Consider the following 55,316-nt stretch of genomic DNA (forward strand, 5'->3'; position numbering starts at 1 on the left):
AACGTCGCATCACCAATCCCGGTCACACCGTCCTCCGTCGTGATCCGCAACGTCACGAAATTCCGCGACGGACTGGTAACAAACACATCGGCGGCAATGATCTTCATGGCTGGTCCTTTTCGGGTCGGCGGGAAATGTGGGATGGATGGGACAGGCATCAGCGGTGGGTGCTGCCCCTGGCGGCGTCGAGCAAGGCAAGCTCTCCGCGACGCGGGAACCCTTCCCAGTCGCCGCGGGTGCTGACGGCGAAGGCACCGGCCAGGATGCCGCGCGCCAGGCGGCCGGCCACATCGTCGCCGTCGAGCAAGGCGGAAAGGTAGCCGGCGGTGAAGGCGTCGCCGGCCCCCACGGTGTCCACGCTTGTCACTGCGAGGGCGGGCGCTTCAAGGAAGCCTTCGCGTGTATGGACGGCAGCACCAGCCGCTCCGCGCTTCACCACGACTTCCCTGACGCCGGCTTCCAACAGACATTCTGCGGCGGATGCTTCGTCCGCAGCATGTCCTGCTGCCCCGCTCCGTGCCCGGGCCGGGGCAATCAAGTCCAGTTCGTCGTCGGACGCGATGACGATGGTGGCGTGCCGCGCCAAAGGTGCCAGGACCTCCCTCGCCTGCTCACGCGGCCAGAGCTTGCTGCGGTAGTTGACATCGACCGAAACCAGGATTCCTTCAGCCGCGGCCCGTTCCGCAGCGTATTCCACAGCGTCCCGGGCCTCCGGACTGAGCGCCGCGGTGATGCCGGTCAGGTGCAGGATCCGTGCCCCGCGGTCCAGGGCGGCGGCAATATGGCCGCGCGAGATGGTGGACCCCGCGGACCCTGCGCGGTAGTAGAAGGCCCTGCTGAGGTCGGCGGTGCGCTGTTCCAGAAACATCACCCCGGTGCTCCGCCCGGGATGCACAGTGTGGTGCAGCTGGACTCCCTCGCCCCGCAGCTGCGCCTGGATGAACTCGCCGTGCGGATCCGCGCCCACCACGCCGGCCCAGGCTGCCGAATGGCCAAGGCGTGCGATGCCGATGGCAACGTTCGATTCCGCCCCGGCCACCTGCATGTTCAGGGTGCCTCCGGATGCCAGGGGTCCGGCGGACCGGAGCGAAACCATGGACTCGCCGAAGGTCAGGAGATCCACCGTCACGAAGAGGCCCCGGTGCGGGCTGCGAATTCGGAGGCGAGGCCAAGGAAACGGCGGGCGCGGTTTCGCACATCCGAAAGGTCGCCGCCCGAGGCCGCCGTGCCGAAGAGCGGTCCCCCGAGGCCGACGGCGATGGCCCCGGCTTCCCAGTACCCGGCGGCTTCGTCCAGGCCCACGCCGCCGACGGCGATGAAGGGGATGTCCGGGAAGGGATCGCGGACGGCCTTCAGGTAGCCGGGACCGCCGATGGATGCGGGGAACAGTTTGATGGCGGTGGCGCCGCGTTCCATCGCCTCATAGGCCTCGCTGGGCGTCAGCGCCCCGGCAATGACGGGGATGCCGGCGTTGGCGGCCTCGCTGATCGAGGGGGCCAGGGAGGGGGTGACGATGAACTGGCCGCCCGCTGCGGTGACGTGTTCGACGTCGGCCTGGCTGAGGACCGTGCCGGCGCCCACCAGGCAGCCGGCCGGGGCAGCCGCGCGGACTTCGCGGATGGCCTCCAGCGCGTTGGGTGTGGTGAGGGCGATCTCGACGTACTGGAAGCCCTCCTCCATGGCGGCCAGCGCCGCCTGGGCGGCAGCACCGCCGTCGTTCCCGCGGACGATGCCCACGAGCCGGGCCTGCCGGATGCCGGCCAGCAGGCCGGCCGAGGTACCACCTGTGTTTTGGGAGGTCATGGGTTCACCATTCTGCGAAGGATCCGTCGGGGTGGCGCCACACCGGGCCGCGCCAGGCATGGCCGCGCTTGTCCGCGGCACGGACCACGGCCTCATCGATTTCCACGCCCAGTCCCGGCCCCGTAAGCCGCTCGATGTGGCCGTCCACGAACTTGAACGGCGTCTTGTCCACCACGTAGTCGAGCACTTCGGCACCCTGGTTGTAGTGGATCCCGATGCTTTGTTCCTGGATCAGGAAGTTGGGGGTGGCGAAGCCCACCTGAAGGCAGGCGGCGAGTGCCAGGGGGCCGAGCGGGCAATGCGGGGCGAGCTGGACTTCATACACTTCGGCCAGCGCGGCGATCTTGCGGACCTCGGTAATTCCGCCGGCGTGCGACAGGTCCGGCTGGGCCACGGCAATGCCGGCCTGCAGGGCGGGCAGGAACTCCTGCCGGTTGTAGAGCCGCTCACCGGTTGACACGGGGGTGGTGGTGGAAGCGGTGAATTCGCGCAGCAGGTGGGTGTTTTCCGGCACCACGGGCTCCTCAAGGAAGAAGGGCCGGAACGGCTCCAGCAGCGGCGCCACCCGCCTGGCGTTGGCCAGGCTGAAGCGGCCGTGGAAATCGACGGCCACATCCCGGTGGTCGCCCAGGACCTGGCGGGCCGCGGCAACACGGCGGATGACGCCGTCGATCTCTGCCACGGAGGCAACCGGGCTCATCCGGCCGCTGGCATTCATCTTGACGGCGGTAAGGCCCACCTCCAGCTGGGCGCTGATCTGGTCCGCCACCTCGTTCGGCTCGTCACCGCCCACCCAGCCGTACATCCGGATCCGGTCGCGGACGTGGCCGCCCAGGAGTTGGTGCACGGGGGTGTTGAAGTGCTTGCCGGCGATGTCCCACAGCGCCTGGTCCAGGCCGGACACGGCGCTGGCCAGGATGGGCCCGCCCCGGTAGAAGGACCCTTTGGTCATGACCTGCCAGTGGTCTTCGATCCGGAGGGCGTCCCTGCCGATGAGCAGTTCCGAGAGTTGCCCGACGGCGGTGCGCACCGTTTCGCTGCGGCCCTCGCAGGTGGCCTCGCCCCACCCCACGATGCCGCTTTCGGTTTCGATCCGGACAAAGAGCCAGCGGGGTGGAACGAGGAAGGTTTCGATCCGGCTGATGACGGTCACGCGGTGGTTCCTAACCCTTGGTGGCGCCGGCGGTCAGGCCGGAGACGATGTACTTCTGCGTGAAGAGCGCAATGATCATGATGGGGATGGTGACCACTGTTGCCGCGGCCATCAGGCCGCCCCAGTCGATGCTGGCGTAGGAGACGAAGTCGAAGATCGCCACCGGCAGGGTCTTGGTCTTGGCGCCGGAGAGCACCAGCGCGAACATGAAGTTGTTCCACGAGAAGATGAAGGACAGGATGCCGGCGGTGGCGATGCCGGATACCGCCAGCGGAAGCGTGATCAGCCGGAACGCACCGATCGGAGTGAGACCGTCCACCTCGGCCGATTCCTCCAGCTCCAGCGGAAGCGAATCGAAGTAGCTCATCATGATGTAGACGATCAGCGGGAGCGCGACGAACATGTGGCTGAGGATGAGGACCTCAAACTTGCCCACCATGCGCAGGTTGGAGAAGACGTAGTACCAGGGCACCAGCAGCGATACGCCGGGGATGACGCGCGCCATGAGGACCACCAGCGCGGAGCGGTGCATGGTGAACCGGCTCATGGCGTAGGCAGCGGGAACGCCCAGGACGATGGACAGCGCCGTGGAGACGAACGCCACCCAGAAGCTGTTGACGACGAACACGAAGTAGTTGTTGCGCTGCAGCACGTTGGCGTAGTTCTCGAAGGTGGGCGAGAACAGGAAGGCCTTGCCCGTGTCGTAGATGTCCACGTTGGTCTTCAGCGACGCCAGGAGCATCCAGAACAGGGGTGCCAGCAGGAACAGCACCACCACGATCAGGGCCACCACCCGGAAGACCTTGTAGGCGCGGGTGCCCAGCGGCTTTCTCCGGCGCGGGGCCTTGCTGGTGGCGGTGGCGGCGGAATCTGTCATGACGGTCATTTGCTTACCGCTTTCTTGCGCATGGTGAGCAGCCACATGGAGCCGATGATGATCATGAAGAACAGGATCAGCACCGCCGAGGAGAGCCCGTACTGGTTGTAGTCGAAGCTCAGTCCGTAGGCGTAGACGTTCAGCGTCTCCACTTCGTGGAAGGAGCCGCCACCCTTGCCCTTGGTGGCGTAGAGGATGTCGAAGGTCTTCAGTGCATCGATGCCGCGCAGCAGGATGGCCACGATCACGGTGGGCATCATGAGGGGCAGCGTGATGAAGAAGAAGCGCTGGAAGGCGTTGGCGCCGTCCACGCGGGCGGCCTCATCCGGTTCGTCGGACAGCGAGGTCAGGCCGGCCAGCAGGATCAGGACCACCATGGGGGTCCACTGCCAGACGTCCATGAAGATGGTGGTGCCCAGTGCGGTGTCCTGGCCGGACAGCCACGGCTGCGGCGGGATGCCCACCATGCCCAGGAGCTGGTTGACGAAGCCGATGTTGGGGTCGAAGATCAGCCGCCACATCATGCCGACGGCGACCGGGGTGGCCACCAGGGGAAGCAGGATGGCAACCCGGACCCACTTTTCGCCCCGGAAGGGACGCCAGAGGAGCAGCGCCACCCCCATCCCCAGCACCACTTCGAAGGTCAGCGCGACGCCGGTGAAGGCCAGCGTGCGTCCCACGGCAGGCCAGAACCGCTCGGCATCGCTGAGGACCGTGAGGTAGTTCTGCAAACCCACGAACTCTGTTGCGGCACGCACCGAGCCCTGGGAGTCCGTAAGGCTCAGGTAGACGGTCCAGGCGAGGGGGAAGACGATCAGGACGCCGACAAAGATCATGGCCGGCGCGGCGAAGAGCCATTTGCGGTGCCGGTTGGCCCAGGCGGAAAAGCTCCCCCGGGCACCGGTGGGGCCGCCGGCACCGCGGGTGCGGGCACTGCGGGGAGGGTTCAGAACAGACATGGTTCACCTAAGGGTTTGGGGGTGAAGTGGGCCGCCGGGACGGCTGCGGGCCGTCCCGGCGGGAGTGTGGCTTGCGCCCGGCGTCCTACTTCTTTTCGCTGTCCAGGAAGCTCTGGAAAGCGGTCTGGGCGTCGTTGGCAGCGGCTGCTGCGTCTCCACCGGTGATGGTGGCGACGATCGGCGCACCCACGATTTCGCGCGCCTTGCCTACGGTGACCACCTCGGGCCGGTCGTGGCCCACGCCGTTCTTGGCGCTGGCGGAGATCGCGTCAGCGAGGTCCTTGGGGTACGTGGAGGTTCCATCAGGGTTGGACCAGACGGAGGTACGCGGGCCGGGGACGCCGGCTTTCTGGGCTTCCAGGGTGCGTTCCTTGCTGGTTGCCCACTGGATGAACTTCCAGGCGTTGTCCTGGTTGCTGGAGTTCTGGTTCACGCCCAGGGCCCAGGACGGGATGTTGTAGGGCTTGGAACCGGCGGGGCCGGCGGGCAGCGCGGCGAACCCAACCTTGTCCGCCACCTTGGACTTGGCGGGGTCGGTGGCGTTCTTGTAGAGCGAATCGGCCTCGGTGTAGAAGGCGGCACCGCCCTGGGTGAAGATGGCCATCGCTTCAGGCCAGCTCATGTCCGTGCTGACGTTGGCGGGGCCGTAGTTGCGGATCAGGCCGCCGTAGTAGGCGTAGGCCTTCTTGGCTGCATCGGTGTTGACCGAGGCCTTGCCGCCGGCGTCCATGAAGTCGCCGCCGAAGCTGTACAGGAAGCTGGAGAACTGGGTGACTGCGGCGGATTTGCCGGTGCGGGCCACGAAGCCGGCGGTGTCCGGGGAGGATGCCTTGATGGCCTTGGCTGCGGCTTCCAGTTCCTCCATGGTCTTGGGCACCTGGAGCCCTGCGGCCTGCAGCAGGTCCTTGCGGTAGTACAGGACCTCGCGTTCGGTGATGATCGGGACACCGACCACCTTGCCGTCAACCGTGGTGGCCTTGACGGGGCCTTCCTGGTAGTCCTTCCAGTCCCAGCCCGAGTCGGAGGAGACGTTCTTGGTCAGGTCCGCCAGGTAGCCGTTCTTGGCGAAAGCCTTGCCCTCCTGGAGGGGGCGGTACATCATGACGTCGATTTCGTCGCTGCCCGCGTTGAGCTTGACGTTGTACTGGTCTGAAAGCTGGTCCTCGCCCAGCTGCGTGAGCTCAACCTTGAGCCCGCTGGACTTTTCGAACTCCGGAATGGCGGCCTTGATGCCCTCGGTCCAGACGTGGTTGGCCAGGGTGACGCGGACGGTGCCGGTCTCCTTCGCCTGGTCGCTGCCGCCACCGCCGCCGCTGCAGGCGGTGAGCCCCAGCGACATCGCCGCGGCCACTGCCGCGTACTTCACAATTGAACGCCGCTTCATTACGACTCCCTTTGTTCAAGGCCGCGGACGTGCCGGGCCGGTTGCATGACGCCTCGTTACGTCTGCTCTGTTTAGCGAGCATAAACAAATAAGGCAGACATATACAAGACCTTGCACCGGCCCATATGATTTATTCATGACCATCCCAAAGGCGGCGTTCTCCCCTGACCTGCACGCGTCGCTGGTGGAGAACCTGGGGCTGGCCATCGCGGCGGGAACCCTGGCGCCGAACTCGATCCTCCGGCTGGATGAGCTGGAGGCGCAGCACAAGGTATCCCGCTCCGTCATCCGCGAAGCCACACGCGTCCTGTCCTCCATGGGCATGCTGGAGTCGCGCCGCCGGCTTGGCACGGTGGTGCAGCCGGAGGCCAGCTGGAACCTCTACGACCCGCAGGTGATCCGGTGGCGGCTGGCGTCGGCGAAGCGGCTGGAGCAACTGCGGGCGCTGAATGAGCTTCGCGGCGCCATTGAGCCGCAGGCCGCCCGGCTCGCCGCGGAGCGGGCGTCACTGGATGAAGCCAGCGACCTCGTCTCCATGGCCGCGCGGCTGTGGGCGGCGGGCCAGCGCGGGGACCAGGAACAGTTCCTGCGGCTGGACATCGAGTTCCACGCCGCAGTCCTCAACGCCTCGGGCAACCTGATGTTCTCGCAGCTGCACAACCTCGTGGCTGAAGTGCTCTCCGGGCGGACCCAGCACGGGCTCATGCCACACCTTCCGGACCACGAGGCCCTGCAGTTGCACGTGGATGTTGCCAGCGCCATCCAGCGCCGCGAGGCCGGCGCCGCCCACGCGGCCATGAGCAGGATTGTGGAGCAGTCCACCGAGGAAATGGGCGACATTTGGTCCAGCAGCCATGCTTCCGATATTGAATCCGCGGAAAAGGGCTGACCCCGGCTTCGGCGGGACCCGGCCAGCGCTAGGCCTTTACCGCCTCCAGCTCCCCGGCCAGGAACTCCAGCGCGGGGAGACCTTCCGGCAGCCCTGCCGTGTGGTTGAGGTGGCCGTGTACCCCGCCTTCGGCGAGGAAGAAGGACACCGGGACCCGGGCCTGCGCCAAAGTTGACGCGAACAGCTCGGTGGAGCCGCGGGCGTCGTCGTACTCGCAGGCAAGCACCGCAGTGGGCGGAAGCCCGGCAGGGTCCGCGTAGCCTGGCATGGCGTAGGACGGTGCCATGCTGACCGGGCCGCCCACGTAGTTCTCCGCCGTGCGGATGCAGTCCTCCAGGGTGAACCGCAGGTGGCGCGGAAGCCCCGCCATGACGGCGTCGTCCAGTCCCCCGGCCGGCGGCGGGAGTTCGGCGTGCAGGAAGGGGTAGGCCAGCAGGAGCTTGGCGGGCAGCGGCTTGCCCGCGTCGATCAGGTAGAGCGCGGCGCCCACGGCCAGGTTGCCGCCGGCACCGGCCCCGCCCAGGCACAGCAGGTCCGGATCCAGCCCCAGCGCTTCGGCATTCTCCCGCGCCCAGAACCATCCCGCCAAAACGTCGTCGTGCGGGATTGGGTAGGCCACGCCGTCCCGGGCCAGGCGGTAATCCACGGAGAGCACGGGCGTGCCCCGGTGGGCCAGGAACCGCGCCAGGTAGTCCGATTCGGGGCTGTCCACGCTGCCGCTGACGAAGCCGCCGCCGTGCAGCCACACCAGCCCGGGGCTGTCCGTACGGGCAGGTTCGCCGTAGATGCGGATGCCTACCGGCCCGTGGCGCCCCTCGGCGGTAACGCTGTGGATGGGCACATCCGGGCCCGGCGAGCGCTCCGCGTCCGGGTTCAGGAACTGCGGCCCGTCAGGGCTGGCGAGGTACTCGGCGAATCCGGCGGGTTCGCCGTGCGCTGCGGCAGCGGAAGCCTCCGCGGACATGGCGGCGGGTCCTGTTCGGGGTGTCATGGTGTGCCCAGCTTCCGGGAAAAGTAGTCGACGGCGGCGGCCAGGATGCTGTCCAGCTGGTCCTCGGCGCCGAAAAAGCAGTGGTCCCCGCCCTCGACGGTCACCACCTCGTGTTCCACTCCGGCGTCGGCGAGCGCTGCCGCAAGTAAGTCTGTTTGGGAATGCGGCACCAGCCCGTCGGCGTCGCCGTGCACCAGCAGGAACGGAGCGGCGTCGGCGGTCACGTAGCTGACGGGGCTGGCCGCGGCCAGCAGTTCCGGATCGTCCGATCCGCCCACCAACATGTGTTCCGGCTGCAGGGACATGCCCGGCGGCACGGCGGCGGTCAAGGCGGGCGGGAACAGCCCTTCGGGCGTGCTTATCGGGGGAATATCCACCAATGAGGACACGCCATAGAAGTCGACGACGGCGCTGACGCCGCTCGGGTGCCCTTGGGCACCGAGGCCGCCCTCAAGATCGCCGCGGTTGCCGGTGAGCCCAAGCAGCGCCACGAGGTGTCCGCCGGCGGATTCGCCCCAGGCACCGAACCGCTCCGGGTCGATGTTGAGGACGGTGGCAAATTCCCGCAGGTACCGGACGGCGGCCTTGAGGTCGTGAAGCTGGGCGGGGAACGGGGCTTCGAGGGAGTGCCGGTAGTCCGCGGTGGCGCAGGCGATGCCGGCCTCGTTGAGCAGCCGGAAGACCGAGCCGGGCGCGAAGGTGGGCGGCAGTTCCCGCCGGTCGCCCAGCTGGAACGCTCCCCCGTGGACCCAGAGAACCAGCGGAACGGGCCCGGATGCCTTGCGCGGAAGCCAGATGTCCATTGTCAGGGGCCGGAACCCCAGGGCCTTGGCGTAGGTGACTTCCCGGTGCACGGCCGAGATATCCGAGACGTACTCCGGCGTCCCGGGAGCGTCGAAGACCGGGAACGGCGGGATGTTCCGGCCACCCGGACGGGACGAATCGCGGGCAGGATCAAGGACTTCGGTGGTTTCTTCCACTGTCATAGTGTGCTCCTCATCAGTTCAGGTTGAGCGTCGTCCCCGCCGGTGGCGGCAACGAAAGTATGGGTGCCGGGGCCGACGACGGCGGGCGGTGCGCCGGGCAGCAGCACCTCCGCCGTAGTGCCGGCCGGGATCGTGGCCGTGAGCGTCAGCCCGCCGTCGTCCGGTGCCCCGTCCTTCATCGTCCAGGCCACCTCGACCAGGCCGCGGGGGCCAAGATGCGACGTGGCTGCGGAGGTGAGGCCTGCGCCGGGGCGCGGTTCGATGATGATCCGCTCCCAACCCGCACTGCCCGGTGCCTGGCGCAGTCCGGCCGTGTATCGGTGCAGGAAGGACACCACGGAGCCCTTGCTGTAGTGGTTGAGCGACTGGTGCGGGTTGCCGCCGGCGTCGATGCCGTCCCACAGTTCCCAGACGGTGGTGGCGCCGCGGTCCACCATGGCCAGCCAGGACGGTCCGGTGTCCTGCATCAGCAGTTCGTAGGCCAGCCCCAGCGCACCGTTGCCGGCCAGGACCGGCAGCAGGTAGGGGGTGGCCAGGAAGCCCGTGCCCAGGTGCGTGCCGGCCTCCCGGATGAGCGAGGTGAGCTGGGCGGTGACGGTGGCGCGGTGTTCCGGGCTGACCAGGTGGAAGGCGAGGGCGCGGACGCAGTTGGCCTGGCTGGCGTGGGTGACGTGCCCGGAGGCGTCCAGGTATTCGGTTTCCCAGGCGTTCCGGATGTTGGCCGAGAGTTCCGCCAGTGCCGCGGCCTCCCCGTGGCGCCCCAGGACAGTTGCGATACGGGCCATCAGGTCCGTGGTGTGCCGGTAATAGGCGGTGGCGACGATGCCGTGGTCAGCGGTGCGGGCGGCGAACAGGTCCGGCTCGGGCCCGTCCGGTTCCATCCACTCGCCGAAGTGGAATCCGGTATCCCACAGGAACTGCTCGTGCGGTGCCCGGCTGGGGCTTGCGGCGGCCCGGGAGGCATGCCGGTGGCTTTCCGCGGAGGTCCGGACAAAGTCCAGCCAGCGCTGCATGGCATCCCAGTTCTCGGCCAGGATGGAGGCGTCGCCGGTTGCCAGGTACAGCTCCCACGGCACCATCACGACTGCGTCGCCCCAGCCGGCGGACCCGTTGGTGAAGCCCATGAAGTCGGCCGAGGTGACCGCCGGCCCGGGCGTAGGTGAGATGTTGGCGATGACCCCGTTCTCCCACTGGTCGGCCCGAACGTCCCGCAACCACTTCCGGGAAAACCCGGTGACGTCGTACAGGTAGGCCGCGGTGGGCACGAACAGCTGCCAGTCCCCGGTCCAGCCGGCTTTTTCGCGCTGCGGGCAGTCGGTGGGGACCTCGCAGGAGTTGCCCAGGAAGCTCCATTCCACGATGTCGTGGAGCTTGTTCAGCCGCTCATTGCTGCAACTGAAGGTGCCAATCCGTGGGAGGTCGGTCCGGACCAGGCAGCCCGTGATGTCCACGGCCTCCAGGTCCTCCCGCAGGCCCTGCACCGAGACGAACCGAAACCCGTGGGTGGTGTGCCGTGGCTCGAAGACTTCGCCAGGGGCGCCGGAGGAGATGACGGTATCCACCTGCCCGGCGTCCAGGAAGCCGCCAGGGCGGCGGAAGTCATGCGGGCGCAGGTGGTCCCGGGTGACGTCGCCGTCCCTGCCGAGGGATTCGCCGTATTCCACAGTGACAGTGTCGCCGGGGGCTCCCAGCCTGCCGAGCCGGACCCAGCCGTGGAGGTTCTGGCCGAAGTCCACCACCTGGTGGCCATTGGGGAGCCGTGTGATGGATACCGGGGCCAATTCCTGCGTCACCCGGGTGGGAGGGCTGATGGGCCCGGTGAGGGTTTCGAGGCTGCCGGGACGGACGACGGCGGGCTGGACGACGGCGGGACGCAGCACAGGTGCGTCCCGCACCCCTGGTGGGCTCCCGCCGTCGGCCATCCGGAAGTCCACCCGCTGGCCGGCCATAAGGTCGGCGCTCGTGATCTCCGTTGTTGACACCTGCCACGCCGCATCGGTGCCGATGACCTGCCTGTCCCCGCCGGACTCCAGCTCCAGCTGCGCCAGGAAGGCTGTGTGCGTGCCGTACATGTCGGCGTCGCGCGTGTACCCGAAGGTGCCGCGGTACCAGCCGTCGGTGAGGACAGCGCGGACGGTATTTTTGCCCGTCCGCAGCAGTCCGGTGATGTCATAGGTTTGGACCTGGAGGGTGGTGTTGTAGCTGGTGGAGCCCGGCGTGAGCTGCTGGTCGCCCACGCGGCGGCCGTTGATGAACAGCTCATAGATGCCGTGCGCGGTGGCGTACGCACGGGCCTGCTGCGGGACGGTGTCCAGCCTGAAGTCCTTGGCCAGGGCGTAGCCGGGACGTTCCCCGGGCGCAGGCACCGCATCCTCGCCGGGCCCGATCCAGTGGGCTGCCCAGTCCGTGGCCTGGAGGAGACCCAGCTCGACCGGCATCGGCTCGGACCAGTCGCTGGCTTCTTCGGCGCCGTTCCCATCGGCGTTCCAGGTCCGGACCTGCCACTCGAAGCGGTCCCTGGATTGCAGTGCCGGTCCGCTGTACGGGATGCCGCTGCAGGCAGCCGACTCCACCTTTCCGGTGTCCCAGCCGTTGCTGGCCGTGATCCGGTAGGCGGTCTGCGTTGTTGTGCCGGCGGGCGGCGTCCAGCTGAGACTGGGCTCCCGGATGGTCAGGCCCATCGCTTCGGCCAGGTGCTCGGCCCGGAGCCGGGTGGGGGCGGTCATGGGTGGAACTCCTGGAGTGCGGTGGCTGGGAGTTCCAGCTTGGTGTGCGGCAGCCCGGGCTCCACAGGGAGCTTTCAATGGTTGGAATAGTATTGTGGTTCAGCTCACTGCGAGGCATCGCAACTATCGACGGCGCTAGGAACCACTGCCATGACTGTCTCCCCCGAAACGGACACCCCGGCCGCCCGCGGCAAGCGGCCGAAGCAGGGCGAGCCGGTGATCGACCGGGCGTTGAGCCTGCTCGCCGTCTTTTCGGACCGGCGCCGGGCACTGACCCTCTCCGAACTGGCGCGGTACGCCGACATGCCCGCCCCCACCGCCCTGCGGCTGATTGCCCGGCTGGTGGCGTGGGGTGCCCTTGAACGGCTGGACGACGGCCGCTATGTGGTGGGGGTCCGGCTCTGGGAGGTGGCATCGCTGTCGCCGCGCGGGCACGGGGTCCGCGAAATAGCGCTCCCGTACCTGGAGGACCTGTTCGAGGTCACCCGGCACCATGTCCTGCTGGCGGTGCGGGACAACGAGGAAGCGGTGCTGATCGAGCGGTTGTCCTCCAAAGACGCCACCGAAGTGGCCTACCGGGTGGGCGGCCGGGCACCGCTGCGGTCCACCGCCGTCGGGCTGGTGCTGCTGGCCGGCGCGGACCAGCAGTTCCAGGAAACCATCCTGGCCAAACCGCCGGAGAAGGAATTGGGTGTGGCCGAGATGCCCGAGGGACAGCTCCGCCGGACCCTGTCCGATGTCCGCCGCACGGGCATCGCGATGATCCGGCGTACCCACCCATCCATGACGGTGTCCGTGGCGTCCCCCATCCTTGACGCGCAGGGCGCCGTTGCGGCATCGCTGTCCATCGTGGTGCCGGACGGGTCCACTCCGCCGAACGTCCTGGCCCCGGCGGTGCGGGCGGCCGCCCGGGCGGTCTCCCGAAACCTGGGCTACCAGGCGCAAGCGAGCACCGGCCTCTGGACGCATTCGCAGGGCTAAGCCTCCACGTCCCGGCTGCCCTGCCGCTGGCAGCGCCGGTCAGGACGCAGACCTCGTGTCGAACGCGGCCGCGGATTCCCGCAGGAGTCGCGCAACCGTGTCGACGGGCATGCTGCTGTGCCGCCGTCGTCCGGCGAACCGCCGCAGGACGATGCGCCGCGTGCCCAGCCCGGGAACGTCCAGGACCTCCACCCCGTCCTGCACCACGCCGGTCAGGGCGAGGGTGGGGACGATGGCCACGCCCTCACCGGCAGCAACGAGGGCGAGGGCGGTCAGCGTGTCCTGGTACTGGTGCACGGTTTCCACGGGGGCGCCCGTGGCGCGGCCCAGCCGCCCGAGAACCGATACGTTGGCCGCCGAGGGCTCCACCCCCAGCCACGGAAGGGGCAGGCGCCCCAGGTCGATGTTCTCCGTGGTGAGCAGGGACCCTGCCGGCACCACCAGCTTCCAGGGCTCGTCCAGCAGCGGTTCTTCAATGAGCCCCGCCCCAAGTGGACCTTGCCCCGCCGTCGTCGAATCAAGTTCCACCACGACGGCGTCGAGCTGGCGCTGCCGCAGCAACCGCATCAGGACGGGGAAGTCGTCCTCCACGATGTGGATCTGCAACTGCGGGTACTGGCGGCGCCATCCGGGGAGGCGCGGGATGACGACTGTGCGGACGAAACTCGTGAACCCGCCCACGCGCACCACACCTTCCACGGTGGCCCCGCCTTCCATCCGGGCAAGTGCCACGCTGAGGGCGCGTTCGATCTCTTCTCCCGCTTCGGCAATGGCCAGGCCGGGAGGGGTCAACACAGACCCTTTGGGTGTGCGCAGCACCAGGGCGTGCCCGGTTTCATCCTCCAACTTGCTGAGCTGCTGGGATACGGCGGAGGGCGTAATGCGCAGTTCATCGGCGGCTGCGAGGACGCCGCCCGAGCGGGCGACGGCAAGAAGTACGCGCACGCGGCGGGGATCAAGGTCCATGTTAAGTAGTTCTAAACCACAGCTTCAGAAAAAAGCAATTGAACTAAAGGCAGGCGGGCCCCAATAATTGCGGATGAAGGGCCGGAAGGCCGGCCGGGCGAGGGTGTTGGGAGGCAGTCATGGAACTGATGCTGGAAATTGCGGGCTGGGCCGGCGCGGTCGTGATTCTCAGCGCCTTCCTTGCCGTTTCCATGGGGTGGCTCAAGGCCGGCAAGGGCTTCCAGGCCGCAAATCTCCTCGGCGCGTGCGCCTTTATTGCCAACGGCGCGGTTCACGAGGCATGGCCGTCGGTGGTAACAAATGTGGCCTGGCTCCTGATTTCCGCCACGGCGCTCTTCCGCCTGAGGGCCGGCGGCTTGACCAGGAAGGCGGAGGCCTCACCGGTGCAACTCCCCGGCGTTCCGGACACCACCGGCCAGCTGGCCGTCGTCGAACCGACGCGGGCAGCCTGACCCACCGCGTCCGCCGGTGGTTCAGTCCCTGCCGGCAGTGTTCAGTACTCGCCCTTGATCACGAAGTACGAGCCGCGGATGGTGCCGGCGAGCTTGGACTTCTGGCGAGCGAACTTGAAGCTGGCTGCCAATTCCCCGGGGACCTCCATCCCGTCCGATAGCTTGAAGCCCACAGCCCGTTTGCCGCCGTCCTCGATGCTGTACATGACGTTGATGGACAGCCCGGACTCGTAGAACACGTACGTCATCCGCAGGCCGTCCACTTCGAAGGACGACACCTCGAGCGGCTTGGCGGCGATGACCAGGTCCCGCTCCGACTTGAGGATGGTGTTCACGTACTCGAGCAGTTCGGGCGCGTCCTGGGCAGGGGTGGTGGTGAAATCGTGGCCGTACTTGTTCTTGTAGTAGCGGGCCTCGTTGGCTCGCAGCCCGGCCAAGGCATCCGCCACCGGTGATGATTCCAAACCAACTGTCGAGACGTCCTTGAAATCCACGGTGTACGGCATGGGTCCTCCTGGCGACGATGTTTTGGACATCGTTGCAGATAAGCGGTGGCTGCGCACCTGGCCCGGACGCCTTCTTCCGGGCCAGGAGCAGCTTTCGCTATGTCGCCAGGGCGCCCAATGCCGCGGCGAAACGGTGCGTCCCGCCAGCAATGGCGTGCCGGGCACCGTCCGGAAGCACGACGTCGGCCGCCACCCCCTCAGGCACGGTCGCCTCAAGCAGGAACCCGCCGCCGTCGACCTTCCATTCCACCCGGACCTGGCCGTGCGGTGTCTTCAGGGAGGTCCGTGCCCAGTCAATCCCCTCCCCCGGCTGTGGCGCGATGAGCACCCGGGCGTAGCCCGGTTCCAGGGGCCGGATGCCGCCGATGGCCTTGTGCATCCAGTCCGCCACGGCGCCCAGGGCGTAGTGGTTGAAGCTGGTCATCTGCCCGGGGTTGATGGTGCCGTCCGGGAGCATGGAATCCCAGCGTTCCCATACGGTGGTGGCACCCATGGTGACCGGGTACAGCCAGGACGGACAGCCCTCCTCCAGCAGGAGCCGGTAGGCCTCGTCCACGTGTCCGGTGTCCGTGAGGGCGTGGGTGATGAACGGCGTGCCCGCGAACCCCGTGGACACCCTGTAGTTGTTGTCCCGCACCAGTTGCGCCAGCCGGTTGCCGGCAAACTCCCTCAACTCCGTGGTGGCCAGGAGGTCGAAGGCGATGGCCAGTGCGTAGACGGTGGTGCAGTCGCTGCGGATGGTGCCAGCGGCACCCACGTAGTGTTCGGCGAAGGCTGCCCGCACCCGGGCGGCGAGCGCCTCGAAGTGGGCCTCGTCGTCGTGCTTTCCCAGGAGTCCGGCCGTCTGCGCGGTGAGGCGCGCGGTCCGGTACATGCAAGCGGTGGCCACGACGGCGGTGTCCGCCTTGGCTGCCCACGGCTGGTCCGGCGCGGCATCAGGGTCCAGCCAGTCGCCGAACTGGAAGCCGGAATCCCACAGCCCGGACGGTGAGAGTAGGCCCTCCACGCGGCGGGTGTGCGCAGCCATTGACTCGAACTGGGTCGCCAGCACGCTGAGGTCCCCGTACGCTTCCCAGAGCGCCCACGGCACCCAGACCGACGCCTCGCTCCAGAGCGCCGACGACTCCGGGGCCGGGAATTCCGGCGGCTGCGGGCAGTACTTGAGGGCGTCCGGCACGGTGATGGGAACCAGCCCGTCCTGCGCCTTCTGCTCGGCTGCCAGGTCCAGGAGCCAGTCCTGCAGGAAGCCCTTGACGTCGTAAAGGTAGGCGGCGGTGGGGGCGAAGACGGCGATGTCGCCGGTCCAGCCGAGCCGTTCGTCGCGCTGCGGGCAGTCGGTGGGCAGGTCCAGGAAGTTGCCCCGCAACCCCCAGACGATGTTGCGGTGCAACTGGTTGACCAGCCCGTTGGAGCACTCGAAGGTACCGGTGCGCTCCAGGTCGGAATGGACCACCACGGCTTCGAGGTCCTCCTCCGTGAGCTCCCCGGGCCAGCCGGTGATCTCGGCATAGCGGAAGCCGTGGAAGGTCTTGGTGGGTTCGAAAAGGTCCTTGCCGCCGGAGAGGACGAAGGTGTCCGTGGCCTTGGCCGACCGCAGTGGCCGGACGCCAAGCTCGCCGTCCTCCAGCACCTCGGCGTGCCGCACGGTGATGGCCTGCCCGGCCTCCCCCTGGACGGTGAACCGGAGCCAGCCCACGAGGTTCTGGCCGAAGTCCACCAGCGTTTTGCCGCTTGGCGAGGTGAAGATTTCCACGGGATGCACGACGCCGGCACGCACCACAGGCGGGCCCACCGGCTCAGCCAGCCGGTCGGCGTCGAACGCCAGGGTACCCACGCCGGTCCAGTCAGTACCGGGCGCGAAGCCGGGCTCCGCCCAGCCGTGGACAGCCTTCCGGGCGTCGATGGTCTGCCCGTCGTACAGGTCGTTGAAAGTGGTGGCCGACGGACCGGCCTGCCAGCTGGCGTCGGTGCCAACGGACTGAACGTGGCCATCTTCGAACTCGATGTCCAGCTGGCCCAGGAAACCCAGCTCGGAACCGTAGAGGTTGGACATGCCGTGCCACGCCAGCCTGCCGCGGTACCAGCCGTTGCCCAGCTCCGCACCAACGACGGTGCGGGGTCCCACCAGGGCGGTGACGTCGTAGGTGCGGTACCGGAGCCGCCACTCGTAGGAGCTCCAGCCCGGGCTCAGGACATCCTCCCCCACTGGCGTGCCGTTGACGCAGGCCTCGTAGATACCGAGGGCGGTGGCGCGCAGCGTCGCCTTCACCACGCCGCCGTGGCCCTCCTCAAGCAGGAATTCCTTGCGGAGGCGCGGGGCGCCGTCGAAGTCCTGCCCGGGGGTGATCATGGCGGCGAGCCAGGGTGTGGAAGTCATTGATGAGGTGGTCCGTTCTGAAGTGGAGGCAAAGGTACTAGGCGTAGTGGCAGGCGACGTCCGCCGCGCCAACGCGGCGCAGCGCCGGCCGTTCGGTGGCACACAGCTCGGTGGCCAGCGGGCAGCGGAGCCGGAAGGGGCAGCCCCCGGGCGCAGGCACGGCGGCGGCACCCGTGCGGACACCCAGCGATTCCCGGGCCTCACGGCGCGCCGCCTGCTCGGCAGGGCGGGGCACCGGTGAGGCGGCCACGAGGGCCTGGGTGAAGGGGTGCTGCGGGTTTTCGGTGACGGCGGCGGCCGGTCCGCTCTCCATCACCTGGCCGCGGTACAGGACCACCACACGCTGGGCCAGGAACTGCACCACGGCAATGTCGTGCGCGATGAACAGGTAGCTGAGGCCCCGCTCGTCGCGGAGATCGGCCAGCAAGTTGAGGACCTGCGCCTGGGTGGAGAGGTCAAGGGCGCTGACGGCCTCGTCGCAAACCACCAGCCGGGGATCGCAGATCAGGGCGCGGGCCACGGAGATGCGCTGGCGCTGGCCGCCGGAAAACTGGCTCGGGTACCGGTCCACGGCCTCGCGCGGCAGGCCCACCCGCTCCAGCATGTCCTCCGCCTTCACCCGGGCCTCCGCAGCGGCGATGCCGCGCAGGCGCAGGGGTTCGGCCAGGGAGGTGCCGATGGTGTTCCGGGGGTTCAGGGAGGAGTTGGGGTCCTGGAAGACGGCCCGCAGTTCCCCGCCCAGGTCCCGGCGCTGGGCGGCGGTAGCGGAGGTGATGTCCCGGCCCTGGTAGCTGATGGTGCCGCCGGAAACTTTCTGCAGGCCGAGGATCGCCTTCCCGATGGTGGACTTGCCGGAGCCGGATTCCCCCACCAGGCCCACCGTTTCACCGGGGGCGATACTGAAGCTGACGCGGTCGACGGCGGCGGGTGCGGCGGCTGCCTTCCGTCCCCGGCCGTAGCGGACCACCAGATCCTTGACCTCAAGCATGGGGACGGCGGTGGCCGGCGTGGAACCGGCGCGTTCCGTGACTGCGGTGCTCATGCCATGTCCTTTTCGGTGAGTAGCGTCTGTTGGGGGCTGACCTCGAGCAGGCGGGAGGCCGGGATGTCCGTGGCCAGCCAGTCCATGCCTTCGACGGCGAGCTGGTCCGCCTTCACGCACCGCACCAGGCCTTCTCCTGCCCCGGAGGGAAGCAGCGGGACGGGTTCGAGGCAGGCGGAGCCGGCAAACTGGCAGCGGGCGGCGAACCGGCACCCGACGGGCCAGTCCTTGGGCTGCGGCACCTGGCCGCTGATGGTGGCAAGCCGCTCAGGCATGCTGTCCGCGTGGTTGGCGTGCGGGTCCGCGGCCAGCAGGGCCAGCGTGTAGGGGTGGCGGGGGCTGTCCAGGATGGCCGCGGTCCTGCCGTTTTCCACCACCTGCCCTGCGTACATCACGGCTACCTGGTCACAGATGTCCGCCACCACGCCAAGGTCGTGGGTGACCATGACCACGGACATGCCGGTGTCCTTCACCAGTGCACGGAGCAGGGACAGGATCTCGGCCTGGACCGTGACATCCAGGGCAGTGGTGGGTTCGTCCGCCACCAGCAGTTTCGGTTTGCCGGACAGCGCGAGGGCGATCGCCACGCGCTGCGCCATGCCGCCGCTGATCTGGTGCGGATAGGTCTTCAGGATCCGTGCAGCATCAACGATGCCCACCTTCTCCAGCAGGCTGAGCGCTTCCTTGCGGGCCTCGGCCTTGCCCATTCCGCGGAGCCGGCGGATGGTGGCGGTGAGCTGGTAGCCGACGGTGAACATCGGGTCCAGGGCGCGCATGGGTTCCTGGCTGATCAGGGCGATCTCGCGGCCGCGGACGGATTCCATGTCCTTGTCCGTGGTGGCGGCAAGGTTCCTGCCGTTCCAGAGGATTTGTCCGCCGGTGACGGAGACGCCGGAGGGCAGCAGTCCGAGCAGGGACAGCGCGGTCATGGTCTTGCCGCAACCGGACTCCCCCACCAGGCCCAGGACAGTGCCCTGTTCGACGTCGAAGGAGACGTCGGTGACGAGCCGGACGCCATTGTCGACGCCGACCGAGAGGTTGCGGACGCTGAGCGTCCCCCTGGCTGCGCGTCCGCCAAGGGCGCCGTCGTCCGTGGCATGGACGGGGGCGGCTGCCGCGATGGCTGCGACTGCCTTGGCGCGTTGCCGGCGTGCGGCAGCCGAGGGCAGGTGCGGCGCGGCGGCGTTGGGGGCCTTGCCCAGGGCGTTGCCGATGGCATTGGCGGACAGGACTGTGAGGGCCAGGACGGCACCGGTGGGGACCATCATCCAGGGGGCGTCGTAGACGTGCTGGGAGGCGCCCTGGATCATGCCGCCCCAGCTGGGCTGCGGGATGGGCGGCCCGAAGCCGATGAAGGCCAGGCCGGCCTGGATGAGCATGCCGACGGCGAAGATGAGTGCCGCCTGGACCACGATGGTGTTGGCCAGCCCGGGCAGGACGTGGCGGAGGCTGATGCGCAGCGGTCTGGCGCCGTCCACCTTGGCGGCGTCCACATAGAGCTGGGACTGCAGCGACTTGGCCTGGCCCAGGATTACCCGGTAGATGCCGGCGGACATCAGGATGCCAAGAATGGCCATGACCACGGGGATGTTGGTTCCCACCGCGCCGATCACGGCCAGGATGATCACCGTGCCCGGCAGGGACATCATGACCTCGGTGACCCGGCTGATCACGCCTTCGGTCCGTTCACCCGCACCGGCGGCAGCCATGGCCAGGATGGTGCCAAGTGTGACGCCGACAATGACCGTGAGCATTGAGGTCCCGAGGGTGCCGGCCGCCGCGGCGAAGATGCGGCTGAGGATGTCGCGGCCCAGTTCATCGGTTCCCAGCCAGTGCGCGGCGGTGGGGCCGGAGAGGACGGCAGTGAAGTCCTGGTCCTCGGTTTTGAAGGGCAGCCACAGCGGTGCGGTCAGCGACGCGGTGACGAGCGCGGCGAGCCAGACGAGGCCGGCTACGGCGCTGGGCGAGGTGAACAACCGGTGCCGGGAAAATCTGGTGATGGCCGCCCTGCCGGCGTTGCGCGCGGGAGCCGCTGCCGCCGTCGTGGTTTCTGCCTGGTCTGCGGGGGCCGGAGCCATTGAAGGGATCATGAGGCACGCAACTTCGGGTCGAGGAACTTGGTGGCCAGCTCCAGCACCAGGTTGACGGCGACCACCACCACGGTGGCGATGACCACCACGCCCTGGACGGCGGGGGCGTCATGGGTGCTGACCGAGGTCTGGACGGCCTGGCCCAGGCCGGGCATGGCGAACAGCTGCTCGGCGATGACGGAGCCGCCGAACAGGCCGATGAACTGCAGGGCGATGCCGGCCACGATGGGCAGGCTGGCGTAGCGCAGGGCGTGGACGTAGAGGATCTTCCAGGTGGGGGTGGCCGTGGCACGCAGCGTTCGGATGTGCTCCTGCTGCAGGGCCTCGAGCATGGAGGCCCTGGTCTGCCGGGCGATGAACGCCGCACCGCCCACGGCCAGGGTGATCACCGGCAGCGCCAGGGACAGCGCCCAGTCCTGCGGGGAGACCTCGAACGGGACGTAGCCGGTGGCGGGAAAGATGGAGGACTGGACGGCAAAGAGGTAGACGAAGAGGACGCCCACCCAGAACGCGGGCAGGGCAACCAGGAGGCCGACGAAGCCGCCGATGGCCTGGTCCAGCAGTCCCCCGCGGACGGCCGCGGTGACGCCAAGGGCGATGCCCAGGACGGCACTGAGGATGGTGGCACCGGCGGCAAGGGAGGCGGTGACAGGCAACCGGCTCGCCAAGTCCGCGCTGACGGAGCGGCCATCGATGAGCGAGATGCCCAGGTCGCCCTGGACCGCGGAACCGAGCCAGGTGAAGAACTGAGTGAGGAGCGGGTCGTTCCAGCCCAGCCGCTGGTTGACCTCGTCGATGGCTTCCTGGGAGGCGCCGGCGCCGAGGGACACGGCCCCGGGGCTGCCCGGCATTGCGTGCACCAGCAGGAATGCCAGCACCGCAACCACCAGCACGGTGGCCAGCGCCATCAGCAGGCGCTTAGTGATGAATAGTGCCATGGTGACCTCCATCGGTCAGGCCCGTCCCGCCGGGCACTCCCCTTGGCGGGGAGCACCCGGCGGGATGGTGCGGGTGTTAGCTCGCCGGGGTGTAGGACGAAAGGAGCGGGTAGGCGTTGGTGCCGGCGAACTTCACCGGGGCCACCTTCTTGGTGTTGTAGCCCTGGTTGGTGAGGGCCTCGTACAGCGGGATCATCCAGCCGGACTCCACCAGGCGGGTGTTCAGCTTGGTGGCGGCTGCCTTGGCGGCGGCGTCGTCCTTGGCTGCGGCCAGTTCGCCGGTGGCGGCGCTGAGCTGGTCATCGGTGGCCTTCTGGACGTTGGTGAAGCCGTTGAGGACCACGCCGTACATCACGCCGACGGGGTTGTCCCAGTTCAGCGGCGCATAGCCGAGGGGCGTGGTGGCGACGGCGGCGAAGGCTTCGTCCGTTGACGCGGCCATCTTCACGTTCATGGTGATGCCGACGGCGGCGAGGTCCTTCTGGACGGCCTGCAAGTCCGTCTGGGTCTGGGCGCCGGCGATGATGGTGAACTCGAAGCCGTTGGGGTAGCCGGCCTCGGCCAGCAGGCTCTTGGCCTTGTCCGGGTTGTACGCGAACTCGATTTCAAGGTCCTTGGTGAAGCCCGCCGAATCCTTGGGGAGGGCGTTCCAGGCCGGGACATCACCCTTGTGCAGTGCGTCCACCAGGGCCTGGCGGTTGATGGCGTACTGGATGGCCTGCCGGACCTTCTCCTGGGCGAACGCCGGGGCGGTCTTGCCGATCTTGTCGAAGGAGATCATGGTGTTGACGGTGCCGCCGATCTGGGTGACGCCGACGCCCTTCGACTTGGCGAAGTCAACCGTGTTCGAGGTCAGCATGGCCACGTCCGCCTGGCCGGACACGAGGGCGTTGGCCCGGGCCTGCGGGTCCAGCACCACACTGAAAACCACCTTCTTATAGGCGTACTTGGATGCGTCGGCGCTCTTGTCGTTCTTCACCATTACGTACTTGTTGCCCTTCACCGTGGAGGGGTCCAGGGTGTACGGGCCGGAACCGTCAGGGGTGGCCGCCAGGCTGGCGGTGTCCGTGACACCGTTCTTTCCCACGATCATCCCGGTGGTGGAGGCCAGGTTCTTTTCGAATCCCGGCTGCGGCTTGGCGAACGTCAGGGACACCTGGGTGGGGCCCACCACGTCCACCGAGGTGATTTCCTGCGCGCCGCCCTTGGCGACGGCCGAGTAGGCGCTCAGTGCGGGATCGGAGCGGCGGTCCAGGTTGGCCTTGACCAGTGCGGCGTCGAGCTTGGAGCCGTCCGTGAACGTGACGTCGTCCTTGAGGGTCAGCGTCAGGACTGTTTTGTCCGCGTTGTAGCTGAACTCCTTGGCCAGGCCTGGTCCCGTGGAACCGTCCGGCTGCAGCGTCATGAGGCTGTCGTAGAGGCCTTCGAAGAACTGGCGCTGCGCTGCGGAGACGCGCAACGGGTCGTAGCCGAAGGAGGCCGAGTCGCTGTCGATGGCCAGCGTGATGCTGCTGGTATCGGCTTTGGCGGAGGCCTGGCTGGATCCGCCGCCGCAGGCGGCCAGGGAGCCGATCAGCAAGGCACCGGTCAGGACGGCAGCGCTGCCGCGTGCGGTGGTAGTCAGGAGTTTCATGTGCTGCGCCTTCGCATTCTTCTATGACTGCAACGGAAAGAAATCAGTGGGGCCGGAGGTGCCCGGCTCCCTTCAAGAATCAGCCGGGGCTGCCTGCACCAAACATGACAATGTCATTGATTGAAAAGGTATTGTGGCGGCGGTCACGCCGGCCGACAGGATGGAGGGGAAGGCAGCGAAGCCTGGGACGCCGAGCGCGTCCATCACGAAAGGAACCCCATGACCAACCCGTTCCCCCGCGACTTCCTCTGGGGCGTGGCCACCGCAGGCCACCAGGTGGAAGGCAACAACGTCAACAGCGATACCTGGTTCCTGGAGCACCTGCCCGGGACGATCTTCGCCGAGCCCTCCGGGGATGCGGTGGACCACTACCACCATTACCGGGAGGACATCGCACTGATCGCCGGCCTCGGCTTCACCAGCTACCGCTTCTCCATTGAGTGGGCCCGGGTCGAACCGGAGGAAGGCCACTTTTCCGTGGCCGAACTGGACCACTACAAGCGGGTCCTGGAGGCATGCCGCGACCATGGCCTGGCTCCCGTGGTCACCTTCCACCACTTCACGTCACCCCTGTGGCTCCTGCGCCGCGGCGGCTGGGAATCCCCGGAAACCCCGGAACTCTTCGCGCGCTATTGCGGACGGGTGATGTCGCACCTGGGTGACCTGATCGGCGTCGCCTGCACCCTGAACGAGCCCAACCTGCCCTGGCTGCTGGAGTCCTTTGGCATCGGCGGCGAAGCGCCGGAGAACCGCGGAACCGTGCCCGTATGGGCCGCGGCCGCGGAGCGCCTGGGCATCGACGCAGCGGCTGTGGCCCCCTTCCAGTTCTGCTCCACGGAGGAGGGCTTCCAGGTGAAACTGGCTGCACACCGCGCCGCCACTGCAGCCATCAAGGCGCACCGCGCCGACCTCCCGGTGGGATGGACGCTCGCCAACTCTGACATCCAGGCCATCCCAGGCGGCGAAGAACTGGCAGCCCGGGTGCGCCGGGACGTCAACGAACGGTTCCTGGAGGCATCGCGGGGGGACGACTTCGTGGGCATCCAGACCTACGGCCGGACCGTCTATGGCCCGGACGGCCACGCCCCGGCGCCGGAAGGAGTGCCCACCAACCAGATGGGTGAGGAAATCTATCCGCAGGCCCTGGAGGCCACCATCCGCGAGGCCCACCGGATCGCCGGCATCCCGGTCGTCGTGACCGAGAACGGGCTGGCCACCGAGGATGACACCCAGCGCGTTTCCTACCTCAAGGCAGCGGTCGACGGCGTGGCCTCCTGCCTTGCCGACGGCATCGACGTGCGCGGCTACATCGCCTGGACGGCCTTCGACAACTTCGAGTGGATTTTCGGCTACCGGCCCAAGTTCGGCCTGATCGCCGTCGACCGGACAACCCAGGAACGCACGCCGAAGGAAAGTGCGCACTGGCTGGGCAGCTTTGCCCGGGAGCACACCCTGGCCGGGGCTGCGCAGCCGGCCTGACAACAGCGAATGGCCCGGACCTCCCTTGGAGGTCCGGGCCATTGTCCTTGCCTGCTACTGATGCAGCCGCAGCTTCGCGAGGAAGTCCGCCATGATCAGCCGCGTATCCACCGAGGTGTAGGTCCGGCGGGACGGCCCCGTAGCCGTTTCGGTGAACGCCGAGGTGACGTCGTCCAGGCCGGTCACCACCAGGGGTGCGCTGTCGCCGAGGCACCACAGCGGCCCGAACTTCACGAAGTCCGGCACGTGAAGGCTGTTGAAGTGCTTCCACAGCCACTCGCCGGCAGGTCCCCCATTCCTGAAGGCGTGGTCGAGTTCCGCAACCGAGGCCACCACCTGCCGGTACGTTTCGGCGGGGAACTGCCAGACCGCCAGTTCCTGGTGTGACAGTACGAAGTCCGCAGCGGCGGGATCCGTGCAGTAGTTGTACTCCTCGTTGTTCCGGGCAGCTCCACCCACCCAGGCCAGTGTCAGCAACGGGGCAATGCCTGGATCCAGCAGGAGTGCATCGGCAACATTGGTGAGGGGACCGGCGCACACCAGGATCAGGGGCAGCCCACCCGCGGCCCTGGCGGCGCCAATGATCGCGTCCGCCGCAGCGGAGTTCCTCGGCTGCCCGGTAAAGGGGCTGTCCGGCCCGGCATGCACCGCAGATTCGGGGTGCTCCAGCACCCGGAGCAGCTCCCCGGCAAGACCAGCGCCCCGATGGGCCATCCCCTCGGGCGGCCCGAACATCGGGTTGGTCAGGGAGCTGGTGACGCCGACGATCCTGTTGGCGGGCGACAACGCATGGTGGGCCAGTGCAAGAAGGCCGTCAGGGTCGCCGGCCCAGTCATTATCGATAATCACCCGGCACCGGGGTGCAATCCGAATCAAGTCCATTTTGCAAGCGTCGCAGCGCCCGCAGAATCACGGGACCGCACATTCCATTCACCGAAAGGCGGAAGTGTGCCTCCGTCAGTGCGTGTCCGGTTCCCGGATCACCAGGACGGGGCAGTGCGCGTGATGGATGGTCTGGTGGGAGACCGACCCGAGCAGCATTCCAGTGAACCCGCCATGGCCGCGGGAGCCGACCACCACCAGGTCCGCATCGCGGGACGCATCAATCAGCGCCGAGGCCGGGTTGCCCTCCACGATGCGGCCGGTGATGGCCACGCCCCGGTCCTTGACGCGTTCCAGCTCAGCTTCGAGGATGGCCTGGGCGTCTTTCTGGAAGATGTCGTAGTCCCAGGCTGTGCCCATGGCGTCGCTGACATAAGGGAAATTCCAGGCCGTCAGGGCCTGGATTTCGCCTGTGCGCAGCCTGGATTCCTCAACCGCCCAGTCCATTGCGGTGCGTGACTGCTCGGAACCGTCCACGCCCACCACTATCCGGAAAGTACCGCTACCGGCCACAGTTCCTCTTTTCCTGGTCCGCGCTTGCCGTCACTGCCGGCCCTGGCCGGTGGAAGTGCCCTGCGCCGGTACGGCCACGGTTGAATGCTCCGGCTGGGCCGCCCGGTGCGGGTTTCCCGCCTCCCTGGCACAGTGCAGGCAGCAATAGATGCCCGCTTCGCTTTCCACGGGATGGCCCAGGATCCGGCAGCCGCAATGCTCGCAGGCAGGAGCCATCATGTGGATTGCGCACTCGAAGCTGTCGAACGTGCCGCTCTGGTTCCCCATGCTGACTGTGAACATCCGGCCCTCGCTGCTGCCGCAAACGTCGCATCCGCCCATCGTCTCCGCCTCCTGTTGAAACGCCTGTTCCCGACACTCAAGTTGACCGCCAGGGCCGCTCAACTGCCTAGGGGCGAAGGTCCTCCCGGGCCTAAAGGTGCCGGAGGTACCGTTCGGGTGAGTCCATGAAGCTCCGCCAGGCGGCGACGAGTTCCAGTTCCTCCCAGGACCGGGCCCGGAGTCCCCAAGGTCCGACCTCAAGGATGGTGGCCCCGGGAAGCGCCGCCAACAAAGGGGAATGGGTGGACATCAGCACCTGCGATTTCCCGTCTGCGAGGCGTTCCTTGAGGACGGACAGAAGGCCCAGGCAACCGGAAAAGGACAAGGCGGATTCCGGTTCGTCCAGTACCCACAGGCCGGGCCCGGCGAACCTGTCGGCTGCCAGCTGCAGGAAGGACTCGCCGTGGGACATGTCATGGAAGGGGATGTCCGGCCTGGAGGTGCTGGGGTTGTTTTCCAGGTACGTGTAGAAGCCGTGCATGGTCTCAGCCCGGAGGAAATAGCCGCGGCGGGTTGCTCCCGCGTTCCGGATGAGCTGGAGATGGTCGCCAAGGATGGATTCGCTGCGCCGCGTAACGTGGCGGGCACCCGTGGACCCGCCCTCGGGCGAGAGCCCGTAGGCGAGGGCCACCGCTTCCACCAGGGTCGATTTTCCCGAGCCGTTCCCGCCTACCAGGATGGTGGCTGGGCCGAGGTCGAGGCCCTGGTCGAGGACCTGCAAAACCGGCGGAAGGACCGCTGGCCAGCGCGAGCGGTCCAGCATGTTTCCGGGGTCTTCTCCCAACCGCCGGACCGGGTATGCGCTCAGGGCCATGGCTCCATCCTTCCAGCAGGAATTAATCCGCACGGCTCCCATCCGCCCCGGGTCCCGCTCCGAATCCCAACTGTACGAGTCCACGACGAGCCTAGGACGGGACGATGGATGACCTGGACCAGCAGGCCCTCACGGCCGCTGTCATCAAGGAACATGGGCTGGACCTCGCGCAGCTGTGGATGGAGTTTGTCGCACTGGGCGGGGATGCCTCCGAACAACTCATTCGCGACTACTGCGCCGGCGAGGCCACCCTGTCGCCGAAGGAGCGGGATGCCTTGGCCCAGGCGGTAAACGAACACTGCGCTACCGAGGGCCTTCCGCTCCGCGCTCCGCTCAGCGACTCCGACCTTGTCCTTTTGCAGCCGGAACAGCGTGACCCTGACTGCAAGGGGCCTTACTCGTCGAAGTAGGTGAAGGTGTCCGTGGCGCCGGCCACGGATTCGACCACGGCGGCAGCAACTTCGCGGAGCTTCATGTTCCTGCTGTTGGAGGCGTCGCGCAGCAGCTTGAAGGCTGCCGCCTGGCTGCACCGGTTTTGCGCCATGATCGCGCCCGTGGCCAGGTCGATCACCGTCCGCGTCTGCATGGCAGCGCTCATGCCTTCCTTGGTTTCCTCAAGTTTCAGCATGCGCAGCGCCAGTTTCAGTCCCTTGGAGGCCTGCCGCACAAACCCTTCGGCCATGTTGATCCCGCCACTGCCAACGTCAACAGGCTGCGGGCAATAGAACGTCAGGACACCCCGGGCGTCCTCCTCAAGCACGGCCGGGATGCTCAGCACCGAGAGGAACCCCTGCCTGCGTGCAGCCCGGACGTACTCCGTCCAGCGCTGCTCCCGCCGCAGGTCCGGAACCAGGACAGTGCCGGCCGTCCGCATGGCCGTCAGTCCCGGGCCGTCCCCGTATGTGGACTCCAGCCGGGCCATCCCCAGGCCGGGGTTGCTGCCGGCAGTCGCCGCCGGCTTCTTGGGCCGCATTACCGTGATTTCACAGCAGCAGGGATGGTCCGCAGAGCCGAGCCGGGTCGCGGCATAGGTTGCCAGACCTTGAAGGAACGCCTCGACCTCAGGGTTCTGCAGGAACGACTCCTGGAGATGGAGGGCAACGTCTGCGAAGTCCCCGTCTTCGGGGACGCCGGGATTGTGCACCGGTCTTACCTCCCGGACATTGGTTAAAAGCCACAACATTGCGGCCGCCCACTGCCGAACGGTGATGCCAGCCTACCTGTGCGGAGGCCTTACTCTGGCAACATGACGCGCCTCTCCACCCCGGCCGGGTCCCTGCAGGGGAATTCCTTGCAGGCCGAAGGGACAACGGTCCACCGCTTCCTGGGCATCCCCTACGCCGCATCGGTATCGGGCACCAACCGGTTCCGCCCGCCCGCGCCGGTTCCGCCCTGGGACGGAGTGCTGGACTGCACCGTTCCCGGACCCGCGGCACCCCAGAACCCCGAGTCACCCGCCCCGCCCGGAACTTTGCCGCGCAGCTGGAGCGAGGAGGGCTGCCTCAACCTCAACATCTGGACGCCGGGCACGGATGGTCCGGCGAGGCCGGTGATGGTCTGGATCCACGGCGGCGCCTTCCTCATGGGCGCCAACAGTGACGGCATGTACGACGGCGCCCGGCTCGCCGCGGCGGCCGGCGCAGTGGTGGTTGGCATCAACTACCGGCTTGGCGCCCTGGGCTTCCTGCATCTGGCGGAACTGCTGGGCCCGGAGTTCGCGGACTCATCGAACCTTGCCCTGCTTGACCAGCTGGCGGCACTGCGCTGGATCCGGCACAACATCGTGGCGTTCGGGGGCGACCCGGAGAACGTGACTGTCTTCGGCGAGTCAGCAGGCGCCGCAGCCGTCGGCACCCTGCTGGGGATGCCGGCGTCGGAAGGCCTCTTCCGCCGGGCCATCATGCAGAGCGGCACCGCCGAACGCTGCCGCCGCCCGGAGGATTCGGCACGCGTGAGCTCGCTCTTCCTCGAGCTGTGCCGCTTGTCGCCGTCCTCCGCCGCCGAACTGCTCACGCTCCCGGTGGAGCGGCTGCTGGCCGCGCAGCAGGACCTTGAGCGGCGTTTTGCCGCTGAATCCTTCGCAGTCCCGCTGCCGTTCCAGCCGACGGCCGGGACACCGTCGCTTCCCGCTCCGCCGCTGGAAAGTATCCGCAACGGACTCAATGGCGGGGTGGACCTGCTGATCGGGACCAACCTCAACGAGGGTTCGTTCGCCGTCGAAATGCGCCCGGCCATTGCCGGTGACCCGGACTTTCCGGACCGTGCCGCGGCAACCCTTGCCGGCAGCGGAGTGCCGGCGGCCGCAGCATCCGGCTACGCCGAGGCACTGGCCGGGGTGATGGGCCGGGAACCCAGCGGCAAGGAACTGCTGGAGGCCTCGATCGCGGACTCCCTGTACCGCCAGCCGAGCAACCGGCTGCTGGATGCCAGGAGCCTCGCGGCCCGGAACGGAGCCGGCGGAAGGAATTTCGCCTACCTGTTCACCTGGCGCAGCCCGGCCATGGGCGGGAAGCTCGGCGCCTGCCACGCGCTGGAGATCCCGTTCGTCTTCCGGCACCTTGATGCTCCGGAAGCCGCCTTCCTCACCAGGGGCCTGGCTCCCCGGGCACTGGGAGATACCATGAGCCTCGCCTGGGCATCCTTTGCCCGCGACGGACGGCCCCAGCCGCCGGCATGGCCGGAATACGGCGCGGAGCGGAGCACGCTGGTCCTTGACGAGGACGTCCGGGTGGAAGCCGACCCGCGCCGCGGAATCCGGGAGTTTTTCGCCGCCGTCAGCCCGCTGCTGCCAGCTGGTTGAGCTTGTCCCGGATCCCGTTCAGGGCGGGATCGCGCAGGGACATGAATGCAGGCTTCAGGAGCGGCTGGATGATCTTGGCCGGCCCGTTGATGCTGAACTCCGCCGTGTACTTCACCACCGAGCCCGTCCCGTTGGGGCTGACATCGATCGAGTCGAAGGCAGTCACGGTTTTGTTCTCGCCCCGCAGCTTGATGTGGTTGGCGGTCAGCTCAATGACTTCGTATTCCAGAGACTGGCGCTTGCCCCGGAACTCGGACTCGGCATGGTACCGGTGGCCAACAGCCACAGGGCCCGGGGTGAGCTTATCCATGACAGGGGTGTTCGGATCCCACTCACTGGTGTTCTCGAACTCGCTCAGGAAGGCGAAGGCCTTCTCTGCGGACAGGTTGGTTTCCACACTTCCGGTGACTGTGATCATCGTCCCAGTCTAGGAAGGGGTCGGCTGGAAGCCCAGCCCCGGAAACGGGGCCGGGCCATCCCGGCGGAAGCTAGCCGGTGACGCCGACGGCAAGATGCTGCAACTGCCCGTCCACGACGGTGGCCAGCACCTGCCCGCGCGCCAGCTCGTCAGGCGCTGCGGCCAGCGGATCAACGTCCAAAATCGTGAAGTCAGCGCGCTTGCCCACCGCAAGCGACCCCGCCTCCGCCCACTCCCCTGCTGCTTTTGCGGCATGGGAGGTGTAGCCTTCCAGCGCCTGCCGGGCGCTGAGGGCCTGGCCGGGGGCGATCGGCTGCTCGTCGGTATGGCCGGACCGCCGCCGCAGCTGGGCGTCCGCGAGGATCGGCAGGGGTTCAAACGGCGCCACCGGCCAATCCGAACCAAGCGCGAGCGTTACGCCCGCGGACCGGAGGTCCGCGCACCGCCAGCCGCGGTCCGCGCGCTCCTTGCCCAACCGGGTGGACCAGTTGTCGGTCTGGTCCGCGCGGGAGTAATGGGTGCAATGGCTGGGTTGCATGCTGGCGATCAGGCCTGACTTTGCGAACCTCTCGATGATGCCGTCCGGAACCGTTTCAATATGCTCGATCCTGTGCGGTGCCCGGGCCATGTGCGCCGGAAGATCCTCAAAGGCCGCCACCACCGCGGCCACGCCGGCGTCCCCGATGGCATGGGTGGCGGTGGGGATGGCCCGTTCGGCAAAGAACCTGACGGCCCGGGCATACTCCTGCGGACGCGGCCAAAAAGGTGCAACGGACTGGCCGTAGATATCCGGCTCGAAGAGCCAGGCCGTGCCGTTATCCACGGTTCCGTCCACGAACAGCTTGATCCCTGCCACCTTCCACCGGGAGCCGCGGACGTTTTCCACCTGACCGGCGAGCCGCTGCCAGTCGGCGTCCCCGCTGCCCGGCATGCACCACGGCGATACCCGCACCCGCACCGGCAGTCCCCTACCGGCCGCGGCCAGGTCGTTTTCGAGGGCCGCAAGGAGCTCCAAGGTTCCTTCCCCGCAGTCCATGACATGGATGCCCGTCAGGCCGGCGCGGGAGAAGGACTCGAAGACTTCGCCCAGCCGCTCCTTCCGTTCCTGGAAGGTCTCCGTCGGCATGAGCGTCAGGACCAGGTCCAGTGCGGCGGCCTCCAGCAGGAGCCCGGTGGGCCTGCCACTGCCGTCGCAGACCACTTCTGCGGCCTGGTCGAAGTGCCGTGGTCCCGAGATTCCGGCCAGTTCCAGCGCTGCCGTGCTGGCGAGGGCTGAGTGGGCATCGAACAGGCGGATCAGCGCGGGCCTGCCGCCGACGACGTCGTCGATCAGCTCCCGGTGGGGCGGCACGGACCCGAACGCGTTGGGATCAAGCCCCCAGCCGCGGACCCAGCCGCCCGGCGGGGTGGCCTCCGCTTCCGCCCGCAGCAGTGCGCGGACGGCGGCGAGGTCCGTGATGCCGGAGAGGTCGCAGCCCCGCGTCATGTCCAGGCCCATGACGGGGTGGACGTGGCAGTCCACCAGGCCGGGCGTGAGGACCGCCCCGCCAAAATCGATGACTTCCGATTCACCCCAGGAGCGGGCCTCGTCCCGCGTCCCGATCGCCTGGATGCGTCCGTCGCGTACCGCTATGGCCTGTGCTGAGGGCCCGCCGCGCGTTTCATCCATGGTGTGGACCGTGCCGGCGAGGATGATCAGGTCCGGGTTGATGTCATTCATGGGTTTCAAAGCTTCCAATTCGGTCGAAAATTGCTGGACGGCGGCGGCGCACCCACCGCGCGGCCAGCAGGCCGGCGGCGAACACCACGGGCGTTACCAGGATCAGGATGGTGTTGGTCAGCGGGTCCGCGGCGGTGAGGAGTTCAATGTTCACCGCGATCAGCAGGACGACGCCGAAGAGCAGGATGGCGGAGACCAGGCTGAGCGGGGCAAGGATTTTGTTGCGGGCAGCGGAGGGATTCCGGCGGAGGTAGAGGAACGCGGCCACGGACACGAGCCCCTGCAGGCCAACGATGCCGAAGATCCCCGGCGTGTTTACCCAGATCAGGAGCTGCTGGTAGGGGTCCGCGTTGAGGACGGCGCAGATGGTGATGACCACGGCCGCCAACAGGGTCTGCAGCTGTCCGGCACGGTGCGGCGAGCGGAACCGGTGGTGGGTCCGGCCCAGGAATGCGGGCAGGATGCCGTCCTTTGCCAGCATGTAGACGTAGCGGTTGATGGCGTTGTGGAACGCCAGTTGTGAGGCGTAGACGCTCGTGACGATCAGGACGTACATGGCAGTTTCTGCCCAGGGTCCCACGTAGTGCCCGATGGTTTGGAAGAACATCCCGCCGGACAGTTCCCCGGCGGCTTCCACCACCTGGTCGTCCCCGAACGCCTGGATGACGGCCCAGACGATGAAGGCGTAGAACACGGACATGAAGCCCACCGCGATGTACATGGCCCGGGGAACGGATGTATCCGGGTCGCGGGCTTCGGAGCGGTACAGCACGGTGGATTCGAACCCCATGAATGCGGCGAAGCAGATGCCCAGGATGGCCAGAACGCCGGGCCCGAAGGCCTGCCCGGGGCTGAAGGATCCCATGCTGATGCCGTGTGCGCCGCCGCTTCCCAGGATGCCTGCGCCCATGACGCCGAGGATGCCGGTCTCTGCGACCAGGAGCACGCCCAGGACCTTGGCGCCGACGTCGATGCCCCGGTATCCCAGGAACCAGACGGCAGCGACGGCGGCAAGGGCGACCGCGGGCCATGGCACGTCGAGTCCGAAGAGGACCTGCAGCATGTCGTGCGTCTGTACGGCAAAGAGGCCGTAGACGCCGATCTGCAGGCAGTTGTAGGAGATGATCGCAAGGATGGCTGATGCCAGGCCCGCGGTCTTTCCCAAAGAAATCGAGATGTAGGTGTAGAAGCCGCCGGAAGCCTTCACATGCCGCGTCATTGCCATGAAGCCGATGGCGAAGAGGGTCAGGACGATGCCGGCCAGGAGGTAACCGGCCGGGGCGCCGATGCCCGCGACTCCGATCGCCACCGGGGCTACGCCTGCCATCACTGTCAGGGGTGCCGCGGCCGAAATCACCAGGAAGGCGATGCCTCCGGTGCCCAGCGCGTTGCGTTTGAGTGCGCCGTCCGGGGACGGCGGTTTTGGTCGGGTTTTGGTAGCAGGCATGGCGTGGTCCTTTCCTGGGAGCCCACTTAAACGAAAGGCTTTCGTTTAGTATGGGACCAAGTGGTCCGGAGCACAATAGGTTTCCCGTGACGGCGGGTAATGTTTCCGGCAGTTAGGCTGGACCCGATGTCCAAGAGCTGCAGTCAGGAGAACCGATGGGCCGCCCGCCCCTCCCGTTGATTTCGGTGGAGGCCCTCACCTCGGCCGCACTCGAACTGGTGGACCAGACCGGTGATTTCAGCCTTCCCAAGCTCGCCAAGAGAATTGGCGTCAGCCAGTCCTCCATCTACAACCATGTCAGCGGCCGGGACGAGATTCTGGAACTGTTGAGGCACCGGATCATTACCGAGGAACCGTATCCGCCGGTGGACCACCAGGATTGGGAAGCGGCGCTGCGGGTCCTCATCCGCGCGTACAGGGATGCGTTCGCCCGGCATCCGCGGCTGGCACCCCTGATGGTGCTGCAGTCCATCACCGACCCGGAAGTCATCGGGCTCTATGAGGACCTCGCACTTGCGCTGGAAGCCGCGGGTTTCAGGGGCCGGGACGTGGTGGCGGCGATTTCGACCATTGACAGCTTTGCCTTGGGCGCGGCACTCGACCTTGCCGCCCCGGAGGTCGTCTGGGACCCCCCGGCCGACGGTTATCCCGCGTTGAAGCGTGCGTTGGGCTTTTCCGGCCCGCCATCGGAACGCGGCAATCACGCCTTCGATTTTGGGCTGGATGTCATTATCGCGGGGCTGCGGGCGAAGCTGGCGGGCTGACCCGCAGCGCCGCCCGCATCCGGGGCTGGATCCACACCTGGTACCCCTCGGCGGCGGTGAACAGCTCCCTGTGGCCGGCGGCGTCGGCGGCCAGCCACAGGGCAGCGGGGTTCGGCATGGCGTCATCCACCACGCCGGCCCGGACCAGGGTGCAGTTCCGGCGGATCTCCACCGGAACGCCGATCAGCCGGGTCCAGCTGGAAGAGGGGTAGGGCTTCATGGCATTCCCCCGGGTGTCCGGCTAGCAGGACTCGAAGTCGGTAAGGACCTTCACTTTGCCGGCTGACGCCGACGACGGATCGAACGTGTAGCCGATCCACTCCTTCGCCAGCCGGCGGGCCAACTCGATCCCCACGACACGCTGGCCCATGGTGAGCACCTGGCAGTCGTTGGAGAGGATTGAGCGTTCCACCGAGAAGGAGTCGTGCGCGGCGGTGGCGCGGATTCCCTCCACCTTGTTCGCGGCGATGGCCACGCCGATTCCGGTGCCGCAGAAGAGGATGGCGCGGTCCGCTGCGCCGTCCCGGATCATTTCCCCGGCGGTGATGCCGACATACGGGTACGGCCTGGTGAAGTCGTCCGGGGCGTCACTTCGGCTGACCCCGATGTCGATGACTTCGCTGACGCGCGGATCCTGCCGCAGGTCCGCGAGGACCTTGTCCTTGTAGTCCACGCCGGCTTCATCCGCGCCGACTATGAGCCGCAGCCCCATGGTGTGTCCTTCCGTTGTCATTGCTTTGCTCCCGCCGGTGCGGCTGCGCTCGCGGTTGAGGTGGTGAAGTGCGGTCCCATGACGGCGAAGACCATCGCCAGGGACGTGGCGCCCGGGTCCGGGGTGCCCAGGCTCTTCGCGGCGAGGGGGCGTGCCCGGCCCTTAAGCGGAAGGAGGTCCGCCGTGGCTTCCGCCGCTGCAGCCGCTTCCTGGGCGGCTTCCTGCCAGGCCCGGCCGGACTCCACGCCGCCGGCCAGGCGGCGTGCGAAGCCGGAGGCGAAGGGCAGCAGGGCGTCCACCATGGTCTTGTCCCCGGTTTCGGCCTTGCCCAGCTGGACGATCCGTTCCGCGAACGCGGTGACGGCTGCCGCGAGGCCCTGGGGTTCAGGCGCGGAAGAGTTGCCCAGCGTTTCGCCGAAGGCCCGCAGGCCTGCCCCCCACAGCACACCCGATGTTCCGCCCGCCTTGTCCGCCCAGGCATCTCCGGCCGCGGCAAGGACATCGCCTGCGCCCGCGCCCCGGCTGAGTGCGTCGGCAGCAGCCCCGGCTGCCGCATCCACGCCCCGCACCATGCCGCGGCCGTGGTCGCCGTCGCCGGCGATGGCGTCCATCCGGCCCAGGCGTTCCTCCGCCCCGTGCAGGGAGGATTGCGCGGCATAAATAGCGTCAACGCAGGCGGCCGCGTACTCGCGGGAGGCCTCCGTGGCGGCGAAACCAGCGTCGGCGGCACCGCCGTCGGACGCTTCTTCCCCGGCGGCAGCGCCCGCCGGCGTGGTCACGGCGCCCCGGCGGTAGGCAGGGGTTTCTGCCGGAGCTGTCCAGAGCGGTTCCAGTTCTTCGTCCAGCCACGTCACCGTCAGCGAGACGCCGGCCATGTCAAGGCTGGTGACCAGTTCGCCCACTTCGGGCATGACCAGGGTGTAGCCGGCGGCGCGGAGCAGCGGTGCCACGGTTCCCCAGAGGACGAAGAGCTCCTCGTGCTTGGTGGATCCCAGGCCGTTGAGGATGACGGCGATCCGCTTGCCGGCGTTGGCGGGGGTCTCGGAGAGAACCCGGGCCACCAGTTCCCGTCCCAGCTCCTTGGCGGACGGAAGGTCCGTGTCGTGGAGGCCGGGCTCGCCGTGGATGCCCAGGCCCAGGCCCATCTGTCCGTCCGGGAGCGTGAACAGCGGTGATTCGGCGCCGGGGAAGGTGCACCCGGCGAACGCGCTGCCGATGGTGCGGGTGAGGTCATTGGCCTTGCGGCCCAGACGGACCACCTCGGCCAGGCTGTCGCCCCGCTCGGCGGCCGCACCCATCACCTTGAAGACCGTAAAGTCACCGGCAATGCCGCGGCGCTTGGCGGATTCCGACGGCGGCGCGCTGGCGATGTCGTCCGTCACCAGGACGTTCTCCACGGCGATGCCCTCGGCGGCCAGGCGCTCGCTGGCCATGCCGAAGTTCATCACGTCACCCGCGTAGTTGCCGTAGGTGAACACGACGCCGGCCCCGGACTCTGCGGCCTTGGCCACCGAGTAGGCCTGCTGGGCGGACGGCGAGGTGAAGATGTTGCCCACCACCGCGCCGTCGGCGAAGCCCGTGCCGATGATTCCGGCGAAGGCCGGGTAATGGCCGGAACCACCGCCGGCAAGGACGGCGACTTTGGGCCGCGCCGGCCGGTAGCGGCGGACGGCACCGCCGGGGACCTGGCGGACCAGGTCCGAATGGACGTCGCAGAAGCCTGCCAGGGCCTCCTCGGCGAACTCTGAGGGGTCGTTGAAGATTTTGGTCATGGGAGGTTCTCCGGCGTCCGGGGTTCTGTCAGTGCTGGGGCTGTGGGTGGTGACTGGTGGCAGGTGGCTGCTAGTGCATGTGGCTTCCACCGTTGATGTCAACGGTGGTGCCGGTCAGGTAGGCCGAGTCCTCGGACGACAGGAAGGTGATGACGGAAGCAACTTCCTCGGTGGTGGCGTTGCGGCCCAGCGGGATGCCGGCGTTGATGGCGGCTTCCTGTTCCTCGGTGCTGCCCACGCGGATGTTGGTGTCCACGGCGCCGGGGGTGATGGCGTTGACGGTAACGCCGGTGGTGCCCAGTTCACGGGCCAGGGCCTTGGTGAAGCCCAGGATGGCTGCCTTGGCCGCGGAGTAGGGGACCTTGCCGAAGACGCCGCCGCCGCGCTGGGCGGAGACGGAGGACATGTTGACGATCCGGCCCCATCCGTTTTCGATCATGTCCGGCAGGAACGCCTTGGTCACCAGGTAGGTGCCGGTGGCGTTGACGTCCATGACCTTGTGCCACAGCTCAAGGGTGGTCTCCAGGAACGGGACGGGCGAGGTGATGCCGGCGATGTTGGCCAGGGCGCCGACGGGCGGGAGGTTGCCGGCTGCGACTTCGGCGGCGACGGCGGCCTGGGCGGCGATGACAGAGGCTTCGTTGGCGACGTCGATCTCATGGCCGAAGGCGGGGACGTTGAATTCGTTGCCGATTTCAGCGGCGACCTTGGCGGACTTTTCGCCGTCGAGGTCAAGGATGACGATGCCCCAGCCTTCACGGGCATAGCGGCGGGCGGTGGTGATGCCGATGCCGCGGTCGGAGGTGGCTCCGGTGAGGACGGCGGTGCGCTGGATGGTGGTCATGATGGTGCTCCTTGAATGTGTTTTTGTGGATCGATTGCTACGTATTTGTCGTTATGAGGCGTCAAAACGACATCTGCGGAGCAGTCGATGGTGTTAGAGAAGGTCGGTGATGAAGCTTGCTGCCTTGGCGGCGGCGGCGGGGCGTTCGTCATTGGTGACGTCCCGGGTTTCCAGCTCGAGGGAGAAGTGGCCGGCGTAGCCATCCGCGGCAAGCCGCTTCAGGCCGCCGGCGAAGTCGGCGTCCCCGTTGCCGATGCTGAGGTTGATGTTCCCCGGCACGGCGTCGCGGAGGTGGACGTGGCTGATGCGGCCCCGGTTCCGGTCCAGGTAGGCCTGGATGTCCTCGCCGGAGGCCACGATGTGGCTGAAGTCCATGACGATTCCGACGCCGGATCCTGCCAGCCGGTCCGCAAGCAGTCCCGCGCGTTCCAGGTTCCAGCAGAAGCGCAGGAAGTGCAGGGATTCGGTCCAAAGTTCGACGCCGAACTCCGCCGCCCGCCGCCCGGCACCAGTGAGCTGGGCGGCGACGAGGTCCAAGTCCTCCTCAACGCTCCGGACCGGGGTGTGGCCCAAAGCGCCGCACGGCAGAACCAGTGCCTTCGCACCGATGTTGGCGGACAAGGTCAGCAGGGCGTCCAGGTGGCGCTCCCGCGCTGCCTGCGCATCGGCGTCGAGCACCCTGTTCAGGTCCCCGATGTCGCCGTTCACGGAACGGACGCGGAGCCCGGACGTGTTGACTTCGGCCGACACCGCCTCGACGGCAGCGGCATCCAGCCCGTACGGAACGTGGTCGCAGACGCCGGGCAGGGCACCGAGGTCGATTTCCTCAAAGCCCAGGCCCTTCATGGTGCGGAGCGCACTGGCCAGGTCCTGGTGCCGGAAGCTGATGGATGAGCATCCAAGTCTGGAATGGAACATCATTGATCCTCTGGGTCGTGCCGGGCTGTAGTGATGGGCACCACAGTATCTTCGTTAACTGTCAACAGTCAACTCCCAAAGTCGACTGTTGACAGTGAGAATGATGTGGGTCACACTGGAGCATATCCAGTTTGTTAACAGTCGACAGCGGCCGTCGTTCTGCAGCCGCTCTTCGAAAGGGAACCACCATGAGCAAAGATGCTCTGACCATGCGCGGTCCGGTCCACGGCACCAAGGACGCCAGGCGAGTTGCCATTGGATCCGGCGTGGGGGCCGTCATCGAGACCTATGACTTCATCGGCTTCGGCACCGCTGCCGCACTGTACTTCGGCACCGCCTTCTTCCCCGGGAGCGATCCCGTCACGGGGACCCTCGCCTCCTTCGCCACCCTTGGCGTCGGCTTCGCCGCCCGCCCCCTGGGCGGCATCATCGGCGGCCACCTGGGTGACAAAGTGGGCCGCAAGCCGGTCCTCGTCTCCTCGCTGATCCTGATGGGGCTGGCCACCTTCGCCATCGGCCTGCTCCCCACCTACGCAGCCGTCGGCCTCCTCGCCCCCGCGCTCCTCGTCTTCGTCCGCATCGTCCAGGGCCTCGCCTTCGGCGCGGAATGGGGCGGCGCCATCCTGATGAGCTACGAGCACGCGCCGTGGAAGGCCAAGGGCAAGTACACCGGCATCGTCCAGGCCGGCTTCCCGGTGGGCCTGCTCCTGGCCAACCTGACCTTCCTGGCCAGCGCCGGCCTGGGCAACGAACTGGCCTGGCGCATCCCGTTCCTGGCCAGCATCGTGCTGGTGATCGTGGGCCTGATCATCCGCTCCAAGGTTCCCGAGTCCCCCGTGTTCGATGAGGTGAAGGACAGCGGCACCATCGTCAAGGCACCCATCGTGGAGGTCATCAAGACGGACTGGCGCAACATCGTCAAGGGCATCGGCCTGCGCATCGCCGAGACCGCCGGTTACGCCGTTTCGATCACATACATGATTTCCTACATCAACAGCCAGCACCTCGCGGACAAGACCCAGACCCTGGTCGCCCTGAGCATCGCCTCCGCCATCGGCATTGTCGCCACCCAGGCCTGGGCTGCCCTGACGGACCGCATCGGCCGCCGCCCGCTGTACGTCTGGTCCACCGCCTTCGCGGCCCTGTTCGCCATTCCGATGTTCCTGCTGGTCAACACCGGCCTGTTCATCGCCATCATCCTGACCATCGTGATCTCCTACGCGGTCTGCCAGAACTCCCTCGCCGGCGCACAGGGCGCCTGGTTCCCCGAGCTTTTCCAGGCCAAGACCCGCGCGTCCGGTGCCAGCCTCGCGTACCAGATCTCGGCCATGGTCTCCGGCTTCACCCCGTTCATCACCACCCTCCTGTTCGTCAGCTTCGGCTGGATGGGCCCGGCACTGCTCTTCGGCGCCTACGCCTTGATCGGCCTCTGGGCGGCCGTCGCCACCCGCGAAACCTGGGGCAAGCGGGAACGGGAACTGGCTGATGAGGCGACCAAAAGCACCCCGAACACCGTCAACGCCTGAATGACCACCACGTACAAAACGACCACGGAGCAAGCAATGCCTACAGATACCGTCCAGGACGCCGCCCCGCAGGGACCCGCACTGCAGAATGCGGTGACTCCGGAACGGCTGGAGAAGATCAGCGCCGCCGCGTACCGGATCCGGCACCACGCCCTCAACATGGGCGAGGTGCAGGGCCAGGGGTACGTGGGCCAGGCGCTGGGCGCAGCCGACATGCTCGCCACCGTCTACGGGGACCAGCTGCGGTTCCGCGCCGAGGACCCGCACTGGGAAGCACGCGACCGGTTCCTGTTGTCCACCGGCCACTACGCGATCGGCCACTACGCCGCCCTCGCCGAAGCCGGGATCGTCCCGGTGGAGGAACTGGAGACCTACGGATCGGACGACTCCCGGCTGCCGATGTCCGGCATGTCCACCTACACTCCCGGCATGGAAATCTCCGGCGGCTCCCTGGGCCACGGCCTGACCATCGCCGTCGGCATGGCTCTGGGACTGCGCTACCAGGGCTCGAACGCCCGGGTGTTCAACTTCCTCTCCGACGGCGAACTGGACGAGGGCTCCACCTGGGAAGCGGCCATGGGTGCGCACCACCACCAGCTGGGCAACCTCACCGCCATGGTGGACATCAACGCCCTGCAGGCCGACGGTAAGACCGACACGGTGCTCCGCACCGAACCGGTCACCGAAAAGTGGGAATCCTTCGGCTGGTACACCCAGCGGGTGGACGGGAACGACGTCGGCGCGCTGCTGGCAGCGTTCGACAACGCAGCCGCCCAGGCCGCCGCCGTCGGACGCCCCTCCGTGATCCTGTGCGACACCAAGGTGGGCCGCGGCGTTCCGCTGCTGGAAAACCGCGAAAAGGCGCACTTCATGCGCATCGAAGAAAACGAATGGCAGATCTGCCGCGAGCAGCTCACTGCCGGCTACGAAGGAAAGGCTTCAGCATGAGCACCACCACCGAGGCCCCGGACACCGCAGCTGCTGCGGCAGCCAAGCCGAAGCTGAAGACGTCGGCGATGATCGCGTCGTTCGCCGACCCCGGGCAGAAGACCTCCTCCGCGCCGTTCGGGCACGCACTGGTGAAGGCCGCGCAGGAAAACGACAGGATCGTTGGCCTGACCGCGGACCTGGGCAAGTACACGGATATCCACATCTTCGCCAAGGCCTTCCCGGAGCGGTTTTTCCAGATGGGCATGGCCGAGCAGCTGCTCTTCGGCGCAGCCGCCGGCCTGGCCGAGTCCGGCCTGGTGCCGTTCGCCTCCACCTACTCGGTGTTCGCCGCCCGCCGCGCCTACGACTTCCTGTGCCTCGACGCCGCGGAACCGAACCTGAACGTCAATATCGTGGGTGGCCTGCCGGGCCTGACCACCGGTTACGGCCCCAGCCACCAGGCCACCGAGGACATGGCGATCTTCCGCGGCATGCCCAACCTGACAATCGTTGACCCGTGCGATTCGGTGGACATCGAGCAGGCCGTGCCGCAGCTGGCCGCTTCCGCGGGACCCACTTACCTGCGCCTGCTGCGCGGCAACGTTCCCACCGTCCTGGACGAGTACGACTACACGTTCGAGCTCGGCAAGGCCAAGGTCCTGCGCGGCGGCAACGACGTCGTCTTCATCTCCTCCGGCCTGATGACCATGCGCGCCCTGCAGGCAGCCAAGGCGCTGGCGGCACACAACGTGGACGTCGCCGTCGTGCACACGCCCACCATCAAGCCGTTCGACGCCGAAACCGTTCTCAAGGAGGTCAACACCGACCGGCTCGCCGTCACCCTGGAAAACCACTCCGTGGTGGGCGGCCTGTTCGAAACCGTGGCTTCCGCCGTCGTCACCGCCGGCGTGGGCAAGCGCGTGGTGCCCGTGGCACTGCCGGACCAGTTCCTGGACGCGGGCGCCCTGCCCACGCTGCACGACCGGTACGGCCTCGCCGTCGACCGCATCGTGGCCAAGGTCCTCGCCGAACTCGGCTAAGGCAGCACCAATGCAGAAAGCACGGCACCGGTCCCAGGCCGGAGCCGTGCTTTCTGCCGTAGTATCGAAACCACTACCGACTGTAAACAGTCGACTTATGACATTGAGGACAGAAGCCATGGCCGGACTCACCGCCCCGCTGCTGGGACTGGAAAAGAAAAGCCTGCGCGAGCAGGCACTCTCCGCGCTGCGGACCGCCATCACCAGCGGCGAACTGGAACCCGGCCGGCACCTGGTGGAAACAGAATTGTCCGAGATGCTCCAGATCAGCCGCGGCACCCTGCGCGAAGCCCTCCGCCAGCTGGAGCAGGAAGGCCTGCTGTCCGCCGGACCCCGCGGCCGCCTGTCCGTCCGCCACTTGGACGAAAAGGAAATCCGGGACATCTACGCCGTCCGGGCCGCCCTTGAATCCCTCGCCGCCCGGACCCTGTGCGAACTCCCGGACCGGCAGCACGTCACCGAGTCGCTGCACAAGGCGATCGACGCCATGACCGATGCCACCAGCGGAAGCCTGGAGCAACGTATCGAATCCGATCTCGAGTTCCACCGCACCCTTTGCCGCCTCACCGGCAACGAAACCCTCCTTCACTCCTGGGAATCCCTCGAGGGCTCCATCCGGATGTCCATCATGTTCGCGGGCCTGGAAAAGGGCGTGAGCAACATGAGCGTGGACCGCCACAAGGACATCGTGGCCGCCATCGACACCGGAGACGCCGCCCTGGCCCGGAAGACGATCCTGGAACACATGGACACCGCGGCCGCCAACCTGGTGGCGTAGCTTTCCTGCCTCTGTCAAGCGTTTGGGAATCCCTGCGCACTCCCGGCCGTTAACCTACTGCGCGGTAAATAACCGCGGCGTTAACGAGGGATGGTATGACCGCAAAGTTTGTGTCATTTGAGGACGACGCCGGCAAGGTCACCCGGTATGCCCGCCACGACAACGGCGGCGGGCTCATCGCCCCGGGAGCCATGGTGGCGGACAACGCCAGGATCGGCCCCATGACCTACATCGAGCACGGCGCCAGGGTGGGGGCAGGGTGCCGGATCGGCCACGGCAGCTGGATCGACCGGGATGCCACCATCGGAGACCGGACTGTGATTGGTGACGGCGTCCGCATCGGCCGGGGCACGGTCATCGGCAACCGCGTGCACATCGGCAGCCACTCAAGGATCGGCTCGAGTGTCCTGATCGAGCACGGCGCCCACCTGGATACCGACAGCACCGTGCCAGACGGCAGCGAAGTCCTGGCCGGGGCGCACTCACGCCTGGCACCGGCACGGCACCGGCAGCACCGCAAAACCAAGGGCGGGCTGGCCGCCTAGGCACGGCCTAAAAAGCCCTGCGGGTCCTTGGCCGCTAGGGAACGGAGCTTCCGCGCACCACCAGTTCCGCCGGATAAATAACCGGTTCCGGTGCTTCTCCGGGCTCCCCGATGGCTTCCACCAGAAGCTTTCCGGCTGCGGCCGCGATATCCGCCATGGGATGGGCCACTGTGGTGAGCCCCAGGCCATGCGCCGCCTGGATGGAGTGGTTGTCGAAGCCCACCACTGCGACGTCCTCCGGCACCCGCCGCCCCCTTCCGCGAAGAGTGTCCACCACGCCGAGCGCCATGAGGTCGGACGCAGCGAATATTCCGTCCACATCAGGCGACATGGCCAGCAATTGGGCCGCAGCATCGGCGCCGCCCGCCGTCGTAAAGTCCCCGTGGATGACGGGTCCGGGCTGGATGCCCGCTTCCCGTAGTCCCTGCAGCCAGCCGTCCAGGCGGTCGACGGCGGCCGTCATGTCAGTGGGGCCGGCAACAGTTGCCAACTTACGGCGGCCGGCGCCGGACAGGTGCCGCGCCGCCAGCCGGCCGCCCTCGACGTTGTCCAGGTCCACATAGGGAATCCCCGCGTCCGTGTCCCACGGCCTGCCGATGAAGACGGTGGGCAGCCCGGTGGCGCCCAGGGTCTCCACCCAGTCGTCGGCGCGGTGGTGGGACACCACGATCGCGCCGTCGACGTGTCCTCCACGCAGGTAGCGGAGGGTCCGCGCGGAGTCATCCCCGGCCCGGGACATGAGCAGCACCAACTGCAGGTCCGTCTCGCGGAGGGCTTCATTGACTCCCATGATCACCGCGGCAAAGTACGGGTCCATCATGACCCTGGCGTCGGGTTCGGGGATGACCAGCGCCACGGATCCCGCCCGCCGAGTGACCAGGCTCCGCGCAGCACGGTTGGGGGTGTATCCCAGCGCCACAATCGCGGCGTCAACGGCCGCCTGGGCCTGTGCGCTCACCTTGGAGCCGCCGTTGATCGCACGGGATGCGGTGGAGCGGGACACCCCGGCGGCCGACGCCAGGTCCTCCAGCGTAGGACTGGGCCGCCCTGCCCCTGCCGGGGCCGGGCGGCTGGAGTTTGCGTTCATTACACCGACAATACGACACCCCGGGCCGGCGGCGGGACGGGGTTGCTGCCCGCGGGAAGGGCGTTGCCGGATGCCACCGACGAGTACCACAGGGCGCTCGCTTTCGGAATCCGTTCCTGGGTGGGATAGTCCACCCGGACCAGGCCGAAGCGCTGGTGGTAGCCAAAGGACCACTCGAAGTTGTCCAGCAGTGACCACGCGAGGTATCCGCGGACGTCCACGCCGTCCGCAATGGCTCCGTGCACGGCGTCGAGATGGGCGGCGAAGAAGCCCAGCCGGTCCTGGTCGTCCACGAAACCCATGGCGTCGGGCACGTCCTCATAGGCTGCGCCGTTCTCGGTGACGTAGATCGGAATGCCGGCCGGTCCCGTGTACTCGGTTTGGAGTCGGTTGAGCAGGCGCCGGAGCCCTTCGGGCTGCACCTCCCAGCCCATTCCCGTGACAGGAAGGCCCCGGCGGACAGAGCGGGTGCCGTCGGCAGCCACGAACGGCGATGCCACCGCTCGGGTTGCCTGCCCCGGGACCGACGTCGTTTCCGGAGCTGCTTGCTCCTGGACGCCGGCCGGGTCCTTTGTGAGTGATTCACCGTGGTAGTAGTTGACGCCGAGCAGGTCCAGGGGTGTGGAAATCGACTCAAGGTCGCCGGCGTGCACCAGGTCCGCCATTCCCAGGTGCGCTACGTCTGCCAGGACGTCGGCCGGGTATTCGCCGCGGAACAGCGGGTCAAGGAAGATCCTGTTGAACTGCCCGTCAATCCGCCTCGCTGCATCCCGGTCGCTTTCGCTGCCGGGATCCCTCGGGTCGGCGACCGTCAGGTTCAGGGTGATGCCCAGGGAGGCCTCCGGGTCCCGGCGGCGGAGCTCCGCCGCTGCCAGGCCGTGGCCGAGCAGGAGGTGGTGCGCCGCAGCCAGGGCGGCCCGGGGTTCCTGCCGGCCCGGAGCGTGGATTCCTGCCGCGTAGCCCAGGAACGCCGAGCACCACGGTTCGTTGAGGGTGGTCCAGATGCGGACCCTGTCCCCCAGCACGCTATGCATATGGGCCGCGTACTCAGCGAAACGGTAGGCGGTGTCACGGTTGGCCCATCCGCCGTTGTCTTCCAGGGCCTGGGGCAGGTCCCAGTGGTAGAGGGTCAGCCACGGGGTGATGCCGGCAGCCAGCAGCTCATCCACCAACCGGGAGTAGAAGGCGATTCCCTCGGGATTGGGCGTAACGCCGTCAGGCATGCAGCGGGCCCAGGACGTGGAGAACCGGTAGGCCTTCATGTTCAGCCGGCCCATGAGCGACACGTCCTGCCGGTAGCGCCGGTAGTGATCGCAGGCCATGTCCCCGTTGTGGCCGTCCGCCACGGCACCGGGCAGCCGCGCGAACACATCCCAGATGGAGTCCCTCCGGCCATCGGCGTGTGCTGCGCCCTCGATTTGGTAGGCAGCTGTTGCCGTCCCCCAGAGGAAATCCTCCGGAAACGGACGTTGGGTGGAACTCATCCTTTGACTGCTCCTTGCATGATTCCGGATACGAGTTGACGGCCTGCCGCAATGAACAGCAGCAGGAGCGGGACGGTGGCCAGGACGGCGCCGGCCAGGACCACGGAGTAGTCCACGAAGTGGGCGGCCTGCAGCAGCTGCAGGGCCACCGGGAGGGTGGGGTTGGAGGGGTCAAGGACAATGAACGGCCAGAAGAAGTTTGTCCAGGTGGCCGCGAAAGTGAACAGTGCCAGCATGGCGGCGGCAGGGCGGGCTGCCGGGAAACCGATGTGCCAGAACGTCTGGATCATCGATGCGCCGTCCATCCGGGCGGCCTCGATAAGCTCGTCCGGCAGGGCGTCCCGAAGGTACTGCGTCATCCAGAACACCCCGAACGCGGTGACGAGGCCGGGGATGATGACCGCCCACAGTGAGCCCGTCCACCCCAGTTTGGACATCACGATGAACAACGGGACCACGCCCAGCTGGGTGGGGACCGCCATGGTGGCGATAACGAACACCAGCAGGGCCTTGCTGCCGCGGAAGCGGAGCTTGGCAAAGGCGAACCCCGCCAGGGTGGAAAATACGACGACGGATGCGGCCGTCACGCCGGAGACGATCAGGCTGTTGCCCATCGCCTTCCAGAACGGGATGCTGTCGAAGACCTTGGCCGCATTGGCCAGGAAGTTCCCGCCGGGAAGGAGCGGGATGCCCCGGCTGAGGACGGTGTTGTCATGGCTGCCCACCAGGAACGACCAGTACAGCGGAAAGATCGAAGCGAGCAGCACGGCACCGAGGAAGCCATAAGTGGCGAACCCCGGCCGGCGGGCGGCGCCGAAGCCTGTCCGGTGGTTCCCGCCGCCGCGCCGGGCTGCTGCCCTGGCCGCACCTTTTCCGGCAGTCTGTTCGATCACGGGAATGGAGCTCACTTGCGGCCTTCCTGGCTGGCGATGCGTTTGGTGATGACGAAATTAAGCAGGGCAATCAGGACGATGATCAGGAAGAGCAGCCACGCCACCGCGGAGGCCCTGCCGAAGTTGCGCTGGCCCCAGCCGAGTTCCCAGATGTACATGGTCAGTGTTTGCCACTGGCGGTCCGCCCCGCCCAGGCCGGACTGGTCAAAGACCCGGGGCTCATCGAAAATCTGGAGGCCGCCGATGGTTGAGGTGATCACCACGAAAATGATGGTTGGGCGAAGCATGGGTACTGTCACGGAGAAGAACTGCCGCAGCCTGCCGGCGCCGTCGATCGTGGCCGCTTCGAACACGTCACGCGGAATCGCCTGCATGGCAGCAAGGAAGATCAGGGCGTTGTAGCCCGTCCAGCGGAAGTTCACCATGGTGGCTATGGCGGCATGGCTTGCCACCGGATCGGAGTGCCACCGGACCGGGTCAAGCGCAAGCGCCTTCAACATCTCGTTGATCAGCCCGAACTGGTCGGCAAAGAGATTGTTGAAGATCAGCCCCACTGCCACGGGTGCCACGACGAACGGCACCAGCACCCCCATCCGCCAGAACGTCCTTGCCCGCAGGTTCGCGTCCAGCACCGCTGCGACCACCAGGGCCACGACTACCTGGGGAACGGAGGAGAGGATGAAGATGCTGAAGGTGTTGCCCACAGCGTTCCAGAAGTACGGCTGGGCCACCACGAAGGCGTAGTTTTCCAGTCCCGCGAACTTTCCCTGCCCGCCGATGAGGTTCCAGTTGTGCAGTGAAACCCAGGCCGTGTAGGCCAGCGGGAAGAGGCCCGTGACGGCGAACAGCAGGAAGAAGGGCGAAACGTAGAGGTACGGTGACAGCTTGAAGTCCCATTTGGAAACCTGCTGGGATAACGCGAGGCGCCGGACGTTTCCGCCGTCACGCCCCGTGCTGGGGCTGGGACCTGCGTGGCGCGTGACCCGGTCGGTGACTGCCATGCCTAGAGGGACTTCACTGCGGTGACGAACTTGTCCCAAGAGGACGCGGCGTCGTCCGACTTGTCAACGTCCACCCGGGTGAGGGCCTGCTGCATGGCGTCATTGATGGCGAAGTACTTGGTTCCCTTGAAGGGCGTGACATCAACGGCCTTGGCCCGCTCGGCGAAGATTTCGCCGGTCGGGGCGCCGTTGAAGAACTTGCTCGTCTGGCCCAGCAGCTCACTGCTTTCCAGTGCCTCTTTCTGGCTGGGGAAGGTGCCCTTAGCGGTGAACGCCTTGATCTGCTGCTCAGGAGCAGTCAACCAACCGGCCAGTTTCTTGGCTTCTGCCTGGTGCGCTCCCTGCGTGGGAACGGTCAGGTAGGACCCGCCCCAGTTTCCGCCACCTCCCGGGAAGACGTTGGCCACATCCCAGCCGGTGACCCCGGCCGCGTTGCCCTCGATCACTCCGAGCATCCAGCCCGGGCAGAGCGTGGTGGCGAAGGCGCCGGTCTGGAAACCGGAGGCCCAGTCATCGCTCCACTGCTTGAGGTGGGCGGACAAGCCGTCCTCGGTGGAGGCCTTCAGGACCTGCTTGTAGGTGTCCTTGACCTGCTGGTTCTCCGTGGCGATGACGGAACCGTCTTTCTCCTCATAGACCTTTTCAAGCTGGTTGCTCATGCCTTGGTAGATGGCCCCGGCGGAGTCGAACCAGGCGGAACCGGGGTTTGCGGCTTTGAATTTCTTTCCGGCGTCGAAGTAGCTGTCCCAGGAGGTACCCAGCATTTTGGCAACCTCGCCACGTTCGGTGGGCAGGCCGGCCTTCTTGAGGAGTTCGGAGTTGTAGCAGACGGCCTCGGGGCCGGAGTCTGTCCCGTAGCCAAGCAGCTTGCCGTCCGCGGTGGTGGCGGCCTGGGCCTTCCAGTCCAGCCAGCGCCCTTCCACTGCGGGGTCGGCCAGGTCCGCGAAGCGGTCCGGGTACTGCAGGAGTTCGGGAAGCCAGTCCACTTCCACGGCCTCGATATCGGACAGGCCCGAGCCTGCGGCGAGGCGCGTCGTGAGGTTGTCACGCGCCTCATTGGTGGTCGCGGCTTTCTTGTGCTGGATGGTCACGTTGGGGTTCTGTGCTTCGTATTCCTTGAAGAGCTCTTCGTAGCCGAACTCGTTGAACGTGCCGACGGTGAGCGTCACAGCCTCGGATCCGGTGGCACCGTTCACGCCGGACTTCTCGGGCGCGGAGGAACCGCAGGCCGTGAGCGACAGGGCAAGGCACGCGGCGGCGGCCGAAAGCACGGAGAACTTGCTGGGGTTTTTCACAGGGGGAAGACTCCTTCGTCAGGGTGCCCATCGGACCGCACGGGCGGCCGGGGCTGGGAGGTAGTGGAGCGGCCGGGCCGGACAGATGGACGACCATGGTGGGAGCGCTCTCACCAAATGGTGTCCCACCTCACAACTTCTTGTCAAGAAAATTTAGGAGCGCTCCCACTACCCTTGCCGGCCCCCGGGTGCGGTGTTACGCTTCCCCGACGGGAGCGCTCCCACCATCTGACCCCGCGCGTGGTTAACCGCCGCGGGTCATCCAGCCCCACCACTGACAGGACCAGCAATGCCGCTATCCTTACGCCCTGATGCACCCAGACCCCTTCCGCCGCAGCGCCGGCACCACCCTGGCATCGTTGCCGCAAGCACCGCCCTCCTCATCGGGCTTGCCGCCGCCGGCGGGACCATTCCGGCGCAGGCGGCGCCGCCGGCCGTGAAACCCGGAGTCCAGGCTCCGGCGTCGCCACAGCAGCCGACACAGACCTCGCAAAGCCCGTTCGGGTCCAATACGTACGTCTTCGATCCCGGCATGCCGGTGGCGCAAATCCAGGCCACAGTGGACGCCATTGCGGCCCAGCAGGTGGACGACGAGATGGGCTCAAAGCGCTACTCCCTGCTGTTCAAGCCCGGGACGTACGGCACCCCCGAGGAGCCGCTGATCGTCCAGGTGGGCTACTCCACCGAGGTGGCGGGCCTGGGCGCTGCACCCACTGATGTCACCATCAACGGACACGTGGACGTCTACAACCGGTGCCTCACCGCGGACAACTGCATCGCCCTGAACAACTTCTGGCGGTCCCTGTCCAACCTCACCATCAACGTCACGGGACTTGAGGGCTGCCGCAGCTCGGCAAACTTCTGGGCAGCCTCCCAGGCTTCGCCGATGCGCCGGGTCAACATCACCGGCGGCAACCTTTCCCTGATGGACTACTGCACCGCCGGCCCGCAGTACGCCAGCGGCGGCTTCATCGCGGATTCCAAGACGGGCGCCGTCATCAACGGCTCCCAGCAGCAGTACCTGGTGCGCAACAGCAGCATTGGAAGCTGGTCCAACGGAGTCTGGAACCAGGTGTTCTCGGGCGTCAACGGGGCACCTGCAGATTCCTTCCCGGACCCGCCGTACACCACCCTGGACACGACTCCCATCAGCCGCGAGAAGCCCTACCTGACGGTGGACCCCGCCGGGCAGTACAGCGTGTTCGTGCCCTCCGTGCGCCAGGACTCAGCGGGGACCACGTGGGAAAACGGCCCTACGGAAGGCCGCAGCATCCCGCTGGCCGACTTCTACGTCGCATCGCCCGGTGATTCAGTGCAGACCATCAACACGCAACTGGCCCGTGGAAAAAACCTGCTCCTTACCCCCGGGGTCTACGACGTTGACCGCAGCATCGAGGTCAAGAGGGCCGGAACCGTAGTACTCGGTCTGGGCATGGCAACACTTACCGCCGTCAACGGATCAGTGCCCCTGACAGTCGCGGATGTCCCCGGCGTGGACATTGCTGCCGTTACCGTGGATGCCGGTGAGGTCAACTCACCCGCCCTGATGCGCATCGGCAAAGCCATCCCGGGCGAAGGGGGCGGACCCGCCAACTCTGCCGTCCACAGCGATCCGGCCAACCCCACCACGCTTCACGATGTGTTCTTCCGCATCGGCGGCCCCCACGTGGGCAAAGCCTCGGTCAGCCTGGAAGTCAACAGCGACAACGTGCTCCTGGACCACATCTGGGCCTGGCGCGCGGACCACGGCAAGGGCGTTGGCTGGACCAGCAACACTGGCAGGAACGGCGTCATCATCAACGGTGACAACGTCACTGCCACCGGCCTGTTCGTGGAGCACTACCAGGAGTACAACGTCATCTGGAACGGTGAAAACGGCAGGACCGTGTTCTTCCAGAATGAACTGCCTTACGACGCTCCGAACCAGGCAGCCTGGCAGCACGACGGGGTCCTGGGCTGGGCGGGATACAAGGTGGCAGATACCGTCAAAACCCACGAACTCTGGGGCGGCGGCAGCTATGTGTACAACAACGTGGACCCAACCATCCACGCCACCCGCGGCTTTGAAGTCCCCGTGACCCCCGGGGTGAAGCTGCACAGCCTGCTGACAGTGAACCTGGGTGCCGGCACGCTGGACCACGTGGTCAATGACACCGGCGCGCCCGTCTCCACGGCCGCCGTCGGAGTTCCGAGCTACGTGGCCAATTTCGGCTAGGAGCCGGCCACCACAATGGAGGGCGCGGTGCCGGCAATGGATGCCGGCACCGCGCCCACTTTTCGTTTTCGTTCCGGGGCCCTATTCGTTCCGGGTCCGGCCTGCCAGCGCCGCTGCGCCCCACACGGCCAGCAGCAGCGCCACCAGCACAAGGCCGGCCTCGCCCAGATCGATGGAGCCGAGCCACGCCGTCACCGGGTCGTCCAGGGCAAAGGCCGTGTGGAGGAACCCGCCAAGGGTGATGCAGGCGATGACCAGTGCTGACAGGGCCGAGATGCCCGTGACCAGCGTGTTGAATCCGAGCCTTCGCTGCGGGTCGGACAGGGCCGAGCGGTACATCCGCATCATGGCCATGCCGTTCAGGGAATCGCACAGGGTCATTGCGGCGGCAAAGGCCAGGGGCAGCGCGAGCATGGCGAATGCCGGCACCCCGGCCAGCGCCGCCGCGGCCGTCACCATCAGCAGCCCGATGGTGGTGGCGGTGTCAAAACCCAGGCCGAACAGGAAGCCGACCACGTAGATGTTCCGCGGCCGGCGCACCCTGGACAGGGGACGGGCAAGCAGCCGCGCCATCAGGCCCAGCGGCTCGAGATCCCCGGCGTTGACGGCGGCACCGTTCCGGGCGCGGCGGAGGGCACCAGCGGACCGGGCGAAAGCCGAGCCGTTGAACAGCCCCATGGCCAGCAGGAACAGCCCGGAAACACCGCTGCCGATCAGCCCGAGCAGCAGATTGCCGGCTGTCCCCTCCTGCATGAATCCCCCCACCATCGACGCTCCGGCGATCACCAGCACCCCGGCGAGCGTCACGACGGAGCTGTGGCCAAGGCTGAACGCGAATCCCACGCTCACCGGGTCCTGCCGCTGGGCCACGAATTTCCGGGTCGAGTTGTCAATCGCGGCCAGGTGGTCCCAGTCGTAGCTGTGCTTAACCCCGGCCAGGTAGGCGGTCAGCACAAGGCCCCACGTGAGCGCCTGCGGTGCCGTGGCCCCGGCATTTCCGGCGAGGAGGAGCACGACGGCGGCAGCGTGCAGGGCAGCCACGGCACCGAAAGTGCACAGCACCCGTGTCCGCAGCGGCAGTGATTCCCGGTCCCGATAGAGGGCGGTGATGGTGGTCAACGCCGTCATCAGTGCTTCCTCAGGTTCAGTGGCCCCTGCCCGAACCAACGGTCCCGCAGGACATTGGCGCAGGCGGTCAGCAGGCGGTTCAGTTCCCCGGTGTTGTTGGACAGCGCGCGCAGCACCAGGCCGCCAGTTCCCCGGACGTTGCAGGTCAGCGAGATACCGGCCAGGGCATCGAACCCTGGCGTGAGGTGGTGCAGCTCATCGGCGAGCGCCTGGTCCACCCGCGCATCCACCACCATGAGCGATCCCACGTGGCTGTAGCCCTCCATGAAGCCAAGCCCGGTGACGTCGCCGAGCGGTGGCCGGATCAGCAGGTTGTCCAGTGCCAGGAGCTGCGCAGCGCTCTCCCCGTCCTCGACCCAGACCTCGTTCCGCAACCGGACCTCCTCATAGCGGAAGGCAGCCCCGTCCGGTGACCAGCCCGGGGTGACCACCTCGGCCATGACCAGGGTTGAGGTGGGCCGGAGGGTTACGCGGGTGCGTTGCCGGTAGCTGGCTTCCCGGTAGGCGATGAGCTGGTCCGGCATGAGCTCCAGCCGCGCCCCCTCCCCGAGCCGGACAGCCATCCGCTGCTCGGCAAAAGACCCGGGAGTCCGGTAAACCTTGGTCGCGGACTGGGTAGTCAGCAGCAGAGAAGCAGAGTCCCCCACCTCCACATCAATCAGGAAAAGGTCCGCCCCAAGATAAGCCCCGCCAGGATTCACGACGACATAACAAACCTGCCCGGAGTCATCGAGATAGTGCGGCCGCAAAACCCGAAGGGCGCCCTCATGGAACTGGTGCGAGGCAACCGAGCGGCCACCTCGGGAACTGACGCCCAACTCAAGCCGCCCCATAGGTGACCTGTCAGCAGAAGCGGAGCCGGGGATAGGGGGCCGCGGCGTGGCGGGCACCGCGGAGCGGGCACGGCCCCCTATCCCCGGTGAAGCGCCGGAAGCGACCCCACCTGCGGGCGCAGGCCGCGGCGAGGTGCCTGCTTGAGGTGACCCAACCGCCGTCGTACTCATGCCAAGTCGAGCATCAGGACGTCGTGCCGGATCCATTCGATGACCTTGTCGAGGCCTTCGTCGGTCTTGAGGTTGGTGAAGCAGAAGGGCTTGTTGCCGCGGAATTCTTTGGAGTCCCGTTCCATGACGGCGAGGTCAGCGCCGACGTGGGGGGCGAGGTCGGTTTTGTTGATGATGAAGAGGTCGGACTTGATCATGCCCTGGCCTGCTTTGCGCGGGATCTTCTCGCCTTGGGCCACGTCAATGATGTAGATGGAGAAGTCGACGAGTTCGGGGCTGAAGGTGGCGGAGAGGTTGTCGCCGCCGGATTCGACGAAGATGACCTGCAGGTCGGGGTGCCGGGTTTTGAGTTCCTCGATGGCGGCGGTGTTCATGGAGGTGTCTTCGCGGATGGCGGTGTGGGGGCAGCCGCCGGTTTCGACGCCGATGATGCGGTCCTCGGGGAGGATGCCGTTGGCGGCGAGGATTTTGGCGTCTTCGATGGTGTAGATGTCGTTGGTGATGGCGGCCATGGAGATGTTGCCGCTCATGTGCCGGGTGAGCCGTTCCACGAGCTGGGTTTTGCCGGCGCCTACGGGGCCGCCAATGCCGATTTTGATGGGTTCAGTCATGGTGTTCCTCCTTTGGGTTCATGGGCGGTCAGCTCATGAACATTCGGGCGCGCTGGCGTTCGTGCCGCATTTGTGCAATTTCCAGTCCGGGGGTGACGGCGCCGAGGTCGTCCGGCGCCAGGTGCGCGATCACGTTGATGGCGGCAGCGACGTCGTCGTGGGCTTTCCGCAGCACCCGTTGCCCGGCGTTTTGGCCGAGCGGGATGGCGCGGACGGCGTTCTGCGTCAGGGAGGTGACGGTGGCGAAGAGGTAGGCGGCGAGCGCCTCCTGCAGCGGCACTCCCAGGGAACGGGCGACGACGGCGAACGCGAGGGGCTGGTGCCCGGCGGCCCGGCCCGTGGCCACCAGGTCCCGGTAAAGTTCCAGCGCGGGCGAGGGAAACACCTCAGCCCCAATCTCGAGCAGCCGGCCGCCCATCTTCACGCTGGCCTCCCGAACCTGCCGCGGCAAGAGTGAAGCAGACAAAAGCGAATCCAGCTCCCCAAGATCAACACCCTCATAGAAGAGCCGAACGGCCAACCCATCGGAATAAGTCAGCGACTGCGCCACAAAAGCCGAGAGCCAGTTTCCAAATGACACTTCATCAAAAACGAGCTCCCGCTCGATGTACGTCTCAAACCCAAGGGAGTGAGCAAAAGCCCCAGTAGGAAGCGCAGAGTCAACTAACTGCTGCAAAGCAAGCTGGTAACTAATCACCGCACTGCCGCCCAACGGAACGGAGCATCGCGACGGCCCGGATTGGGGGCCGCGGCGTGGCGGGCACCGCGAAGCGGGCACGGCCCCCAATCCGGGCCGGCGCACCCAAGCGACGCCTCCCGTGGAGCCCCAGCGCTGCCACAGGGTTACTAGTGCGAGTGTTCAGCATGGCGGAAAGGCACAGGCATGACGCGTTCCTGGCGGGTGTAGGGCACGGAGTTGTGGCGGAGGTAGTCCTCGACGGTGTGGTCGTAGGCGCACACCATGACGTCTGCTTCATACTCCGAGGACGCATCGAAGAACTGTGCCTGGAGGTGCCGGTTGCCGAGGGAGTGTGCGGTGACGCCCATTTCGTGGATGGTGCGGGGTGCGATGACCAGGACGTCGGTGGGCAGGACGGACACCACGATCATGTTGGACTCTTCAACATGCAGGATGTCGCCGTCGCGGAGGTCGCCGGAGCCGGCGGGGAGGCGGATGCCGATTTCCTTGCCGTGGTCGGTGGTGGCGCGCTGGATGCGTTTGACCAGCGAGGTGCTGGGGAGGACCACTTTTTCGCGGTGGAGTCCGGCGTAGGCGGCGAGGTCGGCATCGGGCATTTCGTGCAGGTTGCCGAGGATTTTGTCGATGATCACGTGGTTTCTCCGGAGTTCTAGAACAGGAAGTAGCGCTGGGCCATGGGCAGCACGTCGGAGGGTTCGCAGGTGACGTCTTCCCCGTCGACGGTCACCTGGTAGGTTTCCGGGTCCACCTGGATGTCCGGGGTGGCGTCGTTGTATTTGAGGTCGGCCTTGGTGAGGTTCCGGATCCCTGACACGGGCCGGATGACCTTCCCGAGCCCCAGTTCTTCGGGCACCCCGGCGTCGATGGCGGCCTGAGACAGGAAGGTGATGGAGGACTGCTGCAACGCTTTGCCGAAGGTGGC

At 67.2% G+C, this 55,316-nt stretch carries 53 protein-coding genes (1 of these 53 running past the window's edge); 13 read left to right on the forward strand and 40 right to left on the reverse strand.

Annotated features, from left to right (window positions below):
* Positions 1-157 precede the first annotated feature (157 nt).
* The 6 genes from RM50_RS03050 to RM50_RS03075 all read right to left on the reverse strand — a co-directional run bounded on the left by RM50_RS03050 (position 158) and on the right by RM50_RS03075 (position 6,176).
* Positions 158-1,129, reverse strand: a complete 972-nt coding sequence (locus tag RM50_RS03050; RefSeq protein WP_043449830.1) for a sugar kinase — start codon at positions 1,127-1,129, stop codon at positions 158-160.
* Positions 1,126-1,803, reverse strand: a complete 678-nt coding sequence (locus tag RM50_RS03055) for a bifunctional 4-hydroxy-2-oxoglutarate aldolase/2-dehydro-3-deoxy-phosphogluconate aldolase (protein WP_052259930.1) — start codon at positions 1,801-1,803, stop codon at positions 1,126-1,128. The genes RM50_RS03050 and RM50_RS03055 overlap by 4 nt, the downstream gene beginning before the upstream one ends.
* A 4-nt stretch (positions 1,804-1,807) precedes the next feature.
* Positions 1,808-2,956: a galactonate dehydratase gene (dgoD, locus tag RM50_RS03060; protein ID WP_043449832.1), complete on the reverse strand. Its 1,149-nt coding sequence runs from the start codon at positions 2,954-2,956 to the stop codon at positions 1,808-1,810.
* A 10-nt stretch (positions 2,957-2,966) separates the two neighbouring features.
* A complete protein-coding gene (locus RM50_RS03065; RefSeq protein WP_043449834.1) occupies positions 2,967-3,842 on the reverse strand; it encodes a carbohydrate ABC transporter permease in 876 nt (291 codons plus the stop codon).
* Complete coding sequence (locus RM50_RS03070) at positions 3,839-4,792, reverse strand: carbohydrate ABC transporter permease (RefSeq protein ID WP_043449836.1); 954 nt, start codon at positions 4,790-4,792, stop codon at positions 3,839-3,841. The genes RM50_RS03065 and RM50_RS03070 overlap by 4 nt, the downstream gene beginning before the upstream one ends.
* A gap of 85 nt (positions 4,793-4,877) precedes the next feature.
* Positions 4,878-6,176: an ABC transporter substrate-binding protein gene (locus RM50_RS03075; RefSeq protein ID WP_043449838.1), complete on the reverse strand. Its 1,299-nt coding sequence runs from the start codon at positions 6,174-6,176 to the stop codon at positions 4,878-4,880.
* A 136-nt stretch (positions 6,177-6,312) separates the two neighbouring features.
* Here RM50_RS03075 and RM50_RS03080 point away from each other — a divergent pair, with 136 nt between their 5' ends.
* Entirely contained in the window at positions 6,313-7,065 is a 753-nt protein-coding gene (locus RM50_RS03080; protein WP_043449840.1) for a FadR/GntR family transcriptional regulator, read from the forward strand.
* A gap of 28 nt (positions 7,066-7,093) precedes the next feature.
* Here RM50_RS03080 and RM50_RS03085 read toward each other — a convergent pair whose 3' ends face one another.
* Genes RM50_RS03085 through RM50_RS03095 form a run of 3 tightly spaced genes read right to left on the reverse strand, consistent with a single transcriptional unit; the run spans position 7,094 to position 11,768 of the window.
* Positions 7,094-8,056: an alpha/beta hydrolase gene (locus RM50_RS03085; RefSeq protein ID WP_043449842.1), complete on the reverse strand. Its 963-nt coding sequence runs from the start codon at positions 8,054-8,056 to the stop codon at positions 7,094-7,096.
* Positions 8,053-9,042, reverse strand: a complete 990-nt coding sequence (locus RM50_RS03090; RefSeq protein ID WP_043449844.1) for an alpha/beta hydrolase — start codon at positions 9,040-9,042, stop codon at positions 8,053-8,055. The genes RM50_RS03085 and RM50_RS03090 overlap by 4 nt, the downstream gene beginning before the upstream one ends.
* The gene (locus RM50_RS03095) at positions 9,039-11,768 is read right to left on the reverse strand and encodes an alpha-L-rhamnosidase (RefSeq protein WP_043449846.1); all 2,730 of its coding nucleotides are present in this window, start codon (positions 11,766-11,768) and stop codon (positions 9,039-9,041) included. The genes RM50_RS03090 and RM50_RS03095 overlap by 4 nt, the downstream gene beginning before the upstream one ends.
* 150 nt (positions 11,769-11,918) lie before the next feature.
* On the opposite strand from RM50_RS03095, the gene RM50_RS03100 reads away from it, so the two are divergent.
* Positions 11,919-12,749, forward strand: a complete 831-nt coding sequence (locus RM50_RS03100; RefSeq protein ID WP_052259931.1) for an IclR family transcriptional regulator — start codon at positions 11,919-11,921, stop codon at positions 12,747-12,749.
* A 39-nt stretch (positions 12,750-12,788) separates the two neighbouring features.
* On the opposite strand, the gene RM50_RS03105 is transcribed toward RM50_RS03100, so the two are convergent.
* Entirely contained in the window at positions 12,789-13,715 is a 927-nt protein-coding gene (locus RM50_RS03105) for a LysR family transcriptional regulator (RefSeq protein WP_043449848.1), read from the reverse strand.
* A 119-nt stretch (positions 13,716-13,834) separates the two neighbouring features.
* On the opposite strand from RM50_RS03105, the gene RM50_RS03110 reads away from it, so the two are divergent.
* Entirely contained in the window at positions 13,835-14,167 is a 333-nt protein-coding gene (locus tag RM50_RS03110) for a CBU_0592 family membrane protein (RefSeq protein ID WP_043449850.1), read from the forward strand.
* 41 nt (positions 14,168-14,208) lie between these two features.
* Here RM50_RS03110 and RM50_RS03115 read toward each other — a convergent pair whose 3' ends face one another.
* From RM50_RS03115 to RM50_RS03140, 6 genes are all read right to left on the reverse strand, one after another.
* Positions 14,209-14,673, reverse strand: a complete 465-nt coding sequence (locus RM50_RS03115; RefSeq protein ID WP_043449852.1) for a hypothetical protein — start codon at positions 14,671-14,673, stop codon at positions 14,209-14,211.
* 97 nt (positions 14,674-14,770) lie between these two features.
* The gene (locus tag RM50_RS03120) at positions 14,771-17,050 is read right to left on the reverse strand and encodes a family 78 glycoside hydrolase catalytic domain (RefSeq protein ID WP_043449854.1); all 2,280 of its coding nucleotides are present in this window, start codon (positions 17,048-17,050) and stop codon (positions 14,771-14,773) included.
* A gap of 37 nt (positions 17,051-17,087) precedes the next feature.
* Positions 17,088-18,092, reverse strand: a complete 1,005-nt coding sequence (locus RM50_RS03125; RefSeq protein WP_043449856.1) for an oligopeptide/dipeptide ABC transporter ATP-binding protein — start codon at positions 18,090-18,092, stop codon at positions 17,088-17,090.
* On the reverse strand, positions 18,089-20,182 hold the full coding sequence (locus RM50_RS03130; protein WP_043449858.1) for a dipeptide/oligopeptide/nickel ABC transporter permease/ATP-binding protein: 2,094 nt from the start codon (positions 20,180-20,182) through the stop codon (positions 18,089-18,091). The genes RM50_RS03125 and RM50_RS03130 overlap by 4 nt, the downstream gene beginning before the upstream one ends.
* Positions 20,179-21,132 carry an ABC transporter permease gene (locus RM50_RS03135; RefSeq protein WP_043449860.1) on the reverse strand — a complete coding sequence of 318 codons (954 nt, stop codon included), beginning with the start codon at positions 21,130-21,132 and terminating at the stop codon, positions 20,179-20,181. The genes RM50_RS03130 and RM50_RS03135 overlap by 4 nt, the downstream gene beginning before the upstream one ends.
* A gap of 64 nt (positions 21,133-21,196) precedes the next feature.
* Entirely contained in the window at positions 21,197-22,753 is a 1,557-nt protein-coding gene (locus tag RM50_RS03140) for an ABC transporter substrate-binding protein (RefSeq protein WP_043449863.1), read from the reverse strand.
* A 219-nt stretch (positions 22,754-22,972) separates the two neighbouring features.
* Between RM50_RS03140 and RM50_RS03145 the strand changes: the two genes are divergently transcribed.
* The gene (locus RM50_RS03145) at positions 22,973-24,232 is read left to right on the forward strand and encodes a glycoside hydrolase family 1 protein (RefSeq protein WP_043449864.1); all 1,260 of its coding nucleotides are present in this window, start codon (positions 22,973-22,975) and stop codon (positions 24,230-24,232) included.
* 54 nt (positions 24,233-24,286) lie between these two features.
* Here RM50_RS03145 and RM50_RS03150 read toward each other — a convergent pair whose 3' ends face one another.
* The 4 genes from RM50_RS03150 to RM50_RS03165 all read right to left on the reverse strand — a co-directional run bounded on the left by RM50_RS03150 (position 24,287) and on the right by RM50_RS03165 (position 26,762).
* Entirely contained in the window at positions 24,287-25,114 is an 828-nt protein-coding gene (locus RM50_RS03150; protein ID WP_043449866.1) for a nucleoside hydrolase, read from the reverse strand.
* 75 nt (positions 25,115-25,189) lie between these two features.
* The gene (locus tag RM50_RS03155) at positions 25,190-25,627 is read right to left on the reverse strand and encodes a universal stress protein (RefSeq protein ID WP_043449868.1); all 438 of its coding nucleotides are present in this window, start codon (positions 25,625-25,627) and stop codon (positions 25,190-25,192) included.
* A 30-nt stretch (positions 25,628-25,657) separates the two neighbouring features.
* Positions 25,658-25,909 carry a hypothetical protein gene (locus RM50_RS03160; protein ID WP_240471851.1) on the reverse strand — a complete coding sequence of 84 codons (252 nt, stop codon included), beginning with the start codon at positions 25,907-25,909 and terminating at the stop codon, positions 25,658-25,660.
* 130 nt (positions 25,910-26,039) lie between these two features.
* Positions 26,040-26,762 carry an ATP-binding cassette domain-containing protein gene (locus RM50_RS03165; protein WP_043449873.1) on the reverse strand — a complete coding sequence of 241 codons (723 nt, stop codon included), beginning with the start codon at positions 26,760-26,762 and terminating at the stop codon, positions 26,040-26,042.
* A 104-nt stretch (positions 26,763-26,866) separates the two neighbouring features.
* On the opposite strand from RM50_RS03165, the gene RM50_RS03170 reads away from it, so the two are divergent.
* On the forward strand, positions 26,867-27,172 hold the full coding sequence (locus RM50_RS03170; protein ID WP_043449876.1) for a hypothetical protein: 306 nt from the start codon (positions 26,867-26,869) through the stop codon (positions 27,170-27,172).
* On the opposite strand, the gene RM50_RS03175 is transcribed toward RM50_RS03170, so the two are convergent.
* Entirely contained in the window at positions 27,157-27,906 is a 750-nt protein-coding gene (locus RM50_RS03175) for a GAF and ANTAR domain-containing protein (protein ID WP_043449880.1), read from the reverse strand. The genes RM50_RS03170 and RM50_RS03175 overlap by 16 nt on opposite strands.
* A gap of 102 nt (positions 27,907-28,008) precedes the next feature.
* Here RM50_RS03175 and RM50_RS03180 point away from each other — a divergent pair, with 102 nt between their 5' ends.
* Positions 28,009-29,562, forward strand: coding sequence for a carboxylesterase/lipase family protein (locus RM50_RS03180; protein WP_043449883.1), 1,554 nt, complete (start codon positions 28,009-28,011; stop codon positions 29,560-29,562).
* On the opposite strand, the gene RM50_RS03185 is transcribed toward RM50_RS03180, so the two are convergent.
* The 3 genes from RM50_RS03185 to RM50_RS03195 form a co-directional block, all read right to left on the reverse strand.
* Positions 29,537-29,980, reverse strand: coding sequence for an SRPBCC family protein (locus tag RM50_RS03185; protein ID WP_043449886.1), 444 nt, complete (start codon positions 29,978-29,980; stop codon positions 29,537-29,539). The two genes, RM50_RS03180 and RM50_RS03185, sit on opposite strands and share 26 nt — an antisense overlap.
* A gap of 70 nt (positions 29,981-30,050) precedes the next feature.
* Entirely contained in the window at positions 30,051-31,700 is a 1,650-nt protein-coding gene (locus RM50_RS03190) for an amidohydrolase (protein WP_082006955.1), read from the reverse strand.
* Positions 31,693-33,147 (reverse strand): APC family permease, encoded by a 1,455-nt coding sequence (locus RM50_RS03195; RefSeq protein WP_043449888.1) that lies wholly within the window; start codon positions 33,145-33,147, stop codon positions 31,693-31,695. Before RM50_RS03195 ends, RM50_RS03190 begins: the two co-directional genes overlap by 8 nt.
* Positions 33,148-33,302: 155 nt before the next feature.
* On the opposite strand from RM50_RS03195, the gene RM50_RS03200 reads away from it, so the two are divergent.
* Positions 33,303-33,911 (forward strand): TetR/AcrR family transcriptional regulator, encoded by a 609-nt coding sequence (locus tag RM50_RS03200; RefSeq protein WP_043449890.1) that lies wholly within the window; start codon positions 33,303-33,305, stop codon positions 33,909-33,911.
* Here RM50_RS03200 and RM50_RS03205 read toward each other — a convergent pair.
* The 5 genes from RM50_RS03205 to RM50_RS03225 all read right to left on the reverse strand — a co-directional run bounded on the left by RM50_RS03205 (position 33,877) and on the right by RM50_RS03225 (position 38,157).
* Positions 33,877-34,131, reverse strand: coding sequence for a hypothetical protein (locus tag RM50_RS03205; protein WP_043449891.1), 255 nt, complete (start codon positions 34,129-34,131; stop codon positions 33,877-33,879). The two genes, RM50_RS03200 and RM50_RS03205, sit on opposite strands and share 35 nt — an antisense overlap.
* A gap of 21 nt (positions 34,132-34,152) precedes the next feature.
* On the reverse strand, positions 34,153-34,644 hold the full coding sequence (locus tag RM50_RS03210; protein ID WP_276202732.1) for an RpiB/LacA/LacB family sugar-phosphate isomerase: 492 nt from the start codon (positions 34,642-34,644) through the stop codon (positions 34,153-34,155).
* Entirely contained in the window at positions 34,641-36,395 is a 1,755-nt protein-coding gene (locus RM50_RS03215) for a dihydroxyacetone kinase family protein (RefSeq protein WP_043449896.1), read from the reverse strand. The genes RM50_RS03210 and RM50_RS03215 overlap by 4 nt, the downstream gene beginning before the upstream one ends.
* 70 nt (positions 36,396-36,465) lie before the next feature.
* Positions 36,466-37,239, reverse strand: coding sequence for an SDR family NAD(P)-dependent oxidoreductase (locus tag RM50_RS03220; RefSeq protein WP_043449898.1), 774 nt, complete (start codon positions 37,237-37,239; stop codon positions 36,466-36,468).
* A 93-nt stretch (positions 37,240-37,332) separates the two neighbouring features.
* Positions 37,333-38,157 (reverse strand): sugar phosphate isomerase/epimerase family protein, encoded by an 825-nt coding sequence (locus RM50_RS03225; RefSeq protein WP_043449900.1) that lies wholly within the window; start codon positions 38,155-38,157, stop codon positions 37,333-37,335.
* Between the two features lie 188 nt (positions 38,158-38,345).
* On the opposite strand from RM50_RS03225, the gene RM50_RS03230 reads away from it, so the two are divergent.
* The 5 genes from RM50_RS03230 to RM50_RS03250 all read left to right on the forward strand — a co-directional run bounded on the left by RM50_RS03230 (position 38,346) and on the right by RM50_RS03250 (position 42,976).
* Complete coding sequence (locus RM50_RS03230) at positions 38,346-39,683, forward strand: MFS transporter (protein ID WP_043449902.1); 1,338 nt, start codon at positions 38,346-38,348, stop codon at positions 39,681-39,683.
* 36 nt (positions 39,684-39,719) lie between these two features.
* Complete coding sequence (locus RM50_RS03235) at positions 39,720-40,631, forward strand: transketolase (RefSeq protein WP_043450295.1); 912 nt, start codon at positions 39,720-39,722, stop codon at positions 40,629-40,631.
* On the forward strand, positions 40,628-41,653 hold the full coding sequence (locus RM50_RS03240) for a transketolase family protein (protein ID WP_043449904.1): 1,026 nt from the start codon (positions 40,628-40,630) through the stop codon (positions 41,651-41,653). The genes RM50_RS03235 and RM50_RS03240 overlap by 4 nt, the downstream gene beginning before the upstream one ends.
* Before the next feature lie 118 nt (positions 41,654-41,771).
* Entirely contained in the window at positions 41,772-42,431 is a 660-nt protein-coding gene (locus RM50_RS03245) for a GntR family transcriptional regulator (protein WP_043449907.1), read from the forward strand.
* A gap of 95 nt (positions 42,432-42,526) precedes the next feature.
* Entirely contained in the window at positions 42,527-42,976 is a 450-nt protein-coding gene (locus RM50_RS03250) for a transferase (RefSeq protein WP_043449909.1), read from the forward strand.
* A gap of 34 nt (positions 42,977-43,010) precedes the next feature.
* Here the strand turns inward: RM50_RS03250 and RM50_RS03255 are convergent, their stop codons facing one another.
* The 5 genes from RM50_RS03255 to RM50_RS03275 are packed head-to-tail and all read right to left on the reverse strand — an operon-like array spanning position 43,011 to position 48,736.
* A complete protein-coding gene (locus RM50_RS03255) occupies positions 43,011-44,063 on the reverse strand; it encodes a LacI family DNA-binding transcriptional regulator (protein WP_043449911.1) in 1,053 nt (350 codons plus the stop codon).
* Positions 44,063-45,547 carry a glycoside hydrolase family 1 protein gene (locus RM50_RS03260; RefSeq protein WP_043449914.1) on the reverse strand — a complete coding sequence of 495 codons (1,485 nt, stop codon included), beginning with the start codon at positions 45,545-45,547 and terminating at the stop codon, positions 44,063-44,065. The genes RM50_RS03255 and RM50_RS03260 overlap by 1 nt, the downstream gene beginning before the upstream one ends.
* Positions 45,544-46,455, reverse strand: a complete 912-nt coding sequence (locus tag RM50_RS03265) for a carbohydrate ABC transporter permease (protein ID WP_043449916.1) — start codon at positions 46,453-46,455, stop codon at positions 45,544-45,546. Before RM50_RS03265 ends, RM50_RS03260 begins: the two co-directional genes overlap by 4 nt.
* Positions 46,452-47,441 (reverse strand): carbohydrate ABC transporter permease, encoded by a 990-nt coding sequence (locus RM50_RS03270; protein ID WP_043449918.1) that lies wholly within the window; start codon positions 47,439-47,441, stop codon positions 46,452-46,454. The genes RM50_RS03265 and RM50_RS03270 overlap by 4 nt, the downstream gene beginning before the upstream one ends.
* Before the next feature lie 2 nt (positions 47,442-47,443).
* Positions 47,444-48,736, reverse strand: coding sequence for an ABC transporter substrate-binding protein (locus tag RM50_RS03275; RefSeq protein ID WP_043449920.1), 1,293 nt, complete (start codon positions 48,734-48,736; stop codon positions 47,444-47,446).
* A 289-nt stretch (positions 48,737-49,025) separates the two neighbouring features.
* Here RM50_RS03275 and RM50_RS03280 point away from each other — a divergent pair, with 289 nt between their 5' ends.
* A complete protein-coding gene (locus RM50_RS03280; RefSeq protein ID WP_043449922.1) occupies positions 49,026-50,951 on the forward strand; it encodes a hypothetical protein in 1,926 nt (641 codons plus the stop codon).
* Between the two features lie 81 nt (positions 50,952-51,032).
* Here the strand turns inward: RM50_RS03280 and RM50_RS03285 are convergent, their stop codons facing one another.
* From RM50_RS03285 to ureC, 6 genes are all read right to left on the reverse strand, one after another.
* Positions 51,033-52,079 carry a HoxN/HupN/NixA family nickel/cobalt transporter gene (locus tag RM50_RS03285; RefSeq protein WP_043449924.1) on the reverse strand — a complete coding sequence of 349 codons (1,047 nt, stop codon included), beginning with the start codon at positions 52,077-52,079 and terminating at the stop codon, positions 51,033-51,035.
* A complete protein-coding gene (locus RM50_RS03290) occupies positions 52,079-52,912 on the reverse strand; it encodes an urease accessory protein UreD (protein ID WP_082006956.1) in 834 nt (277 codons plus the stop codon). Before RM50_RS03290 ends, RM50_RS03285 begins: the two co-directional genes overlap by 1 nt.
* 167 nt (positions 52,913-53,079) lie before the next feature.
* Positions 53,080-53,694 (reverse strand): urease accessory protein UreG, encoded by a 615-nt coding sequence (gene ureG, locus RM50_RS03295; protein ID WP_043449928.1) that lies wholly within the window; start codon positions 53,692-53,694, stop codon positions 53,080-53,082.
* Between the two features lie 28 nt (positions 53,695-53,722).
* The gene (locus tag RM50_RS03300) at positions 53,723-54,391 is read right to left on the reverse strand and encodes an urease accessory protein UreF (protein WP_052259932.1); all 669 of its coding nucleotides are present in this window, start codon (positions 54,389-54,391) and stop codon (positions 53,723-53,725) included.
* 149 nt (positions 54,392-54,540) lie between these two features.
* Positions 54,541-55,026 (reverse strand): urease accessory protein UreE, encoded by a 486-nt coding sequence (ureE, locus tag RM50_RS03305; protein WP_043449932.1) that lies wholly within the window; start codon positions 55,024-55,026, stop codon positions 54,541-54,543.
* Positions 55,027-55,043: 17 nt separating this feature from the next.
* Positions 55,044-55,316: the 3' end of an urease subunit alpha gene (gene ureC / locus RM50_RS03310; RefSeq protein ID WP_043449934.1), read on the reverse strand. 1,473 nt of this gene lie beyond the right edge of the window; the window shows 273 of its 1,746 coding nt (coding positions 1,474-1,746); the start codon falls outside the window, past its right edge — the gene reads right to left on this strand; the stop codon is at positions 55,044-55,046.

It is taken from the genome of Pseudarthrobacter phenanthrenivorans (assembly GCF_000813845.1).
Classification (GTDB): domain Bacteria; phylum Actinomycetota; class Actinomycetes; order Actinomycetales; family Micrococcaceae; genus Arthrobacter; species Arthrobacter phenanthrenivorans_B.

Excerpts from the sequence above, each read along its gene's own strand:
- RM50_RS03055 (WP_052259930.1), bottom strand. The coding sequence starts at position 1,803 with ATGACCTCCCAAAACACAGGTGGTACCTCGGCCGGCCTGCTGGCCGGC.
- RM50_RS03065 (WP_043449834.1), bottom strand. The coding sequence starts at position 3,842 with ATGACCGTCATGACAGATTCCGCCGCCACCGCCACCAGCAAGGCCCCG.
- RM50_RS03070 (WP_043449836.1), bottom strand. The coding sequence starts at position 4,792 with ATGTCTGTTCTGAACCCTCCCCGCAGTGCCCGCACCCGCGGTGCCGGC.
- RM50_RS03075 (WP_043449838.1), bottom strand. The coding sequence starts at position 6,176 with ATGAAGCGGCGTTCAATTGTGAAGTACGCGGCAGTGGCCGCGGCGATG.
- RM50_RS03080 (WP_043449840.1), top strand. The coding sequence starts at position 6,313 with ATGACCATCCCAAAGGCGGCGTTCTCCCCTGACCTGCACGCGTCGCTG.
- RM50_RS03085 (WP_043449842.1), bottom strand. The coding sequence starts at position 8,056 with ATGACACCCCGAACAGGACCCGCCGCCATGTCCGCGGAGGCTTCCGCT.
- RM50_RS03090 (WP_043449844.1), bottom strand. The coding sequence starts at position 9,042 with ATGACAGTGGAAGAAACCACCGAAGTCCTTGATCCTGCCCGCGATTCG.
- RM50_RS03095 (WP_043449846.1), bottom strand. The coding sequence starts at position 11,768 with ATGACCGCCCCCACCCGGCTCCGGGCCGAGCACCTGGCCGAAGCGATG.
- RM50_RS03100 (WP_052259931.1), top strand. The coding sequence starts at position 11,919 with ATGACTGTCTCCCCCGAAACGGACACCCCGGCCGCCCGCGGCAAGCGG.
- RM50_RS03105 (WP_043449848.1), bottom strand. The coding sequence starts at position 13,715 with ATGGACCTTGATCCCCGCCGCGTGCGCGTACTTCTTGCCGTCGCCCGC.
- RM50_RS03110 (WP_043449850.1), top strand. The coding sequence starts at position 13,835 with ATGGAACTGATGCTGGAAATTGCGGGCTGGGCCGGCGCGGTCGTGATT.
- RM50_RS03115 (WP_043449852.1), bottom strand. The coding sequence starts at position 14,673 with ATGCCGTACACCGTGGATTTCAAGGACGTCTCGACAGTTGGTTTGGAA.
- RM50_RS03120 (WP_043449854.1), bottom strand. The coding sequence starts at position 17,050 with ATGACTTCCACACCCTGGCTCGCCGCCATGATCACCCCCGGGCAGGAC.
- RM50_RS03125 (WP_043449856.1), bottom strand. The coding sequence starts at position 18,092 with ATGAGCACCGCAGTCACGGAACGCGCCGGTTCCACGCCGGCCACCGCC.
- RM50_RS03130 (WP_043449858.1), bottom strand. The coding sequence starts at position 20,182 with ATGATCCCTTCAATGGCTCCGGCCCCCGCAGACCAGGCAGAAACCACG.
- RM50_RS03135 (WP_043449860.1), bottom strand. The coding sequence starts at position 21,132 with ATGGAGGTCACCATGGCACTATTCATCACTAAGCGCCTGCTGATGGCG.
- RM50_RS03140 (WP_043449863.1), bottom strand. The coding sequence starts at position 22,753 with ATGAAACTCCTGACTACCACCGCACGCGGCAGCGCTGCCGTCCTGACC.
- RM50_RS03145 (WP_043449864.1), top strand. The coding sequence starts at position 22,973 with ATGACCAACCCGTTCCCCCGCGACTTCCTCTGGGGCGTGGCCACCGCA.
- RM50_RS03150 (WP_043449866.1), bottom strand. The coding sequence starts at position 25,114 with ATGGACTTGATTCGGATTGCACCCCGGTGCCGGGTGATTATCGATAAT.
- RM50_RS03160 (WP_240471851.1), bottom strand. The coding sequence starts at position 25,909 with ATGTTCACAGTCAGCATGGGGAACCAGAGCGGCACGTTCGACAGCTTC.
- RM50_RS03165 (WP_043449873.1), bottom strand. The coding sequence starts at position 26,762 with ATGGCCCTGAGCGCATACCCGGTCCGGCGGTTGGGAGAAGACCCCGGA.
- RM50_RS03170 (WP_043449876.1), top strand. The coding sequence starts at position 26,867 with ATGGATGACCTGGACCAGCAGGCCCTCACGGCCGCTGTCATCAAGGAA.
- RM50_RS03180 (WP_043449883.1), top strand. The coding sequence starts at position 28,009 with ATGACGCGCCTCTCCACCCCGGCCGGGTCCCTGCAGGGGAATTCCTTG.
- RM50_RS03185 (WP_043449886.1), bottom strand. The coding sequence starts at position 29,980 with ATGATCACAGTCACCGGAAGTGTGGAAACCAACCTGTCCGCAGAGAAG.
- RM50_RS03190 (WP_082006955.1), bottom strand. The coding sequence starts at position 31,700 with ATGAATGACATCAACCCGGACCTGATCATCCTCGCCGGCACGGTCCAC.
- RM50_RS03195 (WP_043449888.1), bottom strand. The coding sequence starts at position 33,147 with ATGCCTGCTACCAAAACCCGACCAAAACCGCCGTCCCCGGACGGCGCA.
- RM50_RS03200 (WP_043449890.1), top strand. The coding sequence starts at position 33,303 with ATGGGCCGCCCGCCCCTCCCGTTGATTTCGGTGGAGGCCCTCACCTCG.
- RM50_RS03205 (WP_043449891.1), bottom strand. The coding sequence starts at position 34,131 with ATGAAGCCCTACCCCTCTTCCAGCTGGACCCGGCTGATCGGCGTTCCG.
- RM50_RS03210 (WP_276202732.1), bottom strand. The coding sequence starts at position 34,644 with ATGACAACGGAAGGACACACCATGGGGCTGCGGCTCATAGTCGGCGCG.
- RM50_RS03215 (WP_043449896.1), bottom strand. The coding sequence starts at position 36,395 with ATGACCAAAATCTTCAACGACCCCTCAGAGTTCGCCGAGGAGGCCCTG.
- RM50_RS03220 (WP_043449898.1), bottom strand. The coding sequence starts at position 37,239 with ATGACCACCATCCAGCGCACCGCCGTCCTCACCGGAGCCACCTCCGAC.
- RM50_RS03225 (WP_043449900.1), bottom strand. The coding sequence starts at position 38,157 with ATGTTCCATTCCAGACTTGGATGCTCATCCATCAGCTTCCGGCACCAG.
- RM50_RS03230 (WP_043449902.1), top strand. The coding sequence starts at position 38,346 with ATGAGCAAAGATGCTCTGACCATGCGCGGTCCGGTCCACGGCACCAAG.
- RM50_RS03235 (WP_043450295.1), top strand. The coding sequence starts at position 39,720 with ATGCCTACAGATACCGTCCAGGACGCCGCCCCGCAGGGACCCGCACTG.
- RM50_RS03240 (WP_043449904.1), top strand. The coding sequence starts at position 40,628 with ATGAGCACCACCACCGAGGCCCCGGACACCGCAGCTGCTGCGGCAGCC.
- RM50_RS03245 (WP_043449907.1), top strand. The coding sequence starts at position 41,772 with ATGGCCGGACTCACCGCCCCGCTGCTGGGACTGGAAAAGAAAAGCCTG.
- RM50_RS03250 (WP_043449909.1), top strand. The coding sequence starts at position 42,527 with ATGACCGCAAAGTTTGTGTCATTTGAGGACGACGCCGGCAAGGTCACC.
- RM50_RS03255 (WP_043449911.1), bottom strand. The coding sequence starts at position 44,063 with ATGAACGCAAACTCCAGCCGCCCGGCCCCGGCAGGGGCAGGGCGGCCC.
- RM50_RS03260 (WP_043449914.1), bottom strand. The coding sequence starts at position 45,547 with ATGAGTTCCACCCAACGTCCGTTTCCGGAGGATTTCCTCTGGGGGACG.
- RM50_RS03270 (WP_043449918.1), bottom strand. The coding sequence starts at position 47,441 with ATGGCAGTCACCGACCGGGTCACGCGCCACGCAGGTCCCAGCCCCAGC.
- RM50_RS03280 (WP_043449922.1), top strand. The coding sequence starts at position 49,026 with ATGCCGCTATCCTTACGCCCTGATGCACCCAGACCCCTTCCGCCGCAG.
- RM50_RS03285 (WP_043449924.1), bottom strand. The coding sequence starts at position 52,079 with ATGACGGCGTTGACCACCATCACCGCCCTCTATCGGGACCGGGAATCA.
- RM50_RS03290 (WP_082006956.1), bottom strand. The coding sequence starts at position 52,912 with ATGGGGCGGCTTGAGTTGGGCGTCAGTTCCCGAGGTGGCCGCTCGGTT.
- ureG (WP_043449928.1), bottom strand. The coding sequence starts at position 53,694 with ATGACTGAACCCATCAAAATCGGCATTGGCGGCCCCGTAGGCGCCGGC.